This window comes from Aeromonas bivalvium (genome assembly GCF_046078285.1).
GTDB classification, from domain to species: Bacteria; Pseudomonadota; Gammaproteobacteria; order Enterobacterales; family Aeromonadaceae; genus Aeromonas; species Aeromonas bivalvium.
The window spans coordinates 1-51,350 of sequence record NZ_JBGXBV010000014.1 but is presented as its reverse complement, the minus strand read 5'-3'; the positions used below and the strand labels follow the sequence as shown (position 1 = coordinate 51,350).

The 51,350-nt window shown below is 56.7% G+C and carries 51 protein-coding genes; 39 read left to right on the top strand and 12 right to left on the bottom strand.

Annotated features, from left to right (window positions below):
• Nucleotides 1–410 precede the first annotated feature (410 nt).
• Together ACEUCR_RS19790 and ACEUCR_RS19785 are read left to right on the top strand one after the other, a co-directional pair.
• On the top strand, nt 411–1,043 hold the full coding sequence (locus ACEUCR_RS19790; protein WP_041996681.1) for a LysE family translocator: 633 nt from the start codon (nt 411–413) through the stop codon (nt 1,041–1,043).
• 239 nt (nt 1,044–1,282) lie between these two features.
• Nucleotides 1,283–2,500 carry a tyrosine-type recombinase/integrase gene (locus ACEUCR_RS19785; RefSeq protein ID WP_319915541.1) on the top strand — a complete coding sequence of 406 codons (1,218 nt, stop codon included), beginning with the start codon at nt 1,283–1,285 and terminating at the stop codon, nt 2,498–2,500.
• 173 nt (nt 2,501–2,673) lie between these two features.
• Here the strand turns inward: ACEUCR_RS19785 and ACEUCR_RS19780 are convergent, their stop codons facing one another.
• On the bottom strand, nt 2,674–3,720 hold the full coding sequence (locus ACEUCR_RS19780) for a hypothetical protein (RefSeq protein ID WP_319915542.1): 1,047 nt from the start codon (nt 3,718–3,720) through the stop codon (nt 2,674–2,676).
• Between the two features lie 499 nt (nt 3,721–4,219).
• Here ACEUCR_RS19780 and ACEUCR_RS19775 point away from each other — a divergent pair, with 499 nt between their 5' ends.
• The 20 genes from ACEUCR_RS19775 to ACEUCR_RS19680 all read left to right on the top strand — a co-directional run bounded on the left by ACEUCR_RS19775 (nt 4,220) and on the right by ACEUCR_RS19680 (nt 17,866).
• Nucleotides 4,220–4,423 (top strand): helix-turn-helix transcriptional regulator, encoded by a 204-nt coding sequence (locus tag ACEUCR_RS19775; protein ID WP_319915543.1) that lies wholly within the window; start codon nt 4,220–4,222, stop codon nt 4,421–4,423.
• Nucleotides 4,424–4,783: 360 nt separating this feature from the next.
• Nucleotides 4,784–5,764, top strand: a complete 981-nt coding sequence (locus ACEUCR_RS19770; protein ID WP_408791983.1) for a YagK/YfjJ domain-containing protein — start codon at nt 4,784–4,786, stop codon at nt 5,762–5,764.
• 575 nt (nt 5,765–6,339) lie between these two features.
• Entirely contained in the window at nt 6,340–6,933 is a 594-nt protein-coding gene (locus ACEUCR_RS19765) for a hypothetical protein (protein WP_405696002.1), read from the top strand.
• 538 nt (nt 6,934–7,471) lie between these two features.
• Nucleotides 7,472–8,335, top strand: coding sequence for a hypothetical protein (locus ACEUCR_RS19760; RefSeq protein WP_270672186.1), 864 nt, complete (start codon nt 7,472–7,474; stop codon nt 8,333–8,335).
• Nucleotides 8,336–8,622: 287 nt separating this feature from the next.
• Nucleotides 8,623–9,573, top strand: coding sequence for a DUF932 domain-containing protein (locus tag ACEUCR_RS19755; RefSeq protein ID WP_270672185.1), 951 nt, complete (start codon nt 8,623–8,625; stop codon nt 9,571–9,573).
• Between the two features lie 47 nt (nt 9,574–9,620).
• Nucleotides 9,621–9,971: a type II toxin-antitoxin system RelE/ParE family toxin gene (locus ACEUCR_RS19750; RefSeq protein WP_128313514.1), complete on the top strand. Its 351-nt coding sequence runs from the start codon at nt 9,621–9,623 to the stop codon at nt 9,969–9,971.
• Nucleotides 9,971–10,273, top strand: a complete 303-nt coding sequence (locus ACEUCR_RS19745; protein WP_128313513.1) for a helix-turn-helix domain-containing protein — start codon at nt 9,971–9,973, stop codon at nt 10,271–10,273. Before ACEUCR_RS19750 ends, ACEUCR_RS19745 begins: the two co-directional genes overlap by 1 nt.
• Before the next feature lie 178 nt (nt 10,274–10,451).
• Complete coding sequence (locus ACEUCR_RS19740; RefSeq protein WP_128313512.1) at nt 10,452–11,453, top strand: YqaJ viral recombinase family nuclease; 1,002 nt, start codon at nt 10,452–10,454, stop codon at nt 11,451–11,453.
• A complete protein-coding gene (locus tag ACEUCR_RS19735) occupies nt 11,450–12,388 on the top strand; it encodes a recombination directionality factor (RefSeq protein ID WP_128313511.1) in 939 nt (312 codons plus the stop codon). Before ACEUCR_RS19740 ends, ACEUCR_RS19735 begins: the two co-directional genes overlap by 4 nt.
• 211 nt (nt 12,389–12,599) lie before the next feature.
• Complete coding sequence (locus ACEUCR_RS19730; protein ID WP_128313510.1) at nt 12,600–13,160, top strand: lecithin retinol acyltransferase family protein; 561 nt, start codon at nt 12,600–12,602, stop codon at nt 13,158–13,160.
• Nucleotides 13,161–13,197: 37 nt separating this feature from the next.
• The gene (locus tag ACEUCR_RS19725; protein ID WP_319915691.1) at nt 13,198–13,623 is read left to right on the top strand and encodes a DUF2787 family protein; all 426 of its coding nucleotides are present in this window, start codon (nt 13,198–13,200) and stop codon (nt 13,621–13,623) included.
• 10 nt (nt 13,624–13,633) lie between these two features.
• Entirely contained in the window at nt 13,634–14,062 is a 429-nt protein-coding gene (locus ACEUCR_RS19720) for a hypothetical protein (protein WP_113069888.1), read from the top strand.
• Nucleotides 14,037–14,339 (top strand): hypothetical protein, encoded by a 303-nt coding sequence (locus tag ACEUCR_RS19715; RefSeq protein ID WP_319915692.1) that lies wholly within the window; start codon nt 14,037–14,039, stop codon nt 14,337–14,339. The genes ACEUCR_RS19720 and ACEUCR_RS19715 overlap by 26 nt, the downstream gene beginning before the upstream one ends.
• Before the next feature lie 88 nt (nt 14,340–14,427).
• Nucleotides 14,428–14,931: a RadC family protein gene (gene radC / locus ACEUCR_RS19710; RefSeq protein ID WP_319915693.1), complete on the top strand. Its 504-nt coding sequence runs from the start codon at nt 14,428–14,430 to the stop codon at nt 14,929–14,931.
• 220 nt (nt 14,932–15,151) lie between these two features.
• Nucleotides 15,152–15,646, top strand: a complete 495-nt coding sequence (locus ACEUCR_RS19705) for a hypothetical protein (RefSeq protein WP_227263401.1) — start codon at nt 15,152–15,154, stop codon at nt 15,644–15,646.
• 45 nt (nt 15,647–15,691) lie between these two features.
• The gene (locus ACEUCR_RS19700; RefSeq protein ID WP_408791977.1) at nt 15,692–16,054 is read left to right on the top strand and encodes a hypothetical protein; all 363 of its coding nucleotides are present in this window, start codon (nt 15,692–15,694) and stop codon (nt 16,052–16,054) included.
• A gap of 79 nt (nt 16,055–16,133) precedes the next feature.
• Nucleotides 16,134–16,676 (top strand): hypothetical protein, encoded by a 543-nt coding sequence (locus ACEUCR_RS19695; protein ID WP_227263403.1) that lies wholly within the window; start codon nt 16,134–16,136, stop codon nt 16,674–16,676.
• 1 nt (nt 16,677) lies between these two features.
• On the top strand, nt 16,678–17,034 hold the full coding sequence (locus ACEUCR_RS19690) for a hypothetical protein (protein WP_227263404.1): 357 nt from the start codon (nt 16,678–16,680) through the stop codon (nt 17,032–17,034).
• Nucleotides 17,035–17,117: 83 nt separating this feature from the next.
• A complete protein-coding gene (locus ACEUCR_RS19685; protein ID WP_227263405.1) occupies nt 17,118–17,432 on the top strand; it encodes a hypothetical protein in 315 nt (104 codons plus the stop codon).
• Between the two features lie 2 nt (nt 17,433–17,434).
• Entirely contained in the window at nt 17,435–17,866 is a 432-nt protein-coding gene (locus ACEUCR_RS19680; protein WP_408791974.1) for a type IV toxin-antitoxin system YeeU family antitoxin, read from the top strand.
• On the opposite strand, the gene ACEUCR_RS19675 is transcribed toward ACEUCR_RS19680, so the two are convergent.
• On the bottom strand, nt 17,863–19,137 hold the full coding sequence (locus ACEUCR_RS19675) for an IS4-like element ISApu2 family transposase (RefSeq protein ID WP_408791972.1): 1,275 nt from the start codon (nt 19,135–19,137) through the stop codon (nt 17,863–17,865). The genes ACEUCR_RS19680 and ACEUCR_RS19675 overlap by 4 nt on opposite strands.
• 156 nt (nt 19,138–19,293) lie before the next feature.
• Between ACEUCR_RS19675 and ACEUCR_RS19670 the strand changes: the two genes are divergently transcribed.
• The 8 genes from ACEUCR_RS19670 to ACEUCR_RS19635 all read left to right on the top strand — a co-directional run bounded on the left by ACEUCR_RS19670 (nt 19,294) and on the right by ACEUCR_RS19635 (nt 30,811).
• Nucleotides 19,294–19,665, top strand: a complete 372-nt coding sequence (locus ACEUCR_RS19670; protein ID WP_004099020.1) for a hypothetical protein — start codon at nt 19,294–19,296, stop codon at nt 19,663–19,665.
• 317 nt (nt 19,666–19,982) lie between these two features.
• Nucleotides 19,983–21,251 (top strand): IS4-like element ISApu1 family transposase, encoded by a 1,269-nt coding sequence (locus ACEUCR_RS19665; protein ID WP_011191342.1) that lies wholly within the window; start codon nt 19,983–19,985, stop codon nt 21,249–21,251.
• Nucleotides 21,252–21,484: 233 nt separating this feature from the next.
• A complete protein-coding gene (locus tag ACEUCR_RS19660; RefSeq protein WP_080938208.1) occupies nt 21,485–21,712 on the top strand; it encodes a ribbon-helix-helix domain-containing protein in 228 nt (75 codons plus the stop codon).
• Nucleotides 21,709–24,564, top strand: coding sequence for an SNF2-related protein (locus ACEUCR_RS19655; protein WP_408791970.1), 2,856 nt, complete (start codon nt 21,709–21,711; stop codon nt 24,562–24,564). The genes ACEUCR_RS19660 and ACEUCR_RS19655 overlap by 4 nt, the downstream gene beginning before the upstream one ends.
• Complete coding sequence (locus ACEUCR_RS19650; protein ID WP_200164138.1) at nt 24,561–25,652, top strand: AAA family ATPase; 1,092 nt, start codon at nt 24,561–24,563, stop codon at nt 25,650–25,652. Before ACEUCR_RS19655 ends, ACEUCR_RS19650 begins: the two co-directional genes overlap by 4 nt.
• Nucleotides 25,649–26,293 (top strand): DUF4276 family protein, encoded by a 645-nt coding sequence (locus ACEUCR_RS19645; protein WP_408791967.1) that lies wholly within the window; start codon nt 25,649–25,651, stop codon nt 26,291–26,293. The genes ACEUCR_RS19650 and ACEUCR_RS19645 overlap by 4 nt, the downstream gene beginning before the upstream one ends.
• 18 nt (nt 26,294–26,311) lie before the next feature.
• The gene (locus ACEUCR_RS19640; protein ID WP_408791965.1) at nt 26,312–27,949 is read left to right on the top strand and encodes a site-specific DNA-methyltransferase; all 1,638 of its coding nucleotides are present in this window, start codon (nt 26,312–26,314) and stop codon (nt 27,947–27,949) included.
• A gap of 9 nt (nt 27,950–27,958) precedes the next feature.
• Complete coding sequence (locus tag ACEUCR_RS19635) at nt 27,959–30,811, top strand: DEAD/DEAH box helicase (protein WP_408791963.1); 2,853 nt, start codon at nt 27,959–27,961, stop codon at nt 30,809–30,811.
• Between the two features lie 254 nt (nt 30,812–31,065).
• On the opposite strand, the gene fis is transcribed toward ACEUCR_RS19635, so the two are convergent.
• A complete protein-coding gene (fis, locus tag ACEUCR_RS19630) occupies nt 31,066–31,362 on the bottom strand; it encodes a DNA-binding transcriptional regulator Fis (RefSeq protein WP_005309538.1) in 297 nt (98 codons plus the stop codon).
• A gap of 25 nt (nt 31,363–31,387) precedes the next feature.
• Nucleotides 31,388–32,353: a tRNA dihydrouridine synthase DusB gene (dusB, locus tag ACEUCR_RS19625; protein ID WP_041996686.1), complete on the bottom strand. Its 966-nt coding sequence runs from the start codon at nt 32,351–32,353 to the stop codon at nt 31,388–31,390.
• A gap of 349 nt (nt 32,354–32,702) precedes the next feature.
• Here dusB and ACEUCR_RS19620 point away from each other — a divergent pair, with 349 nt between their 5' ends.
• The 4 genes from ACEUCR_RS19620 to ACEUCR_RS19605 all read left to right on the top strand — a co-directional run bounded on the left by ACEUCR_RS19620 (nt 32,703) and on the right by ACEUCR_RS19605 (nt 37,527).
• Nucleotides 32,703–34,061 carry a TolC family protein gene (locus tag ACEUCR_RS19620; RefSeq protein WP_408791986.1) on the top strand — a complete coding sequence of 453 codons (1,359 nt, stop codon included), beginning with the start codon at nt 32,703–32,705 and terminating at the stop codon, nt 34,059–34,061.
• A gap of 97 nt (nt 34,062–34,158) precedes the next feature.
• Entirely contained in the window at nt 34,159–35,136 is a 978-nt protein-coding gene (locus ACEUCR_RS19615; protein ID WP_041996726.1) for an HlyD family secretion protein, read from the top strand.
• Nucleotides 35,136–36,269, top strand: a complete 1,134-nt coding sequence (locus ACEUCR_RS19610; RefSeq protein WP_408791962.1) for an ABC transporter permease — start codon at nt 35,136–35,138, stop codon at nt 36,267–36,269. Before ACEUCR_RS19615 ends, ACEUCR_RS19610 begins: the two co-directional genes overlap by 1 nt.
• A gap of 85 nt (nt 36,270–36,354) precedes the next feature.
• Nucleotides 36,355–37,527 carry an ABC transporter permease gene (locus ACEUCR_RS19605; RefSeq protein ID WP_408791960.1) on the top strand — a complete coding sequence of 391 codons (1,173 nt, stop codon included), beginning with the start codon at nt 36,355–36,357 and terminating at the stop codon, nt 37,525–37,527.
• A gap of 61 nt (nt 37,528–37,588) precedes the next feature.
• Here ACEUCR_RS19605 and ACEUCR_RS19600 read toward each other — a convergent pair whose 3' ends face one another.
• Together ACEUCR_RS19600 and ACEUCR_RS19595 are read right to left on the bottom strand one after the other, a co-directional pair.
• Nucleotides 37,589–38,443 carry a DnaA ATPase domain-containing protein gene (locus ACEUCR_RS19600; RefSeq protein WP_041996698.1) on the bottom strand — a complete coding sequence of 285 codons (855 nt, stop codon included), beginning with the start codon at nt 38,441–38,443 and terminating at the stop codon, nt 37,589–37,591.
• Between the two features lie 53 nt (nt 38,444–38,496).
• On the bottom strand, nt 38,497–39,171 hold the full coding sequence (locus ACEUCR_RS19595) for a DnaT-like ssDNA-binding domain-containing protein (RefSeq protein ID WP_408791958.1): 675 nt from the start codon (nt 39,169–39,171) through the stop codon (nt 38,497–38,499).
• Nucleotides 39,172–39,386: 215 nt separating this feature from the next.
• On the opposite strand from ACEUCR_RS19595, the gene ACEUCR_RS19590 reads away from it, so the two are divergent.
• Nucleotides 39,387–40,358, top strand: a complete 972-nt coding sequence (locus ACEUCR_RS19590; protein WP_041996729.1) for a response regulator — start codon at nt 39,387–39,389, stop codon at nt 40,356–40,358.
• Between the two features lie 70 nt (nt 40,359–40,428).
• Here the strand turns inward: ACEUCR_RS19590 and ACEUCR_RS19585 are convergent, their stop codons facing one another.
• The 3 genes from ACEUCR_RS19585 to ACEUCR_RS19575 all read right to left on the bottom strand — a co-directional run bounded on the left by ACEUCR_RS19585 (nt 40,429) and on the right by ACEUCR_RS19575 (nt 43,363).
• Complete coding sequence (locus ACEUCR_RS19585; protein ID WP_408761159.1) at nt 40,429–41,829, bottom strand: peptide MFS transporter; 1,401 nt, start codon at nt 41,827–41,829, stop codon at nt 40,429–40,431.
• Nucleotides 41,830–42,042: 213 nt separating this feature from the next.
• Entirely contained in the window at nt 42,043–42,954 is a 912-nt protein-coding gene (gene galU / locus ACEUCR_RS19580; RefSeq protein ID WP_408791956.1) for a UTP--glucose-1-phosphate uridylyltransferase GalU, read from the bottom strand.
• A gap of 91 nt (nt 42,955–43,045) precedes the next feature.
• The gene (locus ACEUCR_RS19575; protein WP_111873486.1) at nt 43,046–43,363 is read right to left on the bottom strand and encodes a ComEA family DNA-binding protein; all 318 of its coding nucleotides are present in this window, start codon (nt 43,361–43,363) and stop codon (nt 43,046–43,048) included.
• A 191-nt stretch (nt 43,364–43,554) separates the two neighbouring features.
• Between ACEUCR_RS19575 and cysQ the strand changes: the two genes are divergently transcribed.
• Entirely contained in the window at nt 43,555–44,310 is a 756-nt protein-coding gene (gene cysQ, locus ACEUCR_RS19570) for a 3'(2'),5'-bisphosphate nucleotidase CysQ (protein ID WP_408791955.1), read from the top strand.
• A gap of 79 nt (nt 44,311–44,389) precedes the next feature.
• On the opposite strand, the gene ACEUCR_RS19565 is transcribed toward cysQ, so the two are convergent.
• The 3 genes from ACEUCR_RS19565 to ACEUCR_RS19555 form a co-directional block, all read right to left on the bottom strand.
• Nucleotides 44,390–44,686: a YciI family protein gene (locus ACEUCR_RS19565; protein ID WP_392441610.1), complete on the bottom strand. Its 297-nt coding sequence runs from the start codon at nt 44,684–44,686 to the stop codon at nt 44,390–44,392.
• 24 nt (nt 44,687–44,710) lie between these two features.
• Complete coding sequence (locus tag ACEUCR_RS19560; protein WP_408748694.1) at nt 44,711–45,262, bottom strand: septation protein A; 552 nt, start codon at nt 45,260–45,262, stop codon at nt 44,711–44,713.
• A 273-nt stretch (nt 45,263–45,535) separates the two neighbouring features.
• A complete protein-coding gene (locus tag ACEUCR_RS19555) occupies nt 45,536–47,047 on the bottom strand; it encodes an aminotransferase class V-fold PLP-dependent enzyme (protein ID WP_041996720.1) in 1,512 nt (503 codons plus the stop codon).
• Nucleotides 47,048–47,281: 234 nt separating this feature from the next.
• On the opposite strand from ACEUCR_RS19555, the gene trhA reads away from it, so the two are divergent.
• The 3 genes from trhA to ACEUCR_RS19540 form a co-directional block, all read left to right on the top strand.
• Complete coding sequence (gene trhA / locus ACEUCR_RS19550) at nt 47,282–47,914, top strand: PAQR family membrane homeostasis protein TrhA (protein WP_408748692.1); 633 nt, start codon at nt 47,282–47,284, stop codon at nt 47,912–47,914.
• 128 nt (nt 47,915–48,042) lie between these two features.
• Nucleotides 48,043–49,704 carry a putative transporter gene (locus ACEUCR_RS19545; protein WP_408791953.1) on the top strand — a complete coding sequence of 554 codons (1,662 nt, stop codon included), beginning with the start codon at nt 48,043–48,045 and terminating at the stop codon, nt 49,702–49,704.
• Nucleotides 49,705–49,931: 227 nt separating this feature from the next.
• Nucleotides 49,932–51,350 (top strand): retention module-containing protein (locus ACEUCR_RS19540; protein ID WP_408791951.1); only part of this gene is annotated, 1,419 nt, incomplete at its 3' end.

The window sequence follows — 51,350 nt, the reverse complement described above, 5'->3', positions numbered from 1 at the left end:
TGCCGAACTCAGAAGTGAAACGCGGTAGCGCCGATGGTAGTGTGGCATTCGCCATGCGAGAGTAGGACACTGCCAGGCACCCAATACAAGAAACCCCGCTCGATGAGCGGGGTTTTTTATTGCCTGACATTTACGTTCTTGTCGATAATCCATCCATCCATCCATCCATCCATCCATCCATCCTGCCTGCATCCTCTTTGTGAGTCCCCTCAATCGTAAAGCCATACCCGCCCGATCAGTTTCATTGCCTGTCAGATCTATTGTTGGTTGTTTTTCATTTCGTTGACCATTCAATGAATGTTCCCGGCTTAGCCGCTATTCCCTTCGTTGATAATCACTATCGCCGGAAACGGGAGTGACAAGTCCCGCTGGATCCATAGACTGTCTCTTTCATGAACAAGGAGTTGTCTATGTTGGGGATACACGATCTGGCGTTGTTTGTTGTATCTGGCTTGTTGTTGAACATGATGCCGGGGCCGGATTCCCTGCTCATCATGCTGCGCAGCGGCTCGCAAGGCTGGCGGGCGGGCTCAGTAGCGGCGTTGGGCATAGGAACGGGCACCATGGTGCATGTATTGGCGGCGGCCCTGGGGTTGTCTGCACTGCTGAGTGCTTCGGCCGAGCTGTTCGTCGTCATCAAGCTCATCGGGGCTGTTTATCTGGTCTACCTGGGAATTTCCCTGCTCAGGCAAGGTGCAACATCCCCTGGGATGAGCGAGTCCGCACTGTCGCTGCCAGCGCTCTCCTATGGACGGATATTCCGGCAGGGGCTGCTCACCAACGTTCTTAACCCCAAGGTAGCGCTCTTCTTCCTCGCCTTTGTGCCTCAGTTCATTGCCCCCGATGCGCCGCAGAAGGCGCTGGCGTTTATCGTGCTAGGCTGCATCTTCAACCTCAACGGCATGATCTGGTGCCACCTGCTGGCCTTCTCGACCGCCTATGCGAGTCGCAAGGCGCGTCTGCCTGCCAGGCTCGGGCGTTGGCTCAATCGGCTGATGGGGGGCTTGTTCGTGGGTCTGGGCATCAAGCTGGCCGTTGAGTAACGATTGGAAAGCGGCCATAGAAAAAGGCGTATCCCATCGCTGAGATACGCCTTCGTCTGCACTGCAGCAGGGTGACTGAAATCAGTTCATGCCGTATTATCGCACCACTTGTCTAATGCTGTTTTATGTCGTCCGTGACTTGCTCATATCTAATTGATTTATATCATTTAACCTTCCATTCTTGTCTAAAGTCATCTTAGGGGATATAAGACAGGTGTGGGTTCAAATGTGGGTTCAAAATGGCAATCTCAGATTCAAAACTCAAAGCAATGCTGCGTGGTCACGATGATGATACGCCCAGAAAGGTTGCAGACAGGGATGGGCTATCTGTTCTGTGGAGGAATAGCGGAAAAGTCAGCTTCGTGTACCGCTATCGAATTTTAGGCAAGGCAAAAAACCTAACTCTGGGCTCCTATACCGGCCAAGAGGGGGGGCTGTCGCTTTCCGAAGCAAGGAAAAAGGCGGCGCAATGTCGAGCTTGGTTGGAAGAGGGCAATGATCCCGCCTTGATGACTCGGATCGGGAAGGATGAAAGGCTTAAGCCTGTTACGGTTAAAGATGCACTCGAGTATTGGCTTTGCCATCACGCCGATAAGAAAAGGTCGAACAGTGAGAAGCATCGACAGCAATTTGCGAAGTGGGTCTATCCCCGTATCGGAGATCTTCCCTTGTCAGACTGTGATACTCGTCACTGGTTGAGCGTCTTTGACGAGTACTCGAAGGTAGCACCTGTGGCTAGTGGGTATTGTTTCCAAAACTGTAAGCATGCTCTGAAGTTTTGCCGTGTCCGACAGTTTGCAGTGAGTAATGCGTTGGATGACTTGACCGTCGCTGATGTTGGGCAAAAGGCGAGTAAGCGAGATAGGGTTCTGACGCTAGAAGAACTGCGAACACTATGGGATTGGGCTGAGAAGCTAGGTCTATATTGCTACTACGGAAATTTGGCAAAGATTCTGTTGTCGTTTGGTGCAAGGACTCAAGAAGTTCGGCTATCAGCCCCCGAAGAATGGAATCTAGTCGAAGGTACGTGGACAGTTCCTGCGTCCAACTCAAAAACAGGGAATAAGATCGTGCGGCCAATACCCGATTTTATTCTGCCCACTATCAAGACTCTACTACATGCAGCTGCAGAACAAGCATCCCCGTATCTATTGGGAGAGCTCAAACGTCCCGAAGCAGTAAGCCAGTGGGGAAGGGGGATTTGGAAACGGATCGGGCATAGCACCCCTTGGACATGGCACGATCTCCGAAGGAGTTTGGCGACCCGCCTAAACGAGGCTGGGATTGCCCCTCATGTCGTGGAGCAAATTTTAGGTCATGCTCTACCTGGTGTAATGGCTCACTATGTTCATACGGTTCGGTTACCTGAGCAAAAAATGGCTCTGGAGTTGTGGGGAGGGATCTTGAAACTATCAGAAAAACCGGCAGACAATATTGTGCATCTGCAAGTGGGGTAGGGGAGAAGAGCAACAGCCCTATTCTTCAGATCGATTTGTAGACTGTGTCTATGGAGGTTACACTAGGTGTAACCTCCATTTATTTTTTACCCTGTCTGTATAGCTAGTGTAGTGTGTACAGATATAGTTCTTCAGTGAATAAATAAGAAGATGGCCTATTAGGCCACCTATATTTAGTGTGAATATTGCCGCTGATATTCTTGAACTATCATATCTTCTACAACCTGATAGATCCGGCGGTTTGAATCCTTTGCAATCCTCTTTAGCATTTCTTTCCGCTCTTCGGAAAGTGGAATACTCATAGACTTACGACCTTCTGAGTTTATGCGATTTTTTTGCACAGACCCACTCTTGCTTATCGAGGCCATTAGTATGGTGCGATGTTCTGTCGATAGCAGATCGTAAAGAGTAATCATAGCTTGCTTTGCTTTATTGCTTTTATTTACCCCAGATAAATCAAGCCAAATGGGTGCTGTGAATGCAAGGTAAGTTTTGAATGTATAGTTCCAAGCCCATTCAGCCATCCCCTCGTTCTTTATTAACCAATCCTCCATCTTTGATTTGTTTTTAATTTTGCCCCAAGTATGTGAAAAGTACTCCAATTGTCGTTCTTTTTTTCGTCTAGAAGCTGTCCATAAATCAAAGAAATGAACTATGCATTCCCTCTTCTCTCGGCTACTAGTTACGTGAAGTGGTAACTTAAAATCAAGGTAGACGTATTCATTTTCTCTATGTGGGGGAATGAGCTCTATTACTGATTCAGGTCGCTCACCGTTCGTTCCCTGCTTTTCATCCTTTATGCTCAGTGATTGTTTACATTCTAAGACATCACCCCTATAAATAGATGTCAGAATATAAGACCAAACAAAATTGCATAGACGCTCATTATCCGGATCAATCCAGCTAAAACTGTCCGCACTCAAACAATGTGCGTTGAAAACATCCAACATTAATGTCTTTATTGCATTTTGTTCTTCGAAATCCTTTCTATATAGAGATGAGCCTATTTTTTTTAACTCGTTTACCAATAGCATTCTTTCTCGTCTTTCGTATCTATCAGCAACGACATTATATATAAATGATTCCAGCTTGCTTGCCTTATCTTCAATGCTTACCATTGCCGCGCTTCTACGCGGTCGATCATCTCCATTTAAAAAAACGTGGTAGAGAAAGGTGATTTCTCTTTCTTCCTTTTTGGGATGCCATGTCACTTTTGCCATCTGAACCTCACCATCAACCAAACCTGCGATCTAACCCGTAAGAGTCTCTTAAATGGGCGAACCATATCGTGAGGGAAGGGTGACCTTACCCACTGAAATGAAGATTACTATGTAGATTTTACGATGTGAAGTGGCGATTTTTCGTTGATTTAGGATAGAAAAATAGATTATTTCATGTTGATTTCAGGCTGATTTTATGCTCATGAAAAAACTTGGGTGTCACAACAACCTTGCCTCAGAGAGGTCCAATTCCCTTTTTTTGCGAACCGAGCTCGTTCGACCAAAAGACTGGCCACCCTCCTTGCTCCTGTTATCGGAAAGCCAACCAGATATCTGAGTTCGTGTAGGCTTACAGATACATTGACGTTTTGATGCTGCTATATAGGCTAATTACTGCCTCTGTAAGCCTATTTTACAAGGTGCCTCTGTTGAAATCTGTTTTTTTTTAACTGGCCCGTCCTTCTGATGAAACAACCCACCACGTCATTAGGAGCACACCATGAGCACCACCATCAAAGTCCTGCGCACCAAAGACCTCATCGCCAAGATTGGTATGGCACGGTCAACCATATACGACTGGCTCGATCCGAAGTCACCGCGCCATGACTGCACCTTTCCCAAACCGTTCAAAATTGGCAAATCATCCAATGCTTGGTTTGAACATGACGTTGACCGTTGGCTCATCCTTCGGAGTCAGTCCTGAGTCATTCGCTTTTTAGTCACCATCAGGCTCCTTAACTTCCCATTACCATCTGAGCCACTTTATTGCTGATAGCACAATCGAAATACTTATCTCTTCTTATATATGTTTTTCACTATTAGCCATCCTCTCTGAGGAGTATAGAGTTTAGGTTTATATATTATTTAATACCATTCATTACCATACACACTACGTACGATACGCATTACCATCCAACACCATGGATACCCAAGTATCCTATTGCTACACCCGCATACCACTACACCCGTATACATAACCACATTCCACTATGAGCAACCATACCCGCTATACGCGTGTGACTATCACACAGCGTAGGGGTAGCGCTGCCTAAGCGAGACCATCATGTTTAATACTGTTAGACTCTTAGATATCCTGACCCTGTCACGCAAACTCCAGCATACGACTTTCCCAGTCGTCATCGTGGCATATACCCCTATCCGCGAGTTGCATATAGATACGGAATATTCGAATGGACCATTATCGACTTGCCTCTTTAACGTATTGGATACCGTGTGTGATTATTTCTACTGCCACACCGAGATATCATCAGCCCACCCTACCATCGAGCTATTCCTGACTTATATGCGAGCAGTACCAAGGCTACACCTCGCCAAGATGAGCTCTCTCAATAGCCAGACTGCTCATAGACTGGCAGATGCTATCAATAACGCCTTGGAAGCCTTCCTAAGCGAGTCCAAGACTCAGTCGCACCGTAAGCGTCTCAATAACCTTCGACGCGTTGAGAAACGCAATCAGCGCAGCATAGCGACCTATATCAACAGCCTGTTCGCTCAACATGCAAAGTTATTATTCATTCGCTTGGATATTGGGTATCGCGAAGCCCATTATCACCAATTAACCGTAGATAGCACCAACTATGACCTACGTCAGTACTTGAACGTAATACAGCGACGATTCAAACACCTGAAGGGATATATCTGGAAGATAGAATACGGTGCCGACCGCCGTTTCCATTTCCATCTCACCTTTATCTTCAACGGGGCTGAGCATCAGCAGGATGTCTCATTGGGCAAAGCGCTGGGGGAGCAGTGGGAGGCCATCACCGATGGACAGGGGAACTATTACAACTGCAATAGCAGGCGAGTACAGTATCAGGAATGGGGGACCGATGGGATAGGGATGGTGCATTACGCAGATACCGACAAACAGGCTCTACTACTGGACGCTCTCGGTTATCTGACCAAATCCGATGAGCATATATTGGCAGTCTTGCCATCGGGCCGCCGAACCTTCGGCCGAATGGAGATGCCATCACCCCAGCGTCGCATTGGTAGACCTAGGGGCACTAACAGGTGCGAATAACTCAAGAGTCTGGTCGGGGCTTCGGGTGAGAGAAGGCTGATGTGCGTTGGGGCTAACTCATTACACAACTTCCTCACCCTAGTCTCGGCACCTCTGGTAGATTGAATGTCTTTCAACCGCTCCTTAGCACCTTCGTCACTGGTGGAGTAAGGATCTTCAAATCCAATAACGAAATTGACCAGAGAAATACACACCGGCTGGTAGGGCTTGCATGATTCTATCCCGCAAGCTCACGACGCACTGGGCAGTTATGTGCGGGAGACATCCTCAAGGGACGGTGCAACGGCATGTTGGCCTTAGTGTCTTGCCTTGCCCGGTCATGCTTTCTTGTTTTAGGCGACAACCAGGGCCGTAGCTGCGGCCATTCGGTCAGGAGAAAACCCATGCAGGCACAATCCATCCCTTGGGGGCCAATCCGCTCAACCCTGACGGAGAAGTTCACGTTCGGTGACATTAAGTAACTCGTCGGCTATGGCGACTTGGATATGTCTCGGCTCGCGCACCTTGAACAAAAACCGCAGAACGGAGCATCGAAGTCGCAGCTCCTGAGTGAGATCGACAAGCAGGTAGGCACAATGGACGACAAGCGACGCAGCGTCTTTGTCTCCATCTGCTGTGAAGAAATGATGCGCCGCAAGCCAGAAGTGGTCGACGAACTGGAGCGCGTGCTGTCCAGGGTTGGCTGGAAGTTTTCCGGCACGGCGTTGATCCCGATCGAGGTTTTCGATATTGCGGAGCTGACTGACATCCCTGAGACGGCACAGGCAGATCTTCAGAAAGCCGCCAGCAGACTACGCGATGGCGACCTGAGCGGTGCATTGTCGGCCGCCTGTGGCGCCTTGGACAGTGTGACCAGCGACATATATAGCCGCCACGGCCTTGGCGATGCCGGCAAGGCGTCATTTCAGGAGCGCATCAGGAAGTCCCTCGACGCCTTGCAGGTGAAAGACCGTCTGATCGGCGAACTGGCCAACATTGGCTGGGTCGAGACCGATTACAAACCACTGTCGGCCAACCTTGATGGCTCCTTGAATCAGGCGGCGTACATCATGCAAAAACTGAGAGCCGATATGGGCGACGTGCATGGCACCAAGCCTGTTATCGCCGCACTCGTCTATGACTCCATCAAGTGGTCATCCCTGTTGCTCAGGATGTTGGCGACTAGATAAGCGTAACCTTCATGCACCTGAGAACCGCAGGAGGGCCTGCAGCGCTTCGCGCTGCGGGACAACATGCCCCACGCCATCGAACACTATCAGCTCATGGTAGATCCAGGTGGTCCACTCTGGCTGCTTAGCTGGCGGGTGGCAACAAAGACTTTACGCAGCAAAGCGGAGGCCTTGACGGTGGGATCGGTGGCCAGGGCGACCAGTCCTTGGATAAGGGTAGGCATCAGGTGATTCCTGGGCGACATGGGCCCCCATTGTACCCGGTTTCGGCCGTTTGGATTGCAGGGTTGCAAGCGGAATGACCCCAGCCCCCTCGCTGACCGGATTTGGGCCTTGCTTTGGCCGTTGGTCAAGAGTGCAAAGCGGGACCGCAGACCCGCACATGTCCCCCGATATCGATCAACTGCCGCTCAAGGTAGTCAGCCAGCTCTGCGCCGGAGCGCGGGCCAGCGCTTCATGCTGGCTCTGTAGTGATCATTCGAGTAGGCGGCAGTCTGGTATCTATTCCCCCTGAATGTTTTTTCTTATAGATACCGACATGGCCGCAGCCATCAGTACCATAGGCGTGGACTCAATGAAGGAGACATACCCAATGACCAAGAGCAGAATCGAAGCCGTCGAAGTGTGCGAAGGTATTCTCAGGAAGGAAATAGAGTACAACGAGAAGAACAATATATACCCCTCCATCAACGCAACAGTCAGGGTTCTGCTCCGGCAAAGCCAAACCATGGCACCAGTCTACGAAGAACTCTGCGAACTGCTCGCCCTGGAACGGTATGTGGCTAGCTTTCTGGACGCGCTGATCAGCACATTCACCTTCTGGGATGAAGACGACATGCGCAAGGCCAGGGAAGATCGTAGCAGGCTCATCCAAGTTAACGAGGACATATCGGATCTCGCCTCTCGCCTGGCTGATTTGCTGAGGGAGAGAGAGGACATCTGTAATCGAGCTGGGTTCGGGTGTGAAAGAGAAACCGGTCTGGCAGCACTATTTGATCGTGCAGGTGAGCACAACCCGCTCTATACCATGTACCCCCAGGATGAATTTTTACGCCTTGCGCACAGATATGATTACAAGTACTGGCCAAGCATTGAAGACCTGCTCAAGGTGCTGGCGTGCGACGCGGAGCAATCGGAGGTGTACGCCCACGACGCGGAAACGGAGGCTGGTACTTCATCCAGAAAGCCATCACAGTATGACGTCCTTCGCGCATTCCAAGCCAAATTGGATGACTACGCACTCGGCGGCTCACTTCCATCCAATCTCAGACTGTCTGACAGCGCCATGGCCACTATCCTGAACTGCATTACGGAGCTCGACGCAGACTCCCTGGTCACAGCCGAATACATCAAGAGCTTTCGACAGAAGGAACGAGAGAGGTTCAAATCACGACGGCAGTAGATCGCATGCTATAGGTTTGTCCTGTACACCAATTCGTGCCTATCATCGCACCACCACATAGGTAGGATTTGTGCTTTTTTCTGATTGCCTTCGTAGAACGTTCGCCATTCCGCTTTTACCGCATAGTCCGCATTTTGACAGTTCAACGCGATTTGGTTGATGAATTCAAACATCGTAATAACAAGCTACTTTTCCAACACGATCCAAAAAAATCTCAGTTATATATCATCGCCATGAACACCTTCCGGGACTGCCTTTGCAGTCCCTTTTTCATTGGAGATTTTCGTATGGCTCACTTCATCGACACCATGGCCTACACCGGCCAAACACCTTGGCATGGCCTCGGCAATCTATTGCCTGCACAGCAATCGCTCGATACCTGGTTGCAAGCTGCCGGGATGGATTGGACCATCGAGCAGAGCGATGTGATGTTTAACGTGGCTTCCGATGCCCTGCATATCCGCCCCTACAGCGATAGCAAGGTGCTCTACCGCTCCGATACCCTGACACCGCTCTCGGTAGTCTCCCAACGCTACAACGTGGTACAGCCCCACGAGGTGCTGCACTTCTATCAAGACTTGGTGGAAGCCGGTGGCTTTGAATTGGAAACGGCCGGCTCGCTCAAAGGCGGTCGCAAGTTGTGGGCGCTGGCCCGTACCGGCCAGGACATGAAACTCAAGGGCGGGGATGTGGTGAAGTCCTATCTGCTGCTCGCCACCAGTTGCGATGGCACCCTCTGCACCACGGCCCAGTTCACCTCCTTGCGGGTGGTCTGCAATAACACCTTGCAGATGGCCCTACGCGATAGCAGCGGGGCCATCAAGGTCCCCCACTCTACTCAGTTCGATGCGGCTGCGGTGAAAGAGTCGCTGGGACTCGGCCTCTCCCATTGGGATGAGTTCAAAGCCCAAACCAAGGCACTAGCGCAACGCCCGGTCGCCCCTGAAGAGGCGCTGCGTTTCTTTAGTGACCTGCTAGCCCAACCGCTGGATGACGAAAACATCATCCTCACCCGTCCAGTACAACGCCTGCACGAGCTCTATCAGGGAGCCGGAATGGGGTCTGATTTATCGAGCTCCCGCAATACCGCCTGGGGGCTGGTCAATGCGGTGACCGAATACGTGGATCACCATCGCCGTGCCCGCAGTCAAGATCACCGGCTCGACTCCGCTTGGTTCGGTCAGGGGGCGCAGCTCAAAACCCAGGCATTAAACCAAGCGCTGACGCTGTTGCAGTAATGGCCGTATCCATCTAGGATATAAACTAAAGATTATATTGGTGCGCTATGTGGACAGTAAAAACGACCGAGCTGTTTGATGTTTGGTTTGATGTGCAAGATGACGCGACGCAGGAAAAAGTCTTGGCTGGACTACTCGCCTTGGCGCAGGGTGGCCCATCGATAGGCCGCCCCTTGGTCGATACCATCAAGGGCTCGCGTTTTACAAACTTGAAAGAGCTGAGGGTGCAGCATCAGGGAGAGCCGCTACGTGCATTCTTCGCCTTTGACCCGTTGCGACAAGCCATCGTGCTATGTGCTGGTAACAAGGGCGGGAACGAGAAGCGGTTTTACAAAGAGATGCTGCCGTTGGCAGAGGCACAGTACGCCAGGCATCTGGCTGAGTTGGAGGAAAAGTAATGGGAAGAACACTAGACGATTTGCTGGCCTCCCGTTCAGAAGAGAGTCGGCAACGCATCCAGGAAATGGCTAACGAGCTGTTGCTGGAGGTGCGTATACAGGCGTTACGCGAAGAGCTGGAGGTGTCGCAGGTTGAGTTGGCCAAGGCACTCGGTGTCAGTCAGCCTGCCGTCGTGGCGATGGAGCAACGTGGCAGTGATATCAAGCTATCCACCATGAAACGCTATGTCGAAGCCATGGGCGGCAAGCTGCGTGTGGATGTCGAGTTGCCAACCGGACGACACATCGGATTCAACGTCTGACGCCGTTGCGACGACCCGATAACAGGCATCTACCAATGTAGATCGCTCTTCAACACCCCTATCCTGAGGCTGCATTTGCAGCCTCTTTTTCATTCCATCAGATAGCAAAAATCCCCTTACCCGGACTGGTATAAGCCAATCCGGGCGGGAATGTTTATGCCGCCGACAAGGAGCAATGATGAAAGCAAAAGCCAAATACGGTCAGGCCATTCGTTTAGCCTCCACCACCGACCTCTCTCGCGAACAGTGGTTGGCGATCCGCAAGCTGGGGCTCGGCTCGTCCGATGCCGCCGTGGCGGTGGGCCTCTCGCCCTATAAGTGCCCGCTGTCGCTGTGGCTGGAGAAAACCGGGCGCAAGGAGCCGGAAGATATCTCCCACAAAGAAGCTGTGTTGTGGGGTATCGAGCTCGAACCGGTCTTGGCACAGGTCTACGCCAAGCGCACTGGTTATCGGGTGCGTCGGGTCAATGCGGTACTCCAGCACCCGGAGCATCTGTTTATGCTCGCCAATCTCGACCGGGAGGTGGTGGGCCACCCCGACGGCCCCGGCATCCTCGAAATCAAAACCGCCAGCTATCACAGTGCGCCGCAATGGGAGGAAGGCGTGCCGGTCGCCTACCAGTGTCAGGTACTGCATCAGCTGGCCGTCACCGGTCATGCCTGGGCGGAAGTGGCGGTGCTCATCGGGGGTCAGGATTTTCGGATTTACCGCATCGAGCGCGACGAGGAGAAGATCCGGGATCTCACCGAACGAGAAGCGCAGTTCTGGCATCAGGTCACGAGTGACCAGCAACCCGATCCCGATGGCTCGGAAGATGCAGGCTCGGCGCTAGCCTGGCTATTTCCCCGCGATGACGGGGAAACCGTCGATCTCTCCGATTCGCCCGAGTTCAACCAGCTGTTCGGGGAGTTGCTGCATCTGCGTGAGCACAAGGAGGAAGTGGAGCTACGCGAATCGCAGATCAAGCAGCGGCTACAGGCCACGTTGGGCGAGGCCACTGCGGGACTCTTTGCCGACGGCAAGATCACCTGGAAACGCAGCAAGGATCGGCTGGCGCCCGATCTGGACCGGCTCGGTCAGGATCATCCCGACCTGCTCAGCCACTACGTCAAACCGGTGCCCGGCTCACGCCGATTCACCATTCAGGCAGTTCACACTGCCAGGAGACACACACCATGATCAAAGGACTAGCGATTACCCCGCCCGTGATCGGGCGGATCTGTATCGGTAGGCTGGTACAGAAAGAGGGGAAATGGGTGCCGGAGAAGGATGACAGTTTCACCCTCACCACCCAGGTCCAGCAGAAGGGGGGATGGTTGCTCCATCCCTTGCATCAGCAGTTCGCTCAAGGGCATGAGCAGGCCAAGATCCGCGCCATTCCGGTGCGGGTGCTGTTCAATGACAGCGATTTGAACCTGCGAGCAGAGTACAGCGCCTTTGACCGCCAAACTGGCAGACCGCTCTGTGTCGGCAATGGAGAGATGGCAAAACGGGTGGGGGCACAAGAGATGGAGGAGGTCAGTTGCCCCGGTCCGGAGCGCTGCCCTTACGGCCAGCAGCAGGGCTGCAAGCTGTACGGACGACTGAACCTGTTTGTGGAGGGACAGGGGGATGAACTCGGCAGCTTTATCTTTCGCACCACCGGCTACAACTCGGTGCGTACCCTGGCGGCACGGCTCAAGTACTTCGAGGCGGTGAGCGGTGGCCTGACCCGCTACCTGCCGCTGACCTTACGGCTGCGGGCCAAGAGCACCACCCAGTCCTACCGTACCCCGGTCTACTACGTGGATTTGACCCTGCGCGATGAACTGACCCTGACCGAGGCAGTCTGTCAGGCACGGCAGGAAGCGTTGCTGGATGATGAGGCTGGGCTGACGATTAGCGAGATGGAAGCCGTCGCACGGGCGCTACTGCGCAATGGTCAGTTCGAGGAAGTGGATGAAGAGGTGCCAATGCTGCTTGAGGAGTTTTACCCCCAGATGGAGGAAGGGGAACATTCGACTGCCGAACCAGCACCGCAAACAGTGGCCCAGCCACGGGGAACGCGAGCACGGGCATCTCCGTTAACCAACAAACTAGGTAAAGGCGCCACACCGGCACCCGGTGCGCCCTAACTCAGGATTTGGCTAGGCGCTCGACCAGCCGCTCAAACGTCTCCAGCAGCAATGCCCGGTCGGCACTGTCCAGCCGGGCGAGTTTCTGCCCCAAGACGATACCCTACTCAGTTGGCTGTGGGCGGGTCTCACACATCTTTTCACACCGACTCCAGGGCACCCACGAGGTGCCCTGTTGCGTTTATATGGCTAACCACAAGGAGTTAAGTTTATGTCTCGATTCACCCCAGGCGATCATCTGGTGACCGCTCGCCTCGGTTATACCCACCACGGCCTCTATGTCGGGGGCGACCTCGTTATCCACTACCAGGGGCCTAATCACGGCATACCCGGTGAGATAGTGATGACTTCTCTGGATGCGTTTTCCGATGGTAAGCCGGTCTGGTGCAAATTTTGCCCTGTCAGGCGGTATGACCGAACAGCGAGCCTCAAACGTGCCCGTACACGGCTGGGCGAGCATCGATACGATGTGTTGTTCAGTAACTGTGAACACTTCGTGATGTGGTGCATCCACGGTATCCACCACTCGACACAGGTTAGTCAGGTAGCAACGGCGGTGGCGAAAGCGGCCCTTCGTACTCCACAGACTACTATCATTCCCCCAGCTATGACTGTGTTGAGCCGCGAGCGCACAACGTCTGATTACATAACGCTCGCCACCTCTGCTATCACCCTGACCACCCTCGCGACATCGCCAAGCTGGGTCCCCCTGGCAACCGGCGCATTAGCCGTTCACGCAGTCAGCCGCCTCTGGTCCTGGCTCACCGACTGAGCCACTGCCTACCCTCGCACAACAAGGAGCACAACCTATGACTATTCCCTTCTACCGGGACGGCTTTGCCCTGCCCGTCACCCCCGCCCTGCTGGCTCTGCTCAGTCAGGAAGCCGAACGAACCGATCTCGATCTGGGGCGCTGCACCCAGCTGACCTTCAACTTCCGTAACCCCGGTTACAGCGCCGAGCAAGGCGGCGTACATCCTGTCGAGCTGCGGCTTATTCGGGGATTGCACGGCTGGGTCTTCGATTACATCACCGACTTCAGTTATCAGGGGCTCGGCCAGGATGCAGAGCTCGGCAAAGAGCTCGACTTCAACCTCTCCTGTGATGAGCACTATCTGCAGGGCTGGGGACCACTGCCCAGCGTGGAAGCGCGGGAACTGTTTGCCCTGTGGCAGAGCAATTTTATCGCCTATGGTCAGCTGGGGTATTTCACCGTCATCGTGAGTGGGGATTAGGAGGTGTGTGATGACTAACGAACTGCCGCTGTCCCACTACTCGCGCCAGTGGTTGGGACTGCTCGCGGCCAAAGCCGAGCTGCAGCCGACTCGCCAGGGCGAGCGCTGGTTGCTGCACCTAACTCCTGGTAGCCCAAACGCCCGCACCGTCACCCTGCATCTACGTTGGTCTGGCGTGCAGTGGCAACTGCTCTCCCTCACCAATGCCGAGGACTTGCGCACCATGAGTCAGCCCGTGGATGAGATCTGCATTGACCCCAAGCGCCGCTGTTTCTGGCGCTGCCAGGCAGGGCCCGTCCCGCTTTCTGAGCAGCCCCGCGTGCTGGGGAGCTTTCTGAGCGACCTGCAGCGTACCTGTATCCATCATGGCTATTGCGTGGAGAGTGACCCCTTACCCCAAGAGGGCGCGAAAGATGCCAAAACAACCGATAGCCGTTGAGCTTGAAGCAATTAATCGAGAGGGGGAAACGCAGGTGGTGCGTGACAGTGGCCTGGCCGTGCAGGGCTACAGCGTCTATCTGCGGGCGTTAGAGGCCAGTGGGTTGGCGCTGGCCACCTGCGTAGCGGATTACGACACCATCGGCCCCGCTTACGAACTGGCAGAGCGATTAAGCCTGGCACTGGTCATTTCGTTCACCGTACTGGTCCCCGAATCGCTGAGGCCGGTGCAGCGTGAACCCACAGCCAGGGTAGGAGCTATCACGACCGCCAACTGAACGACCCTCAAGATGAACCAACAACCTCTCTGCATTTAGCCCCGGTATGCCTCGCGCTGCCGGGGTTTTTTATTTTCAGGAGACCACTATGCGTTACCACAAACTCAAAGCCGGGGAATGCCCCGGCACTTATGTCGTCACCGAGCCGGTGACCGAGCAAGACTTGCTGCGTATCGCCAACCAAATTGCCCGCAAGCGTCTGGCCAAAGGGACCGCCATCACCAGTACCACGGAGGCCGCCGAACGGCTGCAAACCCTACTACAGGAGCGAGAGCACGAAGTGTTTGGCGCACTGTTCCTCGACTCCCAACACCGCGTACTGGCCTTTGAGGAGCTGTTTCGCGGCACCCTGGGCAGCGCCAGCATTTATCCACGGGAAGTGGTCAAGCGGGCCCTGATGCTCAACTGTGGGGCCATCATCGTGGTCCACAATCACCCCAGCGGCGACCCGGAGCCGAGCCACTCAGACCGGGTCTTTACCCAAGCCCTCAAAGAGGCCTTGGCCCTGGTCGATGTCCGGTTGCTCGACCACCTTGTTGTCGGCGCTGAGGGCGTGGTATCGCTGGCTGAACGGGGGATGCTTGTCGGATAGCGCCTGGCAAGAGCACGATACGGGCCTCGGTCTGCGCCTTGTGCTGCGCCGTCGTCCGTACCACGAAAAGCCGTTACCTCTAAACCGAGTTCATTCAACTCAACCCTTCTGTGCCTCAACCCGGATCATCAGTCACAACCAGCATGATCCCGATAATCCATCGCGCTCAACAGGGTCACCTCACCAAAGGTGGCCTTTTGCATTTCAAGGAGTCATCCCCATGTCTGCCTTCATGATTGACCGCCAGGATTACCTGACCTTTGCCGTGCAGTTGCACCGCTTTTGCAATGCCTCGCTGCCACCGCACTACACCCTGGAGCTACTGCGCACCCTCTGGTGGAACTCACCAATGGAGGTCACCAGTACCTGGACGTGGCGGGTAGACCGGTTGGTGCGGCTGATGATGCTCGCCAACCGTCGGGCGGTCTGGCATCGCTATCAGCTGGGGCGTCAGGAACCACGTCAGCACCGCGCTACCAAGCTGAGCCCGTTTAAACCAGCCCACCGTTATCACCAGGCACCGCTCACCGATGCAGAGCTGGTGGCCCTCTACAAATTCACCTGCTGCGCCCTGTACCAATCGAGCGAATGGACCGGGGGCCCTGAGCAGGCACCTCGGCTTGTGACGGTGCTACAGCAGTTGCAACAGGCTCTCGCACAAGACGTGCTGACCCGGCTGTCACTGTGGGAGCAAGCCCCCTGGGGAGAGATGTGATGGCCAGAACCGTCACTTACTCCCTTCTTCATCAGGAGCAATACCATGATCGAATTTAACGACAGCTTTAGCCAGGCCGCCGTGGCAGAGGCCATATGTGCTCACTCCGGGCTTGCCAAGCTCATCAGTCAGCAATTGATGCTGCCGGGCTTTGCCTATGCCCACGATGTGGAGGGGCAGCGTATTGGTGGCCCGCTGGTGGCCCCCAACCCTGCGCTGCACAAAACCTCGCTCTTTGTCAGCCCCCGCGATATGCGCGAGCACCTGCCACGAGAGATTAACTTCGCCCGCTTTCGCTGCGCCTGTAATGCAGCGGGTCAGCCGGTTGGTGAGTGGCAACGGGTAATAGTCGGGGCCTACGTCAACCACGGTAGTAATGACAAGCCGGATTGGAGTAGTCACACCTGAGCCACGGCCACCAGCACACACAAGACCTCTAACAGCCCCTCACACCGAGGGGCTGTTTGCATTTGAAGGAAACCCTACCATGCATGACTTACGTGATTACAAGACCCTGGCCGCTATGCAGATAACCGCCGCTATTGGTCAGCTCAACCACAACACCGCCCCGAAGATAATGGCCCATCTGGCATTGCGGGCCAGGCAGCCGCAATCGCTCGGTAATGGCCGTAGCAGAGCCAAGGCGCTCAAGCTGCTGCGCCGGGTCAAGAAAGCCCACAAGGTAGGGCGCATCCCGTTCGAGCTCACCGTAACGGGCTGCCGCATCGACCGAGGGTGCCATCAGGCAGACCGCTACTACTACGACCGCATGCTACTGGCCCAAGGCTGGCAGCAGTACGACACCGAAGAAGACGCGTGGTATTTCGGCATCTGGATTAACACCGAGAAGCTGGAGACCTATACCTACGCCGAAGGGGATACCTGCCATGTGATTGCGCCAAACGTTGAGGCGTTTCGCTCTGAATTGGCGCGGCTATACCAGTACCACCCACAAGCCCCGGCCTTTATCAGCATCGACCCGGAGGCGGGCGCTGTGACCCACCACTTTGAACGCAAGCCGGAGGTGTGAAATGGCCAAGCACATCACCATCAAGGTGCCAGGCAAACACCCGCAAACCGGCGAGCTCACGACCTTCGAGCTCAAGGGCCAGCGCATCGATATCGACATCGGCGGGCAGGCCGTGGCGTTTCTGATCCACGGGAGGGGCATTGGGACCTCGCTCACCCACATCTCGAGCGGCTATCGCATCGCGCTGCTCGGCGGATGGCTGACCGCTCGTTACGCCATACCGGAGAATAAGCCCAGCAGAATGGCCTGCGCTCAGATGGCCATAGATCGATTGGTAGCCCAGTACGGCTCGCTACACCTGCTGGACAGACTCAATTGCAAGCCGGTTATCAATGAGACGGCTGACTGCGCCCGTTGACGCCCAACCGTCCCGCTTATCCACAAACAGCATAAAGGGCCAGCCCTCTCAGGCTGGCCCTTGGCATCATTGGAGTAACCGACATGACCCGTCTTATCACCGGGCTCGAGGTGCATCGCTATGCCCCCGAGCTCAACAAACTGCATCTGCGAAACCGGCAGACGTTACCCGCTCCCGGCATCACCGCCATCAAAGAGGCCAAAGCACGCCTGTTTAGCCGATGGCAGCCAGGGCATCAGGTGACCATCACCGTGAGCCATCCCGACTACGTCAATCTCTCCCGGCTTTATCGAGGGAGGCTAGTAAACCTGAGCGAACTCCCAGAGCACCTGACCAGACTGCGCCAGCGCCACAATGTGCCTGGCACTATCATCCACACCCAGTTGAGGTATCGCTAATTATGACCACGAGCCATTCCGCATACCCTGCAGCCCACAATTCAGAGTTACAAGTTCCCGCACAAGCCTCCTGCATCAGCTGGGGCCTGCCGCGTGATATCTCACCACGCTTTGGCGCTCGTCTGATACAAAGTCACTACCGGCTCGATTTTCTATCCGATCGGGCCAGTCTGATAGGTGACTGGAGTGAGGTGCTAATAGCCAAGCTCGACCAGGCTTTCCCGGAGATCATCAAAGCTCTAGAAGCCAAGCTGCTGACCGGCGAACTGGATGCCCAACGCCAGCACTGCATCACTATCCAGCACGGCGGCTTTACTTGCGAAGCCGATACCCTGGGTAGTCACGGCTATGTCTATATCTGTATTTACTCTGCGGAGAGCATGGAGGCGACCCCTGATGTCAGGGATAGTCAGAGCTCATGTACAGAACCTTAAGCGGCAAGCGAATTAATAATACCGTCTAACGTGTTGTTTTGCTTGGATTTTCTCTGCCTACTCTTTTTGCCGTTTTTGGATAAATACACCATTGCCCACTCCAACTTCTCTGTTATTTCCTGCCACGCACCATGGATGATGCTCGCCAATATCGGCATTAACCAAAGCGCGCTGTTTTTGGCAATCTTCAGCATCGATAACTCCGCGCTGCCAATCAGCGTCAGCGCCAGCCGACGTTTGACCAGCAAGGCCAGCAAACTAGCCCAGATCAAGCCTTCCGCTATCGCTTTTTGTCGTGTCGCGAACGCCTTCAACCGGTTATATGATTTCAGCTCTTTGAACAACAGTTCGATCTGCCAACGGCAACGATACAATGCCATCACCTTCTCGGCTGGCCATCGCTCACGCGGAAGATTGGTCATCCATATACAGAACCGTTTTTCCTCTGCAAACCAACGTCTTATGAGTCGATATTTATACTTTCCCGAACTCACATCCAGATCCAGAACCTCGGCTCTGCAGCTTCTCCGATCGATATCCTTGAGCTTTTTTCCGAGTAACTTGGGCATTTCCCTGCCGTCCTGTCGGTAAGCTGCCTGTACTTTGGGATTGAGATTTTGACTCCCTCTGACCAGATAGCTTCCTTTGGCTTTGGTCACATCAGCAAAGTACTCGCGGCTGATGTAACCGGCATCCGCCAATAACAGTTTGTTATTTAACGAATTTGCGGCCGGAAGATGCTTGCGCTCCGATTCGGTATCCGCCGTGATACTCATCGATATCGGCGACTGGTCCAGCAAGGACATGGTCATATGACACTCTACCGCAGCGGGGCTGTGCTTATTGAATCGGCCCGGGAAATGTTCTGCCAATTGCGGATGTAACGCGAATGACGACCCGTCCTGCAGCAGTACCTGCTCAAAGCCTGCCAGTCCGTGGGCGTCCGGTAGACACTCCTTGAGGCGTAAGGCGATGGCTCGTTCAACCAGTGCGCGCATGAACAAGGGAAAACCCTGCTTGCGTAACTGGTTGTGAAAGGGTTTATACGCTATTTGGTCAGTATCATGGAGCTGCAACGCATTGAAATGGCGATGCAAACCAGCAATACCATCCACCTTGTCGCAACCAAGCCCTGAGAGCAGAGCCGGGAGTAGTCTCGCAGGCTGGATATCCCGGAGTCGCTGACAAAAACCGGTAAATTTACCGATCCGGTTGAGTTCAGAAGAGCTAAGAAGTTGCTTGAGGTACTGGGTTGCATTGATAATAGTCATGGCTTCGGGCGTGTCGGTTTTTTTTTGCGATTAAATCAGATCACAAACGAAGCCTTTTTTCTATCTATTTCAATTGGTTGTAGCTAAAGATCCTGTACATGACAGGTCACTGCAGCGGCCAAACTGTTGCCACATCTCAGTTCAGGAGGAAACGCAATGACTCAGGAAAGGATCCAGACCCGCTACCCACTCGGCGGCCCCTTCGCCACCCAGGCTGAGCTGGAGCAGGCCATCACCCAGGCCATAACGACCCACAGACAAGATTTCTTCCCTCTGCTGGAACGGCTGGTGGACGTGGGGGACACCCGGGTCAACCTCAGTCAGGAGAACCCGCTGCGGGTGCTCAGCATCGAACTCGCTGACGGCCGTGAAGGAGTGGCCCATATCAACTACGAGTCCAACTTCGCCGAGAGCTGCCTGATTATCAACGAATACGACCAGCACCAGACCAGCCTGGCCTTTCGCCTCGACGGGGATGCACTTATCTTCGACGTCGAACTGCCGATCGCGTGGAATTTCAATAACTGAAGATTCAGCGGTGTAATGCCGCCTGGTTGCTACACCCGGTCAGCCAGCTCCCCTCACCCTAACCCTCTCCCAAAGGGAGAGGGGATCAGCCCGTGCCAACCTCCAGCCGTGGTAGTCACTCCATACTCTGCTGTTATTTCAGGCGCCTGTAATCTTCCCCATATGGCTGTCATCTGAATAGCAATATCCAGCATATAGCCACCATAACCCTCACTCATGTACAGGATCTTTAGCGGCAACCAATTGAAATAGATATAAAAAAGGCTTCGTTTGTGATCTGATTTTATCGCCAAACAAAATCAACACGCGCGAAGCCTATGACTATTATCAACGCTAATTACTATCTGGAGCAACTCTTGGCTCCCGCCGCACTCGAGCGCATTGCTCGGCTCTGCAAGTTTTGTCTGCGTCAGCGTGCCATTACCCCAGCCATGCTCGTACCTGCACTGCTGCGGGCCATGGGAGGCGACCAGGTCAATGACATTGCCGGTTTACACCGCCATTTCAATGCCTTGCAACTGGTAAACACCCATCAGGTTTCTTACAAACCGTTTCACAATCAGCTGCGCAAAGAGAGCTTTGCCCTGTTTATGAAAGCCCTGGTCGAGCGGGCCATCGCCTTGCGTATCGACCATCAACTCAAAGCAGCCTCCCTCGGCGCGTTCAAGCAGGTGTTACTGCACGATGGCACCTCCTTTGCGGTGCATCGGCGCCTTGCTGCTGATTTTCCCGGCCGGTTCAAGACCATCAGTCCGGCAGCTATCGAGTGCCATATGACCATGTCACTGTCGGAGCAGAGCCCGTTGTGCATGAGTGTGTCTGCCGATACCGCAGGGGAACGGCAATTTCTGCCTGAAGCCCACACGCTGACCAACTGCCTGCTGCTGGCTGACGCAGGTTACATTGACAGGGCTTGGTTTGAGCAGGTGAACGACGCTGGCGGATTTTATCTGGTGCGCGGCACGAAAAGCCTGAACCCCAAGATAATCCAAGCCTGGCGCGGTGATGGACGGGAAGTACCCAAGCTGGCGGGACTATCTCTGAGAGAGGCCGGACGGCGACGCTGTCGGGCCGAGGTACTGGATATGGTGGTGAAGTCCGGCCAGGTCGAGTACCGGTTGATCCGGCGCTGGTTTGCTGAGGAAAAGCGGTTCTGTCTGTGGATGACGAACCTACCGCGAGCAGCATGGTCAGCAGAGCAGGTGATGAGCCTGTATCGCTGCCGTTGGCAGGTGGAGTTGTTATTTAAAGAGTGGAAATCGCACAACCGGCTCAAGGGGTTTGTGACGGGCGAGAAAGCGATTGCCGAGGGGTTGGTGTGGACGAGCCTGCTGTCGCTGGTGATGAAGAGACGGGTCGCGCAGAGTGTGATGAGTGGGGCGCTATCGATGCTGAAAGCGTCGAAGAACAGTGCGACGTGGTGGCTACCGCTATTGGAAGCAGTGGCCCATAGGGCGCTGACAGAAATAAGGGAAAGATTGGAATGGGCTGCCGATTATTTGGCCAAGAACGCCTGCCGAACCAAGCAGAGAAAGTCGATACAGAACAGGACCTTGGAAGGCGTTTTAAATGGACTCGCCGCTTAAGGTCCTGTACATGAGTCAGAGCTAACTCTGATATCAGCACGATTGTAAATCGTTGGGAAGGTCAACTCGTGACCTTCCCGTAACGCCTGGGCGCAACTCCGCATAGCTCTTGGTTGTGTCTCAATTGGGTTCTTTCGGGATGATGATTGGCTACACTTCAGCCAATTTTATCGATAAAGATCATGGAGTTGTTATCTGGAGTGTCATTCAGAGTGACACCGTGATGTAATGTGATGCATCTCGCATCACTCTGTGACTTAGGCGCTATGAAATCCGTTAGAACGACCGTCTCTTTATCTCATTCACAGCTCGAGTCCTTGCAACGGATAGCTGAAAGCAATGAGGTGTCCATCTCATGGCTTATTCGCCAAGCTGTAGGGGATTTTCTGGCAGTTCATAACGAGGAGGATTTCCACCCCCTCAAGCGCAAAACTGCACAGCAAGAAGGCAATCAGGAATGACATTCTATTCACCACATCAACAGGCTTGGCTTGCCCATTACATGACCCTTGAGGGAAAGGCGGAAGAATCGTTAACCAAAACGATGGCCGGGGCTAAGGTGGACATGAACCCGCATCAGATTGAGGCGGCGATGTTTGCCTTGGCATCCCCCTTGTCTAATGGCGTTATTCTGGCCGATGAGGTTGGATTGGGGAAAACGATCGAGGCCAGCTTGGTTTTGGCGCAGAAATGGGCTGAGCGTCGGCGAAAGTTGCTTTTGATCGCTCCTGCCACTTTGCGCAAACAATGGAGCCAGGAGCTTGAAGAGAAGTTTTCGCTCCCCTCTTTCATCATGGAGGCCAAGTCCTTCAATGAGGCAAAAAAGGCAGGAATAGCCAATCCGTTTGATATGGAAAGTGCCTTTGGCCAGCCTGCAATCTGTATATGTTCCTACGAGTTTGCTGCTCGGAAATCATTGGAACTCCAACGAGTTCCTTGGGATCTAGTGGTCATGGATGAAGCGCATAAGTTGCGCAATATCTATAAAAATGATGGGGCCAAAACAGCCAAGGTGCTTGATAACGCTTTAATGGGCATCAAAAAGGTCCTGCTTTCTGCCACCCCATTACAGAACAGCATGCTGGAGTTGTATGGGCTTGTATCCGTCATAGACCCGTACTTTTTTGGCGATTTACCTTCGTTTAAGGCTCGATATGGTCGGCAGCAACTTGAGCAGGTTGAATTGGCTATGCTGCGAACTCGATTGAGCAAGGTTTGTAATCGCACTCTCAGACGTCAGGTCCAAGAAGAGGGCGGGATCAGCTTTACTCGCCGTTATTCCATGACTGAAGACTATCGACCGTCAGCGCAAGAAGAGCAATTGTACAGGCAGGTATCCGAGTACCTGCAACGTGAAGATCTGCTGGCAATCAAAAGCGGCGCTAGGCATCTGGTGACGCTGGTTATTCGTAAAATTTTGGCGTCCTCTTCACATGCAATTCAAGGTACTTTACAGACCATGATTGCACGGCTGGAACAAAAGCTGCCCCTGCTTGATGCCTTGGAGGATTATGAGAATTTTTCTGACCTTCAGGATGAAGAAGGGATTGGTGACGAGGAGCTGATCGACCCGCAAGCCCTGCAGGCCGAAATTGATCTACTTAAGGATTTTCAAGGCCTTGCCAGTAGTATTTCGAACAATGCCAAAGCTGATGCGCTTGTTCGTGTTCTCGAACGTGCATTTGAGAAAACGGCTGAGCTAGGTGGATCACGCAAGGCGGTGATTTTTACCGAATCGGTTCGGACGCAAACATGGTTGGCAGAGATGTTAGCCACCCAGGGCTATGATGGCCAAATCGTGATGCTGAATGGTAGTAACAGTGATTCTGTGTCGAAACAGATTTATCGGGACTGGCTTGAACGTCATCGAGGTTCAAGCCGTGTCTCTGGCTCCAAAACAGCAGACATGAAAGCCGCTCTGGTTGAGAAATTCCGCGATGATGCCACCTTGATGATCTGTACCGAAGCCGGTGCGGAAGGTATCAACCTGCAGTTCTGCTCTTTGCTGATCAATTACGACTTGCCATGGAATCCACAGCGGGTAGAGCAGCGCATTGGCCGCGTTCACCGCTATGGCCAGAAAAATGACGTGGTCGTGGTCAATTTCATCAACAAGGGTAACCGCGCCGATGAGCGCGTATTTGAACTGCTTAGCCAGAAATTCCAACTCTTCGAGGGCGTCTTTGGTGCCTCGGATGAAGTGCTGGGCTCTATCGAATCCGGTGTCGATATTGAGCGCCGGATCCATGATATCTACCAGCGTTGTCGCAGTGATGCGCAAATTGAGTCTGAATTTAATGCTTTGCAAGAAGAACTCAAGGAGCATCTGGAAGCCAAAAATAGCGACACTCGGCGCTCACTCTTCGAACACTTCGATGCAGATGTCGTCCGCCGCCTTAACCTTCGTCGCGGCAAGACAACAGCGGAATTGACGGCTTATCAGCAAAAGATGTTGTTGCTGGCACGTATGACCTTACAGGGGAATGGTGACTTTAGTGAGTCTATGGATGGTTTTGTCTGGCTAGGGAACAAGTACAATCTGAACTGGCAGAATGCAGAAATTGGGGAAGGTGAGTTTTTCCGCCCCCACGATGGTCTGGGTGCTGCATTGATCGAGCAAGCCAAGACCGCTCAATTGCCACCTGTTGCACTCCAGTTTGTTTATGAACGCTCGCCGGAGCAAGGGCAATGGGTTGATGTGAAGGGGCAGATAGGTAATAGCGGTTTGCTCAAAGTCATCAAGGTGAGCATTGAGTCAGAGGCGCAGCGACGTGAACAATTGCTGCTGCTAGCCACTAACCATCATGGCGAGCAGTTACATGCCGAGACGGTCGAACGGCTGTTACAACTCCCGTTAGCACAAGCTCCACTCGTCATTCCAGAGCCCGATGTATCAGCCCTGTTAGACCTGCAGCAAACACTGCTGGGGGATTTCCTGCGTGAGGTGGAACGGGATAACGAAACCTACTATGGCGAGGAAGTAGATAAGCTGGAACGCTGGTCAGAAGACAAACGCATTGCTCTGGACCTGCGTATCAAACAGCTGGACCAGGAGATCAAAGAAGCACGCAAGGCATCCCGGCAGCTGACCTCCTTACAGGAGAAGATGGAGGCCAAGAGAGCCCTTAAGCAGTTAGAGAGAGAACGAGACAACGCCATGCTGCATTATTACGAAGAGAAGAAACTGATTGAGCAGGAGGAGGATCGCCTGTTGGAGGAGGTTGAGGCACGCCTGGCTACCGAAACCCGCGTAACTGAGCTCTTTGCGGTAACATGGCAGATCGTAGCTAATGAATGTGAGGCTGCAGCATGAAGGATGTGACCAGTAGTGACCAGTTGAGCCGCATAGTGATTGATGGCTATAAATCGATTGCTCATTGTGACCTTAAAATGGGCAGTTTGAATGTACTAATTGGTGCCAATGGCGCCGGTAAATCAAACTTCATCGGATTCTTTAGATTAATTGCCACCCTGCTTGATCACCGTTTGCAATCATTGGTTGGCAAGGCGGGTGGACCTGATGCCTTGTTACATTTTGGTCGCAAACAAAGTGAAACGCTTAAAGGAGAGCTGTTTTTCGGCAACAATGGCTACAAGTTTGCACTGGAAGCCACCAACGATAACCGCATGATGTTTCAACGCGAGGCTTTATGGTGGAACATGAGCGGTGATAAAGGCGTTACATCTGGGCACTTTGAATCACAAGCAGATCAGCATAAAACCGGTATTAAACAATATACCTTGCCAATTATGCGCCGCTGGCGTGTCTACCACTTCCATGACACCAGCGAAAGTGCCAAGGTCAAGCAGATCCACCGTATCAACGATAATGATTATCTGCGTGAGGATGGATCTAATCTGGCAGCCTTTTTGTTCCGGGTACAAAAAAATCACCCTAGCCACTACAAGCGGATAATACGTACCATCCGCATGGTTGCGCCCTATTTTGGTGACTTTTACCTACGCGCCACGCCAGATAACCAAGACAGCATTCAGCTTGAATGGACTGAGAAAGATCACGATATCCCCTTCAAAGCCAGTGAGCTGTCGGATGGCACGCTGCGCTTTATTCTGTTGGCGACAGTGTTGTTACAACCAGAAGAGTTTATGCCCAGCGCCATCATCGTAGATGAACCCGAGCTGGGGTTGCACCCTTATGCGATCAACGTATTGGCGGAATTGATAAAGAGTGCAAGTCATGAGCATCAGCTGATTATTTCGACACAGTCTGTCGAGCTCGTTAACCAGTTCGATGCCGAGGATTTGATTGTGGTAGATAAACAAGGCGGCTCCTCAACCTTCAAACGCTTGGAGACTGCTTCATTAAGCGAATGGTTAGAAGATTACAGTCTCGGTGATTTGTGGAAGAAAAACCTGTTGGGTGGGAGACCACAATCATGAGTCGAGTATTGGTCTTCGTAGAAGGGCAGACTGAAGAAACATTTGTACGCGATCTGCTAGTGCCCTATTTTGCTCCACTTGGCATTTATCTCACCCCCATCCTGGCACAGACCAGTCCGGGTCATAAGGGCGGGATTGTCAGCTATGGCAAGGTAAAACATCAAGTCACCCGCTTGTGTCGACAAGATCACGGGGCTTATGTTACCACCTTGATCGACTACTACGGTTTGCCCACTGACTTTCCTGACAGCGATAACCAAGCACAGGATGCCCATCAACGCGTGTTGCAGATAGAGCAGGCGCTACAACAGGATATCGATGAGCCCAACTTTGTTCCTAATCTGCTACTGCATGAGTTCGAGGCCTTACTGTTCAGTGCGCCGGAAAAGTTTGCCGAATGGCTAGATGATCAGAGTCTGCTTGCACCGATGGCCGTGATCCGCGCCGAGTTTGCAACGCCGGAGCATATCAACAACAACCCACAAACCGCACCGTCAAAACGGATCCTGGCATTAGTACCAAGCTATAAAAAGACCGTTGATGGTCCTTTGATTGCTGAAGATATTGGGCTGGACGCCATTCGTGCCCAGTGCCCACATTTTAATAACTGGATTGATCGCCTGTTGGCGCTGCCTCGCTGATAATGACTGGAAAAAAACATGACAACATCTAAGCAAAAACTGGAACTCACCTGGATTGGCAAGGATAAACGTCCTCGCCTTGAGCCGCGTATTTTCCTCGAAGATAAGAGCCTCTCTTATCAGTTCTCACCAACCGCTGCAGATAGAGACAATGCAGCCAATACTGCTTTTAATGATAATCTGTTAATTCATGGCGATAATTTGTTGGCTCTTAAGTCGTTGGAGCAACAATATGCAGGAAAGGTGAAGTGTATCTTTATCGATCCACCATATAACACCGGTAGTGCATTTACCCATTATGATGATGGTCTTGAACACTCAATGTGGCTCTCTTTGATGAGAGATCGCCTAGAGTTGTTGCGGACACTAATGACATCCGATGGGTCAATATGGATTGCAATAGATGACAATGAATCCCATTACCTGAAAGTTCTCTGCGATGAGGTTTTCGGAAGAGGGAATTTCATTGGTAATGTTGTATGGCAGAAGAGAACATCTCCTGACAATCGGCTACGTCTTGGTAACGCTCAAGATCATATTTTAGTTTATGGTTTAAGCCCTGACACCCATAAACTTTTCAATCAGTTGGATATTAGCGAGGCAAGAAGGAGCGCATTTAAAAACCCTGATAACGATCCTAGAGGGCCTTGGGCTTCAACGGATTGTACTGCTCAAGCCGGTCATGCTACAGCTAGTCAGTTTTACACGCTAACTACACCAGGGGGGAGAGTGATCGAGTTACCTCAAGACCTGTGTTGGCGTTATACAAAAAAACGTATGGAAGAGGAGATTTCAGAGGGTAGGATTTGGTTTGGCAAAGACGGTAAAGGTGTTCCACGGAAAAAAACGTATCTTTCAGAAGTAGAAGGCCAAAACGCTTGGTCATGGTGGACGAACGCCGAAGTAGGACATAATCAAGAGGCAAAAAAGGAAATTAAAACGATATTTCAAGGGGTCGATACTTTTGATACACCTAAGCCTGAAAGGTTGATTCAACGTGTTATTCGGATTGCAACTAATCCAGGCGATCTTGTTCTTGATTCATTTGCTGGTTCAGGAACAACTGGCGCAGTCGCTCATAAAATGGGCCGTCGCTGGATCATGGTTGAGCTGGGCGAACACTGCCACACCCATATCGTTCCGCGTCTGAAGAAGGTGATTGATGGGGAGGATCAAGGAGGCATTTCCAAGGCTGTTAACTGGCAAGGTGGCGGTGGCTTCCGTTATCTTCGCTTGGCCCCTTCTTTGCTGAAAAAGGATGACTGGGGCAACTGGGTGATCAACAAGGAATATAACGCCGAGATGCTGGCCGAGGCCATGTGTAAGCATATGGGCTTTACCTATGCGCCGAGCCAGACCCAGTTCTGGAACCATGGTTACAGCACCGAGACCGACCATATCTACGTGACCACCGGCTCGCTGGCCTATGACCAACTCAAGCGCATCAGTGAAGAGGTGGGGAGTGACCGAACCCTGCTGATCTGCTGCAAGGCGTTTATGGCGGAAGGTGCCGACTTCCCGAATTTGACGTTGAAGAAGATCCCCAAAGTGATTCTAAACAAATGCGAGTGGGATCATGACGACTACAGCTTCACCCTCAATGTGCTGCCGGAAGAGCAGGACGAAGAGTGGGCCGATGACGACAGCGAAGAATAAGGAAAGACAATGAGCAACGGGACCACTATCGCCAAACAAATCGGAGCGCGTCTCTCCCTGCGCAAGCCGCAGAGTGAATCGCTCGCGATCCTCTGCCGCTTGTTAGAACAGCTGAAGCTGGAGAAAGAGCCTGATTTACAGTGCTGGATTGATCTCCTTAAAACCGAGAAGCTGCCATTCAAGAGTTTTGAGCGAGACTTCCCTTCGCTCTGCTTTGCTCTGGCAACCGGTGTTGGTAAGACCCGCCTGATGGGAGCCATGATTGCATGGCTCTATCTGACCGGGCGTAGCCACCATTTCTTTGTCTTGGCCCCGAACCTGACAATCTATGAAAAGCTCAAGCAGGATTTCCTGCCCGGTTCACCCAAGTATGTGTTTCAGGGTATCCCCGAACTGGCCCAAACTCCGCCGGTATTGATCACCGGTGATGACTATCAGGAGGGGCGTGGCGTTCGCCTGGATCAGGTTCAAACAATGAGTGCCACGGGTGATATGTTTGCACTCGAGACAGCGCCGCATATCAACATTTTTAATGTCTCCAAGATCAATGCCCTGGATAACAAGAAGGGGGCAGAGAAGTCCAAGCAGGCAAAAATACGCCGCCTTCAGGAGTATATTGGCGACTCCTACTTCAACTACCTGGCCGACCTGCCTGACTTGGTGGTCTTGATGGATGAGGCTCACCGCTACTATGCCGATTCTGGGGCAACGGCAATCAATGACCTCAAGCCGGTGCTGGGTATCGAGTTGACGGCAACCCCGAAAACCACTGGGGCTAAGCCAAGGGATTTCAAGAACATTGTCTATCACTATCCGCTTGCCCGAGCGCTTAATGATGGTTACATCAAGACCCCGGCAGTGGCGACTCGCAAAGATTTTAAAGCCAGCAGTTACAGCGAGCTGCAGCTTGAAACCATCAAGCTGGAAGATGGTATTCACCATCATGAATACGTCAAGACTGAGCTGGCCAGCTACGCCAATAATACCGGTAGGCCACTGGTTAAACCCTTTATGTTGGTGGTCGCGCAAGATACCATCCACGCCGAAGCCATCAAGGCCCGTATAGAAGACAGCGAGTTTTTCCAGGGTGCCTATAAGGGTAAGGTGATTACCGTCCATTCCAACCAAACAGGCCAGGAATCTGACGAAAACACCCAGCGCCTGTTAGCAGTTGAGCATGACAAGAACACCGAGATCGTCATCCACGTTAACAAGCTCAAAGAAGGCTGGGATGTCACCAACCTCTACACCATCGTGCCGCTGCGTGCGTCTGCTTCCGAGATCCTGACCGAGCAGACGATTGGCCGGGGCTTGCGTCTGCCCTATGGGAAACGAACAGGGATCGAGGCAGTGGATCGCTTGACGATCATTGCCCATGACCGGTTTCAAGAGATCATTGACCGTTCCAACCAAGAAGACTCTATCATCAAGAAAACACTCTTCATCGGTGCCGATGATGACGATGACGGGATCCCGGAACATAAGCCCAATCAAGTGATCGTGCCATCGCAGGCCGATACGCTACTGGGACTAACTCCTACTGATGGCCAGGGCCATCAAGTCAAGGAGGGCTTTGCTCCACCATACCAGGGCAACAGTATACACACGGGTAATCCTCCACCGGTTCTCGCAACTGAGGCTCAGCGGCAAGTTGCCGAGATCACTGTCAGGATCATCAGCGATGAAGCCAAGCGTCTTGGAAGCAGCAAAGAGTTGATGACACCTGAAGTGCTACAAAGCGTTACCCGCAAGGTTCAGCAGGTAATGAAGGAGATATCACCACCTATCTCCAGCCCAGCCATTCAACCAGAGCTGACCGGTATGTCTTCCCCTGCTCCAATTGCTCCGCGTGAGTTGGATGAGAAGAGTATTGCGAAGTTAGTTGGCCAGATTTCTGAAAAAGTAGCAGAACACACTATCGACATTCCCCAGATAGTGATCCTGCCGACCCGTGATGTGAACTATGGTTTTGCAGAGTTTGAGTTGGGTCGGTTAGACAGCATTGCGATGCGGCCAAGTAGTCAGGAGATTCTGCTGCAAAATCTGCAGGACAACAGCTCCAGCACCATCAGTTGGGCGCAAAGCGGCATGTCAGAGGAGCGGCTGGAAAACTACCTGGTTCATTATCTCTTCGATCATGACGAAATTGACTATGACGAGCATGCGGGATTGCTTTACCGCCTTGCAGGGCAAATGGTTGCGCATTTGCAAACCTACCTGAATGATGAAGAGGTAGAGGTTCTGCTCAAAACGCAGGGACGGCAACTGGCAGACTTTATCTGGGTGCAGATGAAACAGCATATGTGGACGACACCAACCGATTACGTTGGCCACGTTACTAAAGGGTTTGATGTATTACGCCCAGCCACCTTCAACTATGCCCATAACGAACAGCCTCGTGACTTCCGCTCTCCCATCCAGGCAGGAGAGAAGAGTAGGGTTCGCCAGATGCTGTTCACAGGCTTTAGCAAATGCTGTTATCCGTACCAAAAGTTTGATTCTGTCGATGGTGAGTGGCGCCTGGCGCAGATCCTCGAAGGGGATGCAAGCGTGCTTAAGTGGATGAAGCCTGCCCACGGGCAGTTCCGGATCGAGTATGCCAATGGGCAGAACTATGAGCCTGATTTCGTGGTGGAGACTAAAGACGCCTGTTTGTTGATCGAGCCCAAAAAGGCAACCGAGGTATCAACCCCAGATGTGCAAGCGAAAGCTCGGGCTGCGGTTCGCTGGTGCAAGTACGCTAACGACTATGCAAGCCAGCATTCTGGCAAGCAATGGCGTTACTTACTGATCCCCCATGACGATATCGAGTTGGGTCGGAGCATTGCGGGTTTGATGCAAGAGCATGAGATGACGAGTTAACCGAGGCTCGTACAGCTAAACAGAAACAACAGCAGAGGGCTTTTTAGCCCTCTGCTGTTCTATGGAGTGGCCAAAAAATCAGGAGGACTGGAGGCTGTGGCTCAAAGACAGTAATCAGTACGACCTTAAAGGGGGGGTGGGGCAACATAGATGCCTAGCTCTACATATGTGGGTTCAAATGTGGGTTCAAAACTAAAAAAGCACTTTCATTAAAATGAAAGTGCTTTTGTTTTCAATAGCTTAGTTGTTATGGCTTAGTTCATGCCGTAGCGCTTGAGTTTCTTGCGCAGGGTGCCACGGTTGATCCCCATCATCACGGCGGCGCGAGTCTGGTTGCCACGGGTGTACTGCATGATCACGTCCAGCATGGGAGCTTCGACTTCGGAGAGGACCATATCATACAGATCAATCACTTCCTGACCGTTCAACTGGGCCAGGTAGTTACGCAGGGCCTGTTGCACAGAGTCACGCAGGGGGCGTTGGGTGGGCTCGGCAGCGTGATTGTGAGTAGTTGTTACCAATGCATCAGAAGTCAGGGTTTGTTCGAACATATTCGGTCGGCTCTTTAGTTATGCGTTAACCTAATCCATCGAAATACGCTTCGAGTGCCTCGAGCTGTGCGTCTGCACAATCCAAGGCATTGAAGTGCTTACGGAATTCTCGGCCCGTCTCTTCTTCATCCAGATACCAGCCCACGTGTTTACGGGCAATGCGCGCTCCCAGAAAGGCACCGTAAAACTGATGCAGATTGGTGACATGCTCGTTCATCAGGGTGCGAACCTCATCCCTCTCGGGAGGTGGCAGCTTGGTTCCTGTCTCAAGAAAATGACGGATTTCCCGGAAAATCCAGGGTCGTCCTTGCGCAGCACGGCCGATCATCACGGCGTCGACACCGGTATAGTCGAGGACATACCGGGCCTTCTCCGGGCTGTCTATGTCGCCATTGGCGACAACAGGAATCGATACGGCCTGCTTAATCGCCCTGATAGTGTCGTACTCGGCTTCCCCCTTGTAGAGGCAGGCGCGGGTACGACCATGCACGGCAAGGGCCGCGATACCGCAATCTTCGGCGATTCGGGCGATCTCCTCGCCATTGCGGTTATCCGGATCCCATCCTGTGCGGATCTTCAAGGTGACAGGCACCTCCACTGCATCGACCACGGCCCGGCAGATGGATCTGACCAGGTCGGGCTGGCGCAGCAGGGCGGAACCTGCCAGCTTCTTATTCACTTTTTTTGCCGGACATCCCATGTTGATGTCGACGATCTGAGCGCCCTGCTCCACGTTGTAGCGGGCAGCAAACGCCATCATCTCGGGGTCGGATCCGGCAATCTGGACCGATCGCAGTCCGGTTTCGGCAGAGTGGCCCATTCTCATCCTGGTTTTCTGGGTGTCCCAGACATCCGGGTTGGCCAGCAGCATCTCGGAAACGGCCATGCCAGCTCCCAGACGCAAGCAAAGCTCACGAAATGGTCGGTCTGTCACACCGGCCATGGGGGCCACAATCAAGGGAGTTTCAAGCGTGTGGGGACCTATCTGCATTCCACGGTTACCATCGGCTTAGGGCGGCGTATATTACGCATTTTTTAGTCAGGATAAAAGGTTAGTATTTGAGCGTCAGGCATTTTTTTCTGAAAAAAACGGCTCGCGAGCCCTTGCAAATTCAGGAGTGCTTGAAAACCGGGCAAATTGTGATGGGGGCTGCCCGTACCCTGCCATGGGGGATACAATCGGATTAGCCCTGACCATGATCCCGGGCTTTGCGTTATGATAATCGCCTCGAGTTGAGTAAAAACTCGAATCACTGTCGCGACAAACCACACAACCAACAGATTGGGGACGTATGAGAGCAAGCTTTACCTGCCCGTTGGCGTCGTGTCTGTTATGGCTCATGCTGGCGCCGGTCCAGGCGCAGCCACTGAGCTTTAGTCAGGCCTGGAGCCGGGTGTTGCAGCAAGACGAGGGCTTGGCGGCGGAGCAGGCCGGTGTCGAGCGGGCCAAGCAATTGCGCGAGGCGGCCAAGGCCATGTATCTGCCCAAGGTTGACCTTGGTGCCAGCTATACCCATCTGGACAAGCCGGTGGAGCTGGACATGCTGGATCTCAACCCCATCGCCAATCACCCCGAGTTCGGCCGTATCCTGGGGCCCGTGATGCAGGCGCTGCAGCTCGGCGCCAGCGACTTCGTCACCCCCCTCACCAAGCAGAACGTGGTCACCAGCTCGGTCAAGATGCTGTGGCCGCTCTTCGTGGGGGGACGCATCGATGCAGCCCAGGACATCCGTCAGGCCCAGGTGAGCGAGGCGCAGGAGCAGCTGGTGCTCAAGCAGCAGGCCAGCTTCGAGAGCCTCTCCCAGACCTATTTCGGGGTGGTGCTGGCGGCCCAGGTGGTGCAGACCAAGCAGGAGATAGAACAGGGACTGGCCCATCACCTGGATCATGCCAAGAAACTCGAAGCCCAGGGACAGATAGCCAAGGTCGAGCGGCTCTCGGCCCAGTCCGCCTATGACAGGGCGCGTATCGACACCCAGAAGTATCGTCGCAGTCTGGAAATCGCCGAGCTGGCGCTTTCCCGCATGCTCAAGCTCAAGGGGGCCGAGCCGGACAACCGGCTGTTCATCAACGAACAGATACCGGCCCTCGATGGATTCGTGCAGGAGACCCTGGCGGTGCATCCCGGCCTCAAGCTGCTGGCCGCCAAGAAGGAGCAGGCCCAGGGGCTGATCAAGCTGGAGAAGGGGAAATACGCCCCCGAGCTGTTCCTGTTTGGCAACTACAACCTCTATGAAGATGACTCCATCACCTCCAGCCTGACGCCGGACTGGCTGGTTGGCGTCGGTGTCAGCCTGCCCCTGGTTAGCCGGGATGGCCGCTCCGAGACGGTACAGGCCGCCAAGAGCGCCGAGTTGCAGGTGAACCTGCTGCAAGCCAAGACCCGGGAAGACCTGGAGCTGCTGGTCGAGAAGACCTGGCGCGAGGCGGCGCAAGGGCTGGAGGAGTATCAGGCCCTGGCGTCGACCCAGCAGCTGGCACAGGAGAACGTCTCCCTGCGGGACAAGGCGTTTGCCCAGGGGCTCTCCACCTCGCTGGATGTGGTGGATGCTCGCAACCAGCTGGCCGGGGTCAAGACCCAGCGCGCCGCGGCGGCCTACCAGTATGTGGTATCCCTGGCGCGCCTGCTGGCCCTCTCCGGCCAGATGAACAGTTTCAATCAGTATCAATTTGGCCGGGCGACCGAGGTGCGTTCATGACCCACGCCAGCCACAGACCCGTCACTCACATCTGTATCGGCCCCACAGGCCCAGCCTTCGAGGAATCCGCATGAGTCACTCCCCCCTACGCCAGCAGATGCGCCAAGGTCGGCCGCTGCTGCTTCCCCTGCTCCTGGTGTTGCTGGTCGCCTGGCTGGGCTGGCGTTTCTGGCTCGCCTATCAACCTGAGCCGGTGCGGTTGCAGGGACAGATAGAGGCGCAGCAGTATTCCGTCTCCTCCAAGGTGGCCGGCCGCATCGACCAGGTGCTGGTAAAGAAGGGAGATGTGCTGACCAAGGGACAGCTGGCGTTTACCCTGGCGAGCCCCGAGATCGAGGCCAAGCTGAGTCAGGCCAAGGCCGGTGAGGCGGCCGCAGGTGCCCTGGCCGAGGAGGCCGAGAAGGGGGCCCGGGCCCAGCAGATCGCCGCCGCCAAGGATCAGTGGCAGCAGGCCAAGGTCGCCGCCACGTTGCGGGGCACCACCTATCAGCGGGTCGCCAACCTGCACAGGGACGGTGTCGTGGCGCTGCAAAAGCGTGATGAGGCCTGGACCGCCTGGCAGGCAGCCAAGTACAGCGAAGGCATGGCCTGGCAGCAATATCAGCTGGCGCTGGAAGGGGCGCGGGAGGAGACCAAGGTCGCCGCCCGGGAGAAGGCCAAGATGGCGGCGGGCTCGGTGGCAGAGGTGGAGGCCTATCTGGCCGATACCCGCATCACCAGCCCCCATGACGGCGAGGTGGCCCAGGTGCTGCTGCGCAGCGGCGAGCTGGCACCCCAGGGGTTCCCCGTGGTGACCCTGCTCGACATGGAGGATGCCTGGGCCCAGTTCCACGTCCGTGAAGATCTGCTGCCCCGCTTTGCGGTGGGGGCCGAATTCGATGCCAGCATCCCGGGACTGGGGGATCAGACGGTGCGCTTCAAGGTGACCCATGTGGCCGTGATGGGGGATTTTGCCACCTGGCGCGCCACCGATACCCGTCAGGGGTTCGACATGAAGAGCTTCCAGGTGGAGGCGCGCCCCTTGCAACCGGTTGAAGGGTTGCGGGTCGGCATGAGTGTCCTGGTCGAACTCTGATGAGAGAGGAGCTCAGCCAACTGTGGCGTGATCCCTTCGGCCGGGCCCTGGTCAGCTGGCTGCCCCTGCTGCTGATGGGCATGCTCTGCTGGATCTTCTCGGCTGCCCTGGCGCGGGATCTCAGCATAGGTCTGGTGGACCTGGACAGGAGCCAGCTATCGCGCCAGCTCGCCTATTCGCTGGATGCCTCTGCCGGGCTCAAGCTAGCGCAGCAGTTTGACGCCATCGACGAGGGGGCCAGAGCCCTGCGCGGCGGTGACATCTACGCCCTGGTAGTGATCCCCCATCATCTGGAGCGGGATGCCCGTGAGGGCACCCAGCCCCAGGTGACGGTGTTCAACAACGGCCAGTTCATCCTGATCGCCAAGCTGGTCAACTCGGCCCTGGCCCAGGTGGTCGGCACCCTCAATGGCCAGGTCGGCGTGCTGCAGGCCCTGGCAGAGGGGCAGGCGCTGCCGGGGGCTCTCGGTCAGGCGTTGCCCATCAACAACCAGATCACGGCGCTCTACAACCTCAACTCCAGTTATGCCCAGTTCCTGCTGGGGGCCCTGTTGCCCGCGGTATGGCAGATATTGGTGGTGCTCTACGGCCTGGGCGCCCTGGCGCGGGCTGACAGGCTGGGCCAATGCTGGGCCGCACAAGGGGTCTGGCGCGGGATGTGGCGCAAGCTGGCGCCACATTGGATCATCGGCTGGGGCTGGGGCCTGGGTTGGAGCCTGATGCTGTTTGTGGTGCTGGGTTACCCCATGCAGGGTAGCTGGCTCGTCCTCACTCTGGGGCTTGGGCTGACCACGCTCGCCTGCCTGGCCATCGGGGCCGGTATTTATGCCCTGTTGCGGGATGGGGCGCGGGCCATCTCCATCGCGGGGGCCCTGACCGCCCCCGGGTTTGCCTTCATGGGGGTCACCTTCCCGGCCAGCGCCATGGGCAGTTTTGCCCAAGGCTGGCGCAGCCTGCTGCCCATCTCCCACTACATAGAGGTGCAGATAGGGCAGGCCAACTACGGCCAGCCCCTGGCCCTGGCATGGGGGCAGCTCGCTCCCCTGCTGCTGTTCCTGCCGCTGTTCTGGTGGGTGGCCCATCGTTATCGGCATGAGGCCCTGGCCAGCGACGGGCGCGGGCAGGAGCAGTGACCATGCTGACCGTGTCGAACCATGTCAACGCAGGATCCGGGGCTTCCCATGGAGGATCTGCTTCGGCTGCCCAGGAGGCGAGCGCATGATGGGATTTTGGGATCTGGTGCGCCTCGAGTTGCGCTCCTTGCTGACGGACAGGGCCATCATGCTGACTCTGTTTGGCGGCGTGCTTTTCTACTCCTTCCTCTACCCGCAGCCCTATTTGCAGCAGTTGCCGCGGGAAGAGCCCGTGGTGGTGGTCAATGATGATGGCAGCCAGCTCTCCCGCCAGCTGGAGTTCATGGCCGATGCCACCCCCCAGGTGCGTCTGGTGGCCAGGGTGAGCAGCCTGGATGAGGCGCGCCAGTGGCTCATCGATGGCCGGGCCAGCGGCCTTTTGCATATTCCTCGCCATTTCTACCGTGATCTGCGCCAGGGGCGGAGCGTGACCCTGAGCTATGGCGGCGATGCCTCCTACTTCCTGGTCTATGGCACCATCGCCGAGGGGCTGGCCCAGGCGAGCGGTACCCTGGCCGCCCAGGTGAAGGTGGCGCGGCTGCTGGTCGAGGGGGAGGCACTGCCCCAGGCCGCCAGCGGCTGGAGCGCGGTGGGGCTCAATGTGGTGCCGGTATTCAACCCGACCATGGGTTATGTGCACTATGTGGTGCCCGCCGTGTTCGTGCTGATCCTCCACCAGGTGTTGCTGATGGGGGCCGGCATGCAGGGGGCGACCCAGAACCAGCTCGGCGAACGGGGAGAGCGGGGTTACTGGCAGACGGCGCCCGTACCGGCGCTGCTGCTGGCACGGACCCTGGTGCTGGGGGGCCTGTTCCTGTTGCCGATCAGCTATTTCTTCGGGTTCAGCTTCGATCACTACCAGATAGCCCGCACCGCCTCGCCGGGGGCGCTCTGGCTGTTTACCCTGCCCTTCGTGCTCGCCACCACCCAGCTGGGCATATTGCTGGGGGCCCTGCTGCGCAGGCGGGATCTGCCGAGCCAGATAGTGCTGCTCTCCTCCTTGCCGCTGGTGTTCCTGGCAGGGTTCATCTGGCCCGTCGAGCTGATCCCGGCCCCCCTCAACTGGCTGGCCCAGTGGCTGCCAAGCACCCCGGCCATCGGTGGTTTCCTGCGTCTCAACCAGATGGGGGCCGACTTTGCCCAGGTGGCACCACTCTGGTGGCAGCTATGGGGACTGGCAGCCCTCTACGGCACCCTGGCCTGGTTCTGGCTGGGGCGGCGGCAGCACCAGCTCGGGGCGCCGCCAGCGGGGTCCTGAGCCACGCCAGATGCAACAAGGCGCCCTCGGGCGCCTTGTTGCATTGAGCCGGGCCACCCCGTCAGCCGTTGTAGTGACCTATGTTGGGCCGACGGCTCGGGCCGCTCAACTGGATATCCACCGGGTTGAACGCCTTGATCGCCTCGAAGCTGAAGTCGCCGATGGCCTGATGCAGGCTCTGGGGGCTGTGGTTGGTGATGATGATGACGCTTTTCGACAGGTTGCGACGCCGGCGCAGCAGGTGGCCGAGGAAGCTGGACTGGCTCTCCGCCATCTTGGCGCGGTTGGCGGCGACCTCGTCGAGGATCAGCAGATCCACCTCTTCCAGGGCGCGGCGATACTGGTTGCGCTCCTCCTGATCCTGAATGACGTTGAAAAACAGCCTGTCCACCACAGAGGCCCACTGCTGGAAGATCACCGACTTCTGGTGCTGTTCGATCAGCTCATGGGCCACGGCGCCGGCCAGTGTGGACTTGCCGGTGCCATAGTCTCCATAGATCAGCATGCAGCCGCCACCGCTCTTCTCCCAGTGCTCGAAGCCGCTGATGAAGTAGCGGGCCGTCTCCATGGGGTATTGCAGGCTGGGATCGCTGGCATCCATGCGTTCGAATACCCAGTCCGGGTTGAGGTCGGCCTGGGCGATCAGCTTCTGGATCCGCTCCTGACGTGCCGCCTTCTGCAGCTGGCGCACCTCGGCATTGGCCTTGGCGTCGTACTCCTTGCGCAGGGTCTCGTAGTCGTACTGACCGCCGCCGGTTTCGGCCTGCAGCTTGCGGATCCGCTCGAGCAGGCCGCCCACGTGACGGCTCAGTTCGGGATCATGGATGCGGTTGTCCTGTTTCGACTTGGCGATGCGCTGGCGTTTGGCCTCGATTTCGGCCAGCTCCTGGCGCAGGGGATCCTGTTTGTCTGTCATCTCGCTATGCTCCTGGTGCGGCCGGGGTTATCAGGGGTCGGGTATGGGCTGGCTCAATCATCTTCGTTCTCCTGCTGTCCGGCCAGTCGTTTCGCCTGCTCTATCATCTCCTGGGCGCGCTTGCTCGGGCCCGTGCTGACAGGCTCAGGGCTGATCTGCTGGTAGCCTGCCACCATGGTGGGCTGACGCCTGGCGTAGCGGCGGGTCTTGAGGGCCCGGATGAACTTGAGCATCCATTGATGCTGGGAGTCAAACACCTCGGGGCGCCCCAGCCAGTAGGCGATGAACTCGCCGAGATCCTCTTCGCTGTAGCTGGCATCGATGACGCCGCACAGCCGGGCCAGGGCGGGCAGTTCCTCATCCGGTCGCCAGTGCAGGTGCATCTGGAATGGCCTTTCCGGCAGCGGGCTGCGGCTGCGCTGGCTCAGCAGGGGCAGGCTGAAGCTGCACTGATGGTAGTGCTCACTCTCGGCCTGGCTCTCTATCTGCAGCAGACCCGCCTCGATCAACTCGTCAAACAGGGCCGTCAGCTGGCGGGCATTGACCTGGTAGCTGAAGCCGCTGGCATCCATGGGGTCGACCACGGCCAGGGCACGCCCCAGCTCGGGGTAGCTGAGCCGAGGGGGCTGATGCTCCATGACGAGGCGACGCAGCTGCAGGCTGTAGAGGCTGCGAGCCGGATGGGACAACCTGGGATGGGCAAGGGCGCTGTATTCGGCTGGGGTCATGGTCTGCTTCGCTGGCGTGAGTGGAGGCATTATCCCCCATGGTGGGCTTCGGCACAATTGAGGGCGGCCCAGCTCCTGTCCATGCTGGCCGAATGAGACTCATACGACCGTGGATTAATTATCATGGGCGGGTTTCTGGGTATCTCGTCCCCCGGCACCGGACCCTGGTCTAGGATTAGGCTCTAATCGGCATGAACCACAAGAGCAGTTGCAAGATGTTAAGAGCCGGACTCAGGATCCTGGTGGTGGAAGATGAAACCGTCTTTCGCCACATGTTGGTGAATTATCTAGAAAATGAAGGGGCTTGTGTGTTCCAGGCCGAGGACGGTATCGAGGGGCTCTCGGGGGCGGCTCTCTATCAGCCGGATCTGGTGCTGTGCGATCTCAACATGCCCAACCTGGACGGTCACGAGGTGATCGCCTGTCTGGCTGCGCGCTACCCCCAGATCCCCATCATCGTCATCTCGGGTCAGGATAGGATGGAGGTGGTCGGCCGCGCCCTGCGCGCCGGTGCCCGGGATTTTCTGCTCAAACCCATCCGGGACTGGTCGCAGGTGGTCCGGAGCATAGATCAGTGTCTGCTGGCCCAGGAGGCCGCCAATTCGCAGCTGGAGCTGGTAGAGCACCTGCACTATTTTCGTCGCCATGACTGGGCGGCGACCCGGCTGCTCGACAGCCTGTCGACCCCGGTATTGCAGGAGTGGGGCCCCTGGCAGGTGACATTTGAGGGGATGGGCAACCTCTTCATCCCGGATACCTTCAGAGTGGACAACCGCCTGCTGGTGCTGGTGATGGAGCTGCCGGTGCTGGCCGAGGATGCCGCCTTCTGCGGCGCCCTGGTGCGCTCCTTGCTCAATGTTCCCTATCGCCAGTATCAGCAGAGAGAGAGCCAGCTGCTGGCCCAGCCCCATCGCCTGCTGGCCTATCTCAACTGGCAGCTGATGGAGTCGGGACTGCGCCACTCCTTCGCCATGGCGGCGCTGCTGTTTGACGAGACTGACGGCCTGAGCTTCGCCAACGCCGGCATCACTTCGCCCCACTGGCTGATGCGCTGCGGCGGTCTGCCCCTTGGTCTGATGCGCGATGGTCATTATCGGCTGCACAAGCGCAGCTGGCACGATCCCTTCGAGCTGCAGATCCGCAGCGACAGCGGCAGCGCCCTGCATATGCAGGTGCGTCATCACTGAGGGCGGACTCGGCCATATAAGAAAAGGGCGCCCCAAGGGGCGCCCTTTTCTTGATGGCAAGGCATCACTGTCAGACGGTGGCGGAGTGCAACGGCTTCTCTGCCTGCTCGGCGGGCTCCTGGGCGGGGCCTTCGGCGCCGTGCATCCAGTAGACCAGACGGTTGGCCATGGTCAGCAGCAGCAGGGCGCTGATGACGGCGGCGGCGGCGATGCCACCGAAGATGGCGATGGCGCCGGATTCTCCGACGAAGGAACCGATGAAACCGGCGGCATAGTTGGCCAGGGCGACGAAGCCGAACCAGGCGCCCATCATCAGGGAAGCCAGGCGCAGCGGCGCCAGCTTGGTGACCATGGAGAGGCCGATGGGGGAGAGGCAGAGCTCACCCAGGGTATGGAACAGATAGGCGCCGACCAGCCAGAACATGGAGGTCTTGACGCTCTGATCCCCACCCTGCTCCAGCACGGCGCCGATCATGAACAGGAAGCCGACGGCCAGGAACAGCAGGCCCATGGCGAACTTGACGGGGGAGTTCGGCTCTTTCTTGCCGAGTTTGATCCAGATGGCCGCCACTATGGGTGCTAGGGTGATGATGAAGAAGGGGTTCAGGGACTGGAACCAGGCGGTCGGCACCTCGAAGCTGCCGATCATGCGGTCGGTGTACTCCTGGGTGTAGAGGTTCATCAGGCCGCCGGCCTGCTCGAAGCCGGCCCAGAAGATGATGGTGAACAGGCCCAGGATCAGGATGACCTTGATGCGATCCACCTCCTGCTTGGTGAGGGGGGCCTTCTGGTTCTTGGCCCGCTTGGCGGCGGCGAGCTTGGCGGCGGGGACCCGGCCAATGTCGCCGAGGAAGTTCTGGGCCATGGTGGCCTGCAGCACCAGGGAGAGCAGCATGCCGATGCCGGCGCCGACGAAGGCGGCCTGCCAGCCATAGGCGGTGGCGGCTGCGCCACAGATCACCCCGGCCAGCAGGGAACCCAGGTTGATGCCCATGTAGAAGATGGTGAAGGCACCGTCACGGCGGTGATCCCCTTCCTGATAGAGGTCGCCCACCATGGTGGAGATGTTCGGCTTGAACAGGCCATTGCCCACGATCAGCAGGGCGAGGCCGGCATAGAAGACGCTGTTGACCATGTCCGGGAACATGGCATGGGGCAGGGCCAGGGTGAATTGACCCGCAGCCATCAAGATGGCACCGATCAGGATGGCGCGACGTTGCCCGAGTATGGTATCGGCCAACCAGCCGCCGATGAGGGGGGTGATATAGACCAGGCCGGTGTAGATGCCGTAGAGCTTGAGGGCATCGGCCTGGCTCCAGCCCATGCCGCCGTTGGCGGTCAGGTCGGTGAGATAGAGCACCAGTACGGCACGCATGCCGTAGTAGGAGAACCGCTCCCACAGTTCGGTGCTAAAGAGCAAAAAGAGCCCTTTAGGGTGACCTAAAAAGGTCCCTTTTGACGGATTATTCATGGAACTTCCACCTGTATCTTCTATTTTTTTAGGAATTTTATGCAAGGGCTCGGAACAAGCCTTAAACCTTATAAAACAAGCGTGATTGAATTACAAGGTCATGATTTGGGACATAATTGTTTGCTCAAAGCTGAATTTTTGTTTCAGAAATGGAAGCGGGGCATCGTTTGATGCCCCGTTTAATATTTTGCAATATGGCTAAATTTTTAGCGTTTACAACTGTTTGACGAACTGGGTCAGCCACTGCTTGAACTCATCGCCGAGCTCGCGATGGCGGCTGGCATATTCGACGTTGGCCTTCATATAACCGAGCTTGCTGCCGCAGTCGTGGCTTCTGCCTTTCATGGAGTAGGCATTGACCTGCTCGCGCTCCATCAGCATGGCGATGGCATCGGTCAGCTGGATCTCGTCACCGGCACCGGCCGGGGTCTTCTCCAGCAGGGGCCAGATGTTGGCCGACAGCACGTAACGGCCGACCACCGCCAGGTTGGAAGGGGCCTCGTCCCGGGGAGGCTTCTCGACGATGGCCTGCATCGGCAGGGACATGCCGGCGGTCAGTGCCTCTCCCTTGACGTCGGCGATGCCGTATTTGTCGACCTCGCTCTCGGGGACTGCCTCGACCATGATCTGGCTGATCTGATCCGCTTCGAACAGGTGTACCATCTCGGCCAGGTTGTCCCGCTTGAGATCGCTGGCCACCTCGTCGATCAGCACGTCCGGCAGCAGTACGGCGAAGGGGTTGTCACCGATGAGCGGGTGGGCGCAGAGCACGGCATGGCCCAGACCTTTCGCCTCCCCCTGGCGCACATGCATGATGGTGACGTCCTTGGGACAGATCTGCTGCACCTCTTCCAGCAGCTGGCGCTTGACCCGTTTCTCCAGGGTCGCTTCCAGCTCGAAACTCTTGTCGAAGTGGTTTTCGATGGAGTTCTTGCTGGAGTGGGTGACCAGGATGATCTCCTTGATCCCGGCAGAGATGGCCTCGCGCACCACATACTGGATCAGCGGCTTGTCGACCACGGGCAGCATCTCTTTCGGGATGGCCTTGGTGGCGGGCAGCATACGGGTACCCAGACCGGCTACGGGCAGCACGGCCTTGCGAACAACAAGCGGGGTCTTCTTCATGGAGATATATCCGGTGAGACAAAGTGCCGTCATGATACCCGAAGAAAAATGGGGCAGCCACCGGCCGCCCCATTCTGAGTCCAACTCCCCCTTACTTGACGATGAGCTGATCCCGGTTGGCCTCCAGGGTGGCCGGGCCTATGCCGCTCACATCGGCCAGCTGATCCACAGAGCTGAATTTCCCCTGTTTCTCCCGATAGTCGATGATGGCCTGGGCCTTCTTGTCGCCTATGCCCTGGAGGCTGGTGAGCTCGCTCAGGCTGGCGGTATTGAGGTTGATCTTCCCTGACTGGCTGGCCGGAGTGCTGGCCACCGGCGGATTGGCCACCTTGTTCGCCGCCAGGACCGGCTGACCGAGCAGCGGCAGGGTGGCGAGCAGCAGGGCGAGAGTCGTCGAGGTTCTGTTCATGGATGCTCTTCCTTGAGTGACGACGCGGTTGCGCCGAATTGATATTTAGCTCAATGGCGGCGATTGCTCTTTGTCAGAATTGACAGTGTCCGGCTGACACTTTTGACAGGGCATAACTCATGAGAAACGGCTATAAGCCCGGGCTCCCCGTTCGGTTAGACTGAGCTATCTTTTTGACTTGGAAGCTATTTATGTCTCCCTCCCAGATAACCGAGCTCGAGGCGATCGCCCGGGCCGCCGGCCATGCCATCCTGACCGTCTACCAGCAGGCCTTTACCGTGGAGTACAAGGCCGACGAGAGTCCCTTGACGGCGGCGGATCGGGCCGCCCATGAGGTGATAGTGACAGAGTTGGCTCGTCTGACCCCGGAGATCCCTGTGTTGTCAGAAGAGTCTGGCGATGCGGAGCTGCAGGCGCGTCATGGCTGGCCGCGTTACTGGCTGGTGGATCCTCTGGATGGTACCAAGGAGTTTGTCTCCCGCAATGGCGAGTTCACCGTCAATATCGCGCTGATCGAACAGGGTCGGCCGGTCTGGGGCCTGGTCTATGCCCCCGTGCTCGACCGCCTGTGGTACGGCGGCAAGGGGTTGGGAGCCTGGCGCATTGCGGCGGGTGAGCGGACGGCGATCCGGACCCGGCCCCATCGGGAAGGGACGCCCTGGCGAGTGGTGGGCAGTCGCAATCATCTCTCCCGGGAGACCCTGGATTTTCTCGCCCCTCTGGGGGAGATTGAACTGGTCTCCATGGGCAGTTCGCTCAAGTTCTGTGTCATCGCCGAGGGAGACGCCGAGCTCTACCCCAGGCTGGCGCCGACCTGCGAATGGGACACGGGGGCGGCTCAGGCAGTGCTGGAAGGGGCGGGGGGCAGCGTCACCCGGCTCGATGGCACCCCCCTCGTCTACAACAAGGCCGACATTCTCAATCCCTGGTTCGTGGCGCGAGCCTGAGGGCCCGGCAAGGGGTGAGGCACAGGCAGCAAAAGGCCGGACATGGGTCCGGCCTTTGTATTTGTTTCTCGCCTTGAGCTCAGAAGACTCTCTTGAACGGCTTGATGGTGACCTTGGCATAGACACCGGCAGCCACATAAGGGTCCGCATCTGCCCAGGCCCTGGCCTCGGTCAGGCTGTTGAACTCGGCGATGACGGTGGAGCCGGTAAAGCCTGCATCTGCCGGATCGTCGGCATCGATGGCGGGGTTGGGGCCGGCGGTCAGCAGGCGGCCCTCATCTTGCAGCGCCTGCAGACGCGCCAGGTGGGCGGGGCGAGCCTGCTTGCGCAGGGGCAGGCTTTCGGGCACATCTTCCGAGTAGATCAGATACCACATGGAATCATCCTTTTCTGGTTGCGGTTATTTCTTCTGCTGGGCCTTCTGCTCCGCCGGCATATGGCGGTAGAGATAGATGCCGGACAGCAGGGTGAACACCAGGGTCAGGCCGAGCAGGCCGAACACCTTGAAATTGACCCACACCTCCTGGGGAAGGGTGAAGGCGACATAGAGATTGAGCAGGCCGCACAGGGTAAAGAAGCCGGACCAGGCCAGGTTGACCCTGTCCCAGATGGCGTCGGGGGCCTGCAGCTCCTTGCCGAGCATCTGCTTGATCAGGTTCTTGCCAAAGCCGTAGCGGGCGACGAGCAGGGCCAGGGCAAACAGGGCGTTGATGACGGTCACCTTCCACTTGATGAAGGCGTCATCATGGAAGAAGACGGTCAGGCCACCGAAGAAGCCGACCAGGAGGAAGGTGAACAGCTGCATCTTCTCCACCTTGCGATAGCGCAGCCAGCCATAGAGCAGCTGCAGGCCGGTGACGACCACCAGGGCGCCGGTCGCGGCATAGATGTCCACCATCTTGTAGACGGCAAAGAAAACGATAAGGGGAATAAACTCAAAAAATTGCTTCATGCTGATCCATCTACCTCGAAATTTCAGCCAGTGTACCCGCCCGTCAAACAACGGCAAATGAATAAGACCCGCCTTGAGGGCATGAGTTCCCCTTCGCTGCCCGGCAAAGCGCGGCGGATGAACAAGATCCATCCAGAGGGCGTGAGCTCCCCTTCGCTGCCTGGCAAAGCGCGGCGGATGAACAAGATCCATCCTGAGGGCATGAGCGCCCCCTTCGCTGCCCGGCAAAGCGCGGCAGATGAACAAGGTCCCTCTTCGAGGGGGGGGTTTCCGTCAGTGCCCGGCAAACAGCTCGGCGGCGATGGTCCGGCCGAGCCGGATCTGATCCGCCAGCAGCGCCTGTATGTCCGACTCCTCGATGGCGGGATTGAGCAGCACGGCGCGCAGCAGCACCAGGGGCTGATCGCCGTAGGGAGGCAGGGTGCGCTGGGTGCGGGAGACGAAGCTGTGTCCCTCGGCCCGCTGGGCTTTTTGCAACGCCACGTTGAAGGCGTTGATCTGGACGTTGGCTGCCTCGTCCAGGGGCTGGCCCTGCAGGTGGGGCGGCAGGCAGCGATAGGAGAGCAGGTTCATCACGGGGGCCGACATCAGCTCGAAGGCGGGATCTGCATCGATCAGTGCCGCCATGCGCCTGGCCTTGTCATAGTTGGCCTCGATGAGGGTACGGTAGCCTGCCTCGCCGAGCAGCTGGAAGGCGGCATCCAGGTAGAGGGCGTTGGCGGGTCGGGTCCCCTCCAGGGTGAAGCGACCCTGATCGAACGAGCTGGCGCGGATAGCGTAGGGGGCCTCCCGCTTGACCGCCATCACCAGATCCGGGCGCTTGCACAGCAGCATGCCGGTGCCAAGGGGGATGAGCAACTGCTTGTGGCCATCCAGGGTGACGGTGTCGGCCTGGGCGATACCGGCCAGCAGGGGCTGGTAACGGGGGGAGAACAGGGTCGGGCCACCCCAGGCCGCGTCCACATGAAAATGGATGCCCTCCCGGCGGGCGATGGCGGCGAGTTCGGGCAAGGGATCCACCGAGCCAAAGTCGGTGCTGCCGGCCACCCCTATGATGGCGATCACCTTGATGCGCTGCGCCCGGCATTCGGCGATGGCCGCCTCCAGGGCGGGCAGACTGAGGCGATTGTCCGCATCCGTCTCCAGTCGGCGCACGCTCGCGGCCCCCAGACCCAGCAGATCCATGCCCTTGTCGAAGGAGTAGTGCATCAGGCGCGATCCCAGGATGACGGCGCCGCGGTAACCCTGCTCGACCAGATGGAACAGATTGTCCCCCACGGCATGGTTGCGGGCCAGCCAGAGGGCGGTGACGTTGGCGATGGTGCCGCCGCTGGTCATGACCCCGAGCGCCGCATCCTTGGCATGCATCTGGCTTTGATAGAAGTCATCAGGGGCCTGATAGACGAGGCGATGCAGCTTGGCCAGCACCTCCCGCTCGAGAAAGCTGAGCAGGCGGGAGGACTCCATCTTCATCGGATTCTGGTTGAGCATCACCAGCAGCCGCGCCAGCTCGCCGGTGAAGGCGGGCAGGGGGGCCGTCATGTGACCCATGTAGTGGCGGGAGGCGAGGTGGGAGACACCGGGGATCAGCTGCTCGAGCCGCGTCAGGTAGGCCTGGGGATCCATGCCATTCTCCGGCATGCAGGGGTCGTCGAGCTGTTGGCAGAAGCGGTCACGCCGATAGGGGGCCTCGCTGTCATCGGTGCGGTGAAAGCGCTCCAGCAGGCGGGTGACGGCGGCGGCGAAGGCCGGATCCGGCTTGGCAAACAGTTCGGTCAAGTTCATTCGGGTCTCCAGACCAGGCCGCCAGGCCACGCCATCCGGGTGCATGGGCCAGGGATAGTGGCGGCATCAACAGGGGTAATACGCAGGACCATGCCAGGGGCGGGTCGCTGGCGGCAGAGGATACACCAAAGGGGGGCCGCTGGCAGCCACCCCCTTTTTTCAGCTAACACTTGTACTCTTAAATGGGCTTGGCTAGAGTAAACACCCTAATCACATGTGTCGAGAGTGGGTGCGATGGACTATTCCCCCCGTGAAGAGTGGGCGAATCGCTGGAGCCATGGCCTGGGGCTGGGGCTCGCCGTGGTAGGCGGGATCTGCCTGTTGCTCAAGGGATGGGATCAGGGCCTGCTGGCCAGGATCAGCTACGGCCTCTACGGCGGCAGCCTGCTCCTGCTGTTTCTCGCCTCGACCCTCTATCACAGCATGGGAGACGGGCCCTGGCGCCACAGGTGCAAGATCTTCGATCACTGCGCCATCTACCTGCTTATCGCCGGCACCTATACCCCTTTTCTGCTGGTGGCGCTCGATACGCCCCTGGCGAGGGGCCTGATGGCGCTGATCTGGGGCCTGGCCCTGGCGGGAGTGTTGTTCAAGCTGGTGTTCATCCACAGGTTCAAACGCTTGTCTCTGGTGACCTATCTGCTGCTGGGCTGGCTCTCCCTGCTGGTGGTCTATCAGCTCTATCTCAGTCTCGCAGCGGGCGGCCTGGCGCTGCTCGGGCTCGGCGGTCTCATCTACAGCCTGGGTGTCATCTTCTATGCCAACAGGCGGATCCCCTACAACCATGCTATCTGGCATCTGTTCGTGCTGGGGGGCAGTGCCTGCCACTTTGGTGCCATCTATGGCTATGTGGCCGCGCTCTCTTGACCTCAACGCTATCCCTTAATTGGTAATTCTGGCGCCGGATAAAGCCAGAATCGTGCGCCGACCCACAGTCGCCGATGCTCTTTGCTGACAAGCTAGGCTCAGTCTGATTCGAAACAAGGATGGCTGAGATGAGTGAAATCGCGCTTTCCATCAGCATGTTGTCGCTGGTGGCGGTGCTCGGACTCTGGCTGGGCAATGTGAAGGTCCGGGGGGTGGGGCTGGGGATAGGGGGAGTGCTGTTCGGCGGCATCCTGGTCGGCCACTTCGCCGGCCTGTTCCAGCTGAGTTTTGACGACCATACCCTGCACTTTATCCAGGAGTTCGGGCTGATCCTGTTTGTCTATACCATCGGCATCCAGGTCGGCCCCGGCTTCTTCTCCTCCCTGCGCAGCACAGGGCTCAAGCTCAACGGTTTCGCCGCCCTGCTGGTGGTGCTGGGGGGCGTGGTGGCCCTGGTGTTGCACCAGCTGTTTGATGTGCCCCTGCCGGTGATCCTGGGGGTCTTCTCCGGCGCCGTGACCAACACCCCCTCCCTGGGGGCGGGGCAGCAGATCCTGGCGGAGCTGGGCGCAGAGCCTGGCTCGACGGCGCTGATGGGGATGGGCTATGCGGTCGCCTATCCGTTCGGGATCTGCGGCATCTTGCTCACCATGTGGCTGGTTCGCCTGTTCTTTCGCATCAAGATCGACGAGGAAGCGGCCCGATTCGAGCAAGAATCCGGCACGGTGCGCGAGACGCTCCAGACCATGAACATCGCGGTGCGCAACCCGAACATGCACGGGCTCATGCTCAAGGAGATCCCCAGCCTCGACGAGGCGGATGTCATCTGCTCGCGCCTCAAGCGGGGCGAAGAGCTGATGGTGCCGCGCCCGGAGACCTGCATCGAAACCGGCGACCTGCTGCACCTGGTGGGTGAGCGCCATGCCTTGCGCAAGGTGCTGCTGGTGCTGGGGGAGGAGGTGGACACCTCTCTCTCGACCCGGGGTACCGAGCTGAGAGTCGAGCGGGTGGTGGTGACCAATGAGCAGGTATTGGGCAAGAAGATCCGCGATCTGGAGATAAAACAGCGATATGACGTGGTGATCTCGCGACTCAACCGGGCCGGGATAGAGCTGGTGCCGACCAGCCAGACCAGCCTGCAGTTCGGGGACATCCTCAACCTGGTGGGGCGGCTCGATGCCATCGAGGCGGTCACCAGCGTGGTGGGCAACGTGCAGCAGAAGCTGCAACAGGTGCAGATGCTGCCGGTGTTCATCGGTATCGGGCTCGGCGTCCTGCTCGGTTCCATCCCCTTCTATCTGCCGGGGTTTCCGGCGGCCCTCAAGCTGGGTCTGGCGGGAGGCCCCCTGGTGGTGGCGCTCATCCTGGCCCGGGTCGGCAGCATAGGCAAGCTGTACTGGTTCATGCCGCCCAGCGCCAACCTGGCCCTGCGGGAGATAGGAATAGTCCTGTTTCTGGCCGTGGTAGGATTCAAATCGGGGGCCGGTTTCGTCGATACCCTGATCCATGGCGATGGACCGACCTGGGTGCTGTATGGGATGGCGCTGACCCTGATCCCACTGCTGGTGGTCGGTGTGCTGGCGCGCCATTATGGCAAGCTCAACTACCTGACCCTGTGCGGCCTGCTCGCCGGCTCCATGACCGACCCTCCCGCCCTGGCGTTCGCCAATGCCATGCATCCAAGCAGTGGCGCCAGCGCGCTCGCCTATGCCACCGTCTATCCCCTGGTGATGTTCCTGCGCATAGTGTCGCCACAGCTGCTGGCCATCCTGCTCTGGGTGGGGGCCTGATTCTGGCTGGTGCCTCATCATGGCGCCAGCCAATATCAAACGATTGAAATAAATAGTTATTTATCAACAAGTACAGTAAGTGCCAACCCTTCTGTTTCCTCGTGAAAAACTGTCAGGAAAGTCGCCATTCTTTCTAAATTTCTCACTGGTTACTGGTGACTCATTCGAATAGATTGGACGGTGGAAAATTGCACGCCCATCGCAGGGATCACTCATCAGGAGAATACATGAGCGCCAATATCGTCACCCTGGAACAGGACATAGTCGTGACCCGTCTGACCAACCCGGTTTACCTGGTCGGGGAGGATGGCAGCCTGCGGCAGCTGGCCGAGGGGGACGTGGTGGCCAAGGGGGCTCGCTTGATTTCGCCCACCGGCGCCATGGTGGCCGCAGATGGACGGCAGATCCCGATCCCCATGGCGGAGATGGCCCCTGATGAGCAGAATGCACTCCTGACCCTGAACGACCCGGCAAGCGGGGGGCAAGACGATATTGCGGCGCTGCAAAGGGCCATCCTCGATGGCATCGACCCGACCCAGGCATTCGAAGCGTCGGCAGCCGGTGGTGCCCCCGCGGCAGGGGGCGGCGTGGCGGGTGGTAGCGGCAACGGCGGTTTCATCGTCGTCGATCGCAGCGGGGACGCGACCCTGGCCAAGGGCGGCTTTGATACGACGGAGCCCGTGACCACAACCGAGCGGCGAGTGCCCCTCGATGGCCGCGATGATGAGTCACTGCCGGATGTGACCGCCCCCCTTATCTCGATATCTGCCCCGGACAACGGCAACGACAGCACCCCGACCATCACGGGCAGCACCAATGCCGCGCCTGGCAGCACTGTGACCCTGGTGGTGACCGACGCCAATGGCAACCAGCAGAGCCTGACGGCCACGGTGCAGCCGGATGGCAACTTCAGTGTGGATGTGACGACACCTTTGCCCGATGGCGGCTATGAGGTAACCGCCAGCGTGACCGATCCTGCCGGCAATACCGGCAGCGCCACCGACAATGGCAGCGTGGACACCATTGCCGGCATTACTGTGACACTGGATGACGTGAACGGCAGCAATGTTGCCAATGCTCCCATCACAGGCACCTCCGATGTCGGCCCGGGCCGTACCGTGACCCTGGTGATCAGCGATGCCAACGGCGACAAGGTGACCGTCACCGCCGTCACCGATGCCGAGGGCAACTACCGCACCACCGCAGACCTGAGCGGGCTGGCCGATGGCAACCTGACCGTCGAGGCCAGCGTCACCGACGCGGCGGGCAACCCGGCCCGCGCCACCGACGACACCAGCGTGCTGGACACCACCGCGAACATCACGGTGAGCCTGGATGACGTGAACGCCGCCAACGTGGCCGACGCCCCCATCAGCGGCAGCTCCGATGTCGGTGCCAACCGCACCGTGACCCTGGTGATCAGCGATGCCAACGGCGACAAGGTGACCGTCACCGCCGTCACCGATGCCGATGGCAACTACCGCACCACCGCAGACCTGAGCGGGTTGGCCGATGGCACCCTGACCGTCGAGGCCAGCGTCACCGACGCGGCGGGCAACCCGGCCCGCGCCACCGACGACACCAGCGTGCTGGACACCACCGCGAACATCACGGTGAGCCTGGATGACGTGAACGCCGCCAACGTG

Coding starts and splice junctions, on each gene's coding strand:
- radC (WP_319915693.1), top strand. CDS start 14,428: ATGCGTTACCACAAACTCAAAGCCGGGGAATGCCCCGGCACTTATGTC.
- ACEUCR_RS19790 (WP_041996681.1), top strand. CDS start 411: ATGTTGGGGATACACGATCTGGCGTTGTTTGTTGTATCTGGCTTGTTG.
- ACEUCR_RS19750 (WP_128313514.1), top strand. CDS start 9,621: ATGTGGACAGTAAAAACGACCGAGCTGTTTGATGTTTGGTTTGATGTG.
- ACEUCR_RS19725 (WP_319915691.1), top strand. CDS start 13,198: ATGACTATTCCCTTCTACCGGGACGGCTTTGCCCTGCCCGTCACCCCC.
- ACEUCR_RS19770 (WP_408791983.1), top strand. CDS start 4,784: ATGTTTAATACTGTTAGACTCTTAGATATCCTGACCCTGTCACGCAAA.
- ACEUCR_RS19765 (WP_405696002.1), top strand. CDS start 6,340: ATGGACGACAAGCGACGCAGCGTCTTTGTCTCCATCTGCTGTGAAGAA.
- ACEUCR_RS19645 (WP_408791967.1), top strand. CDS start 25,649: ATGAGTCGAGTATTGGTCTTCGTAGAAGGGCAGACTGAAGAAACATTT.
- ACEUCR_RS19560 (WP_408748694.1), bottom strand. CDS start 45,262: ATGAAGCAATTTTTTGAGTTTATTCCCCTTATCGTTTTCTTTGCCGTC.
- ACEUCR_RS19660 (WP_080938208.1), top strand. CDS start 21,485: ATGCATCTCGCATCACTCTGTGACTTAGGCGCTATGAAATCCGTTAGA.
- ACEUCR_RS19620 (WP_408791986.1), top strand. CDS start 32,703: ATGCTGGCGCCGGTCCAGGCGCAGCCACTGAGCTTTAGTCAGGCCTGG.
- ACEUCR_RS19665 (WP_011191342.1), top strand. CDS start 19,983: ATGACTATTATCAACGCTAATTACTATCTGGAGCAACTCTTGGCTCCC.
- ACEUCR_RS19635 (WP_408791963.1), top strand. CDS start 27,959: ATGAGCAACGGGACCACTATCGCCAAACAAATCGGAGCGCGTCTCTCC.
- ACEUCR_RS19595 (WP_408791958.1), bottom strand. CDS start 39,171: ATGACCCCAGCCGAATACAGCGCCCTTGCCCATCCCAGGTTGTCCCAT.
- ACEUCR_RS19715 (WP_319915692.1), top strand. CDS start 14,037: ATGCCAAAACAACCGATAGCCGTTGAGCTTGAAGCAATTAATCGAGAG.
- ACEUCR_RS19775 (WP_319915543.1), top strand. CDS start 4,220: ATGAGCACCACCATCAAAGTCCTGCGCACCAAAGACCTCATCGCCAAG.
- ACEUCR_RS19780 (WP_319915542.1), bottom strand. CDS start 3,720: ATGGCAAAAGTGACATGGCATCCCAAAAAGGAAGAAAGAGAAATCACC.
- galU (WP_408791956.1), bottom strand. CDS start 42,954: ATGAAGAAGACCCCGCTTGTTGTTCGCAAGGCCGTGCTGCCCGTAGCC.
- ACEUCR_RS19655 (WP_408791970.1), top strand. CDS start 21,709: ATGACATTCTATTCACCACATCAACAGGCTTGGCTTGCCCATTACATG.
- ACEUCR_RS19675 (WP_408791972.1), bottom strand. CDS start 19,137: ATGACTATTATCAATGCAACCCAGTACCTCAAGCAACTTCTTAGCTCT.
- ACEUCR_RS19735 (WP_128313511.1), top strand. CDS start 11,450: ATGATCAAAGGACTAGCGATTACCCCGCCCGTGATCGGGCGGATCTGT.
- ACEUCR_RS19650 (WP_200164138.1), top strand. CDS start 24,561: ATGAAGGATGTGACCAGTAGTGACCAGTTGAGCCGCATAGTGATTGAT.
- ACEUCR_RS19705 (WP_227263401.1), top strand. CDS start 15,152: ATGTCTGCCTTCATGATTGACCGCCAGGATTACCTGACCTTTGCCGTG.
- ACEUCR_RS19565 (WP_392441610.1), bottom strand. CDS start 44,686: ATGTGGTATCTGATCTACTCGGAAGATGTGCCCGAAAGCCTGCCCCTG.
- dusB (WP_041996686.1), bottom strand. CDS start 32,353: ATGCAGATAGGTCCCCACACGCTTGAAACTCCCTTGATTGTGGCCCCC.
- ACEUCR_RS19555 (WP_041996720.1), bottom strand. CDS start 47,047: ATGAACTTGACCGAACTGTTTGCCAAGCCGGATCCGGCCTTCGCCGCC.
- ACEUCR_RS19600 (WP_041996698.1), bottom strand. CDS start 38,443: ATGACAGACAAACAGGATCCCCTGCGCCAGGAGCTGGCCGAAATCGAG.
- ACEUCR_RS19575 (WP_111873486.1), bottom strand. CDS start 43,363: ATGAACAGAACCTCGACGACTCTCGCCCTGCTGCTCGCCACCCTGCCG.
- trhA (WP_408748692.1), top strand. CDS start 47,282: ATGGACTATTCCCCCCGTGAAGAGTGGGCGAATCGCTGGAGCCATGGC.
- ACEUCR_RS19695 (WP_227263403.1), top strand. CDS start 16,134: ATGCATGACTTACGTGATTACAAGACCCTGGCCGCTATGCAGATAACC.
- ACEUCR_RS19760 (WP_270672186.1), top strand. CDS start 7,472: ATGGCCGCAGCCATCAGTACCATAGGCGTGGACTCAATGAAGGAGACA.
- ACEUCR_RS19745 (WP_128313513.1), top strand. CDS start 9,971: ATGGGAAGAACACTAGACGATTTGCTGGCCTCCCGTTCAGAAGAGAGT.
- ACEUCR_RS19730 (WP_128313510.1), top strand. CDS start 12,600: ATGTCTCGATTCACCCCAGGCGATCATCTGGTGACCGCTCGCCTCGGT.
- cysQ (WP_408791955.1), top strand. CDS start 43,555: ATGTCTCCCTCCCAGATAACCGAGCTCGAGGCGATCGCCCGGGCCGCC.
- ACEUCR_RS19610 (WP_408791962.1), top strand. CDS start 35,136: ATGAGAGAGGAGCTCAGCCAACTGTGGCGTGATCCCTTCGGCCGGGCC.
- ACEUCR_RS19685 (WP_227263405.1), top strand. CDS start 17,118: ATGACCCGTCTTATCACCGGGCTCGAGGTGCATCGCTATGCCCCCGAG.
- ACEUCR_RS19690 (WP_227263404.1), top strand. CDS start 16,678: ATGGCCAAGCACATCACCATCAAGGTGCCAGGCAAACACCCGCAAACC.
- ACEUCR_RS19670 (WP_004099020.1), top strand. CDS start 19,294: ATGACTCAGGAAAGGATCCAGACCCGCTACCCACTCGGCGGCCCCTTC.
- ACEUCR_RS19545 (WP_408791953.1), top strand. CDS start 48,043: ATGAGTGAAATCGCGCTTTCCATCAGCATGTTGTCGCTGGTGGCGGTG.
- ACEUCR_RS19590 (WP_041996729.1), top strand. CDS start 39,387: ATGTTAAGAGCCGGACTCAGGATCCTGGTGGTGGAAGATGAAACCGTC.
- ACEUCR_RS19755 (WP_270672185.1), top strand. CDS start 8,623: ATGGCTCACTTCATCGACACCATGGCCTACACCGGCCAAACACCTTGG.
- ACEUCR_RS19640 (WP_408791965.1), top strand. CDS start 26,312: ATGACAACATCTAAGCAAAAACTGGAACTCACCTGGATTGGCAAGGAT.
- ACEUCR_RS19700 (WP_408791977.1), top strand. CDS start 15,692: ATGATCGAATTTAACGACAGCTTTAGCCAGGCCGCCGTGGCAGAGGCC.
- ACEUCR_RS19720 (WP_113069888.1), top strand. CDS start 13,634: ATGACTAACGAACTGCCGCTGTCCCACTACTCGCGCCAGTGGTTGGGA.
- ACEUCR_RS19585 (WP_408761159.1), bottom strand. CDS start 41,829: ATGAATAATCCGTCAAAAGGGACCTTTTTAGGTCACCCTAAAGGGCTC.
- ACEUCR_RS19680 (WP_408791974.1), top strand. CDS start 17,435: ATGACCACGAGCCATTCCGCATACCCTGCAGCCCACAATTCAGAGTTA.
- ACEUCR_RS19785 (WP_319915541.1), top strand. CDS start 1,283: ATGGCAATCTCAGATTCAAAACTCAAAGCAATGCTGCGTGGTCACGAT.
- ACEUCR_RS19605 (WP_408791960.1), top strand. CDS start 36,355: ATGATGGGATTTTGGGATCTGGTGCGCCTCGAGTTGCGCTCCTTGCTG.
- ACEUCR_RS19740 (WP_128313512.1), top strand. CDS start 10,452: ATGAAAGCAAAAGCCAAATACGGTCAGGCCATTCGTTTAGCCTCCACC.
- fis (WP_005309538.1), bottom strand. CDS start 31,362: ATGTTCGAACAAACCCTGACTTCTGATGCATTGGTAACAACTACTCAC.
- ACEUCR_RS19615 (WP_041996726.1), top strand. CDS start 34,159: ATGCGCCAAGGTCGGCCGCTGCTGCTTCCCCTGCTCCTGGTGTTGCTG.